Origin of the sequence: Pantoea piersonii (assembly GCF_003612015.1) — a bacterium.
Taxonomy (GTDB): domain Bacteria; phylum Pseudomonadota; class Gammaproteobacteria; order Enterobacterales; family Enterobacteriaceae; genus Pantoea; species Pantoea piersonii.
The window spans coordinates 1-57,671 of record NZ_RARB01000009.1 but is presented as its reverse complement, the minus strand read 5'-3'; the positions used below and the strand labels follow the sequence as shown (position 1 = coordinate 57,671).

49 protein-coding genes and 2 pseudogenes (1 of these 51 running past the window's edge) are annotated in these 57,671 nt (G+C 57.6%); 16 read left to right on the top strand and 35 right to left on the bottom strand.

The features are described from left to right. The 7 genes from D7S44_RS19610 to dnaA form a co-directional block, all read right to left on the bottom strand. Positions 1-1,024 carry the 5' portion of a YidR family protein gene (locus D7S44_RS19610; RefSeq protein WP_120457739.1) on the bottom strand. Its footprint begins 227 nt before the window's first position, so 1,024 of the gene's 1,251 nt are visible here — the first part of the coding sequence; the start codon lies at positions 1,022-1,024; its stop codon lies off the left edge, out of view. Between the two features lie 47 nt (positions 1,025-1,071). Then, complete coding sequence (locus D7S44_RS19605) at positions 1,072-2,394, bottom strand: MFS transporter (RefSeq protein WP_120457737.1); 1,323 nt, start codon at positions 2,392-2,394, stop codon at positions 1,072-1,074. Positions 2,395-2,693: 299 nt separating this feature from the next. Then, positions 2,694-3,503 carry a sugar-phosphatase gene (yidA, locus tag D7S44_RS19600; RefSeq protein ID WP_120457735.1) on the bottom strand — a complete coding sequence of 270 codons (810 nt, stop codon included), beginning with the start codon at positions 3,501-3,503 and terminating at the stop codon, positions 2,694-2,696. A 263-nt stretch (positions 3,504-3,766) separates the two neighbouring features. After that, positions 3,767-6,175: a DNA topoisomerase (ATP-hydrolyzing) subunit B gene (gene gyrB, locus D7S44_RS19595; RefSeq protein ID WP_120457733.1), complete on the bottom strand. Its 2,409-nt coding sequence runs from the start codon at positions 6,173-6,175 to the stop codon at positions 3,767-3,769. Positions 6,176-6,192: 17 nt separating this feature from the next. Beyond that, positions 6,193-7,281, bottom strand: a complete 1,089-nt coding sequence (gene recF, locus D7S44_RS19590) for a DNA replication/repair protein RecF (RefSeq protein ID WP_120457731.1) — start codon at positions 7,279-7,281, stop codon at positions 6,193-6,195. Between the two features lie 212 nt (positions 7,282-7,493). Then, on the bottom strand, positions 7,494-8,594 hold the full coding sequence (gene dnaN, locus D7S44_RS19585) for a DNA polymerase III subunit beta (protein ID WP_120457729.1): 1,101 nt from the start codon (positions 8,592-8,594) through the stop codon (positions 7,494-7,496). 4 nt (positions 8,595-8,598) lie between these two features. Next, positions 8,599-10,008 carry a chromosomal replication initiator protein DnaA gene (dnaA, locus tag D7S44_RS19580; protein WP_120457728.1) on the bottom strand — a complete coding sequence of 470 codons (1,410 nt, stop codon included), beginning with the start codon at positions 10,006-10,008 and terminating at the stop codon, positions 8,599-8,601. A gap of 598 nt (positions 10,009-10,606) precedes the next feature. Between dnaA and rpmH the strand changes: the two genes are divergently transcribed. The 7 genes and pseudogenes from rpmH to D7S44_RS19540 all read left to right on the top strand — a co-directional run bounded on the left by rpmH (position 10,607) and on the right by D7S44_RS19540 (position 16,263). Next, positions 10,607-10,747 carry a 50S ribosomal protein L34 gene (rpmH, locus tag D7S44_RS19570; RefSeq protein WP_003849659.1) on the top strand — a complete coding sequence of 47 codons (141 nt, stop codon included), beginning with the start codon at positions 10,607-10,609 and terminating at the stop codon, positions 10,745-10,747. A 15-nt stretch (positions 10,748-10,762) separates the two neighbouring features. Beyond that, positions 10,763-11,122, top strand: coding sequence for a ribonuclease P protein component (rnpA, locus tag D7S44_RS19565; RefSeq protein ID WP_081140549.1), 360 nt, complete (start codon positions 10,763-10,765; stop codon positions 11,120-11,122). Further along, positions 11,086-11,344: pseudogene (yidD, locus tag D7S44_RS19560) on the top strand (membrane protein insertion efficiency factor YidD). The gene rnpA and the pseudogene yidD overlap by 37 nt, the downstream one beginning before the upstream one ends. Positions 11,345-11,346: 2 nt before the next feature. After that, the gene (gene yidC / locus D7S44_RS19555) at positions 11,347-12,993 is read left to right on the top strand and encodes a membrane protein insertase YidC (RefSeq protein ID WP_120457724.1); all 1,647 of its coding nucleotides are present in this window, start codon (positions 11,347-11,349) and stop codon (positions 12,991-12,993) included. A gap of 81 nt (positions 12,994-13,074) precedes the next feature. Next, a complete protein-coding gene (gene mnmE / locus D7S44_RS19550; RefSeq protein WP_120457723.1) occupies positions 13,075-14,439 on the top strand; it encodes a tRNA uridine-5-carboxymethylaminomethyl(34) synthesis GTPase MnmE in 1,365 nt (454 codons plus the stop codon). A 317-nt stretch (positions 14,440-14,756) separates the two neighbouring features. Then, positions 14,757-15,347 carry a malonic semialdehyde reductase gene (locus tag D7S44_RS19545; protein WP_120457721.1) on the top strand — a complete coding sequence of 197 codons (591 nt, stop codon included), beginning with the start codon at positions 14,757-14,759 and terminating at the stop codon, positions 15,345-15,347. 166 nt (positions 15,348-15,513) lie between these two features. After that, entirely contained in the window at positions 15,514-16,263 is a 750-nt protein-coding gene (locus tag D7S44_RS19540; protein ID WP_120457719.1) for a 4'-phosphopantetheinyl transferase family protein, read from the top strand. A gap of 76 nt (positions 16,264-16,339) precedes the next feature. On the opposite strand, the gene D7S44_RS19535 is transcribed toward D7S44_RS19540, so the two are convergent. Then, on the bottom strand, positions 16,340-17,653 hold the full coding sequence (locus tag D7S44_RS19535) for an NCS2 family permease (RefSeq protein WP_120457717.1): 1,314 nt from the start codon (positions 17,651-17,653) through the stop codon (positions 16,340-16,342). 149 nt (positions 17,654-17,802) lie between these two features. On the opposite strand from D7S44_RS19535, the gene yieH reads away from it, so the two are divergent. Further along, entirely contained in the window at positions 17,803-18,465 is a 663-nt protein-coding gene (gene yieH, locus D7S44_RS19530; RefSeq protein WP_120457715.1) for a 6-phosphogluconate phosphatase, read from the top strand. 27 nt (positions 18,466-18,492) lie between these two features. Here the strand turns inward: yieH and D7S44_RS19525 are convergent, their stop codons facing one another. The 24 genes from D7S44_RS19525 to ravA form a co-directional block, all read right to left on the bottom strand. Next, positions 18,493-19,728: an MFS transporter gene (locus tag D7S44_RS19525; protein ID WP_120457713.1), complete on the bottom strand. Its 1,236-nt coding sequence runs from the start codon at positions 19,726-19,728 to the stop codon at positions 18,493-18,495. 108 nt (positions 19,729-19,836) lie between these two features. Continuing rightward, positions 19,837-20,571: a phosphate signaling complex protein PhoU gene (gene phoU, locus D7S44_RS19520; protein ID WP_033755423.1), complete on the bottom strand. Its 735-nt coding sequence runs from the start codon at positions 20,569-20,571 to the stop codon at positions 19,837-19,839. 16 nt (positions 20,572-20,587) lie between these two features. Continuing rightward, on the bottom strand, positions 20,588-21,361 hold the full coding sequence (pstB, locus tag D7S44_RS19515) for a phosphate ABC transporter ATP-binding protein PstB (RefSeq protein ID WP_120457711.1): 774 nt from the start codon (positions 21,359-21,361) through the stop codon (positions 20,588-20,590). A gap of 44 nt (positions 21,362-21,405) precedes the next feature. Continuing rightward, the gene (gene pstA / locus D7S44_RS19510; RefSeq protein WP_120457709.1) at positions 21,406-22,296 is read right to left on the bottom strand and encodes a phosphate ABC transporter permease PstA; all 891 of its coding nucleotides are present in this window, start codon (positions 22,294-22,296) and stop codon (positions 21,406-21,408) included. Then, entirely contained in the window at positions 22,293-23,255 is a 963-nt protein-coding gene (gene pstC / locus D7S44_RS19505) for a phosphate ABC transporter permease PstC (RefSeq protein WP_120457707.1), read from the bottom strand. Before pstC ends, pstA begins: the two co-directional genes overlap by 4 nt. Positions 23,256-23,341: 86 nt before the next feature. Continuing rightward, entirely contained in the window at positions 23,342-24,385 is a 1,044-nt protein-coding gene (gene pstS / locus D7S44_RS19500) for a phosphate ABC transporter substrate-binding protein PstS (RefSeq protein ID WP_120457705.1), read from the bottom strand. A 165-nt stretch (positions 24,386-24,550) separates the two neighbouring features. After that, positions 24,551-26,380, bottom strand: coding sequence for a glutamine--fructose-6-phosphate transaminase (isomerizing) (glmS, locus tag D7S44_RS19495; protein WP_120457703.1), 1,830 nt, complete (start codon positions 26,378-26,380; stop codon positions 24,551-24,553). A gap of 148 nt (positions 26,381-26,528) precedes the next feature. Next, complete coding sequence (gene glmU, locus D7S44_RS19490) at positions 26,529-27,899, bottom strand: bifunctional UDP-N-acetylglucosamine diphosphorylase/glucosamine-1-phosphate N-acetyltransferase GlmU (protein WP_120457701.1); 1,371 nt, start codon at positions 27,897-27,899, stop codon at positions 26,529-26,531. A gap of 161 nt (positions 27,900-28,060) precedes the next feature. Next, positions 28,061-28,480 (bottom strand): F0F1 ATP synthase subunit epsilon, encoded by a 420-nt coding sequence (locus D7S44_RS19485; protein WP_033755408.1) that lies wholly within the window; start codon positions 28,478-28,480, stop codon positions 28,061-28,063. A gap of 24 nt (positions 28,481-28,504) precedes the next feature. Then, positions 28,505-29,902, bottom strand: coding sequence for a F0F1 ATP synthase subunit beta (gene atpD, locus D7S44_RS19480; protein ID WP_120457699.1), 1,398 nt, complete (start codon positions 29,900-29,902; stop codon positions 28,505-28,507). 29 nt (positions 29,903-29,931) lie between these two features. Beyond that, positions 29,932-30,798 (bottom strand): F0F1 ATP synthase subunit gamma, encoded by an 867-nt coding sequence (atpG, locus tag D7S44_RS19475; protein WP_120457697.1) that lies wholly within the window; start codon positions 30,796-30,798, stop codon positions 29,932-29,934. A gap of 52 nt (positions 30,799-30,850) precedes the next feature. Continuing rightward, complete coding sequence (gene atpA / locus D7S44_RS19470) at positions 30,851-32,392, bottom strand: F0F1 ATP synthase subunit alpha (RefSeq protein WP_120457695.1); 1,542 nt, start codon at positions 32,390-32,392, stop codon at positions 30,851-30,853. Positions 32,393-32,406: 14 nt separating this feature from the next. Then, a complete protein-coding gene (atpH, locus tag D7S44_RS19465; RefSeq protein ID WP_120457693.1) occupies positions 32,407-32,940 on the bottom strand; it encodes a F0F1 ATP synthase subunit delta in 534 nt (177 codons plus the stop codon). Positions 32,941-32,954: 14 nt separating this feature from the next. Continuing rightward, positions 32,955-33,425: a F0F1 ATP synthase subunit B gene (atpF, locus tag D7S44_RS19460; protein WP_081140530.1), complete on the bottom strand. Its 471-nt coding sequence runs from the start codon at positions 33,423-33,425 to the stop codon at positions 32,955-32,957. A 113-nt stretch (positions 33,426-33,538) separates the two neighbouring features. Then, the gene (gene atpE / locus D7S44_RS19455) at positions 33,539-33,778 is read right to left on the bottom strand and encodes a F0F1 ATP synthase subunit C (protein ID WP_003849523.1); all 240 of its coding nucleotides are present in this window, start codon (positions 33,776-33,778) and stop codon (positions 33,539-33,541) included. Positions 33,779-33,826: 48 nt separating this feature from the next. Then, positions 33,827-34,645, bottom strand: a complete 819-nt coding sequence (atpB, locus tag D7S44_RS19450) for a F0F1 ATP synthase subunit A (RefSeq protein WP_120457691.1) — start codon at positions 34,643-34,645, stop codon at positions 33,827-33,829. A gap of 8 nt (positions 34,646-34,653) precedes the next feature. Continuing rightward, positions 34,654-35,034 carry a F0F1 ATP synthase subunit I gene (atpI, locus tag D7S44_RS19445; RefSeq protein WP_120457847.1) on the bottom strand — a complete coding sequence of 127 codons (381 nt, stop codon included), beginning with the start codon at positions 35,032-35,034 and terminating at the stop codon, positions 34,654-34,656. Between the two features lie 713 nt (positions 35,035-35,747). Next, positions 35,748-36,365 carry a 16S rRNA (guanine(527)-N(7))-methyltransferase RsmG gene (gene rsmG, locus D7S44_RS19440; protein ID WP_120457689.1) on the bottom strand — a complete coding sequence of 206 codons (618 nt, stop codon included), beginning with the start codon at positions 36,363-36,365 and terminating at the stop codon, positions 35,748-35,750. A 49-nt stretch (positions 36,366-36,414) separates the two neighbouring features. Further along, entirely contained in the window at positions 36,415-38,304 is a 1,890-nt protein-coding gene (gene mnmG / locus D7S44_RS19435; RefSeq protein WP_120457687.1) for a tRNA uridine-5-carboxymethylaminomethyl(34) synthesis enzyme MnmG, read from the bottom strand. A gap of 441 nt (positions 38,305-38,745) precedes the next feature. Next, the gene (gene mioC / locus D7S44_RS19430) at positions 38,746-39,186 is read right to left on the bottom strand and encodes an FMN-binding protein MioC (RefSeq protein ID WP_120457685.1); all 441 of its coding nucleotides are present in this window, start codon (positions 39,184-39,186) and stop codon (positions 38,746-38,748) included. Positions 39,187-39,338: 152 nt separating this feature from the next. Then, positions 39,339-39,800: a transcriptional regulator AsnC gene (gene asnC / locus D7S44_RS19425; protein ID WP_033755376.1), complete on the bottom strand. Its 462-nt coding sequence runs from the start codon at positions 39,798-39,800 to the stop codon at positions 39,339-39,341. 102 nt (positions 39,801-39,902) lie between these two features. After that, positions 39,903-42,041, bottom strand: coding sequence for a 5-histidylcysteine sulfoxide synthase (gene ovoA / locus D7S44_RS19420; protein ID WP_120457683.1), 2,139 nt, complete (start codon positions 42,039-42,041; stop codon positions 39,903-39,905). A 70-nt stretch (positions 42,042-42,111) separates the two neighbouring features. Continuing rightward, on the bottom strand, positions 42,112-43,572 hold the full coding sequence (gene viaA, locus D7S44_RS19415) for an ATPase RavA stimulator ViaA (RefSeq protein WP_120457681.1): 1,461 nt from the start codon (positions 43,570-43,572) through the stop codon (positions 42,112-42,114). Then, entirely contained in the window at positions 43,569-45,065 is a 1,497-nt protein-coding gene (gene ravA / locus D7S44_RS19410; protein WP_120457679.1) for an ATPase RavA, read from the bottom strand. Before ravA ends, viaA begins: the two co-directional genes overlap by 4 nt. 290 nt (positions 45,066-45,355) lie before the next feature. On the opposite strand from ravA, the gene kup reads away from it, so the two are divergent. Continuing rightward, positions 45,356-47,224, top strand: coding sequence for a low affinity potassium transporter Kup (gene kup, locus D7S44_RS19405; RefSeq protein WP_120457677.1), 1,869 nt, complete (start codon positions 45,356-45,358; stop codon positions 47,222-47,224). A 3-nt stretch (positions 47,225-47,227) separates the two neighbouring features. On the opposite strand, the pseudogene qseC reads toward kup, so the two are convergent. Together qseC and qseB are read right to left on the bottom strand one after the other, a co-directional pair. Then, a pseudogene (gene qseC / locus D7S44_RS19400) lies at positions 47,228-48,559 on the bottom strand (quorum sensing histidine kinase QseC). After that, complete coding sequence (gene qseB, locus D7S44_RS19395) at positions 48,556-49,218, bottom strand: quorum sensing response regulator transcription factor QseB (RefSeq protein WP_120457675.1); 663 nt, start codon at positions 49,216-49,218, stop codon at positions 48,556-48,558. The pseudogene qseC and the gene qseB overlap by 4 nt, the downstream one beginning before the upstream one ends. Positions 49,219-49,379: 161 nt before the next feature. Between qseB and D7S44_RS19390 the strand changes: the two genes are divergently transcribed. The 7 genes from D7S44_RS19390 to rbsR all read left to right on the top strand — a co-directional run bounded on the left by D7S44_RS19390 (position 49,380) and on the right by rbsR (position 55,740). Beyond that, a complete protein-coding gene (locus D7S44_RS19390; protein ID WP_120457673.1) occupies positions 49,380-49,775 on the top strand; it encodes a YgiW/YdeI family stress tolerance OB fold protein in 396 nt (131 codons plus the stop codon). Positions 49,776-49,945: 170 nt separating this feature from the next. Then, positions 49,946-50,365, top strand: a complete 420-nt coding sequence (gene rbsD / locus D7S44_RS19385; RefSeq protein WP_120457671.1) for a D-ribose pyranase — start codon at positions 49,946-49,948, stop codon at positions 50,363-50,365. A 7-nt stretch (positions 50,366-50,372) separates the two neighbouring features. Then, the gene (gene rbsA, locus D7S44_RS19380) at positions 50,373-51,878 is read left to right on the top strand and encodes a ribose ABC transporter ATP-binding protein RbsA (protein ID WP_120457669.1); all 1,506 of its coding nucleotides are present in this window, start codon (positions 50,373-50,375) and stop codon (positions 51,876-51,878) included. Continuing rightward, on the top strand, positions 51,875-52,846 hold the full coding sequence (gene rbsC, locus D7S44_RS19375) for a ribose ABC transporter permease (protein ID WP_033755349.1): 972 nt from the start codon (positions 51,875-51,877) through the stop codon (positions 52,844-52,846). Before rbsA ends, rbsC begins: the two co-directional genes overlap by 4 nt. Positions 52,847-52,872: 26 nt before the next feature. After that, entirely contained in the window at positions 52,873-53,748 is an 876-nt protein-coding gene (gene rbsB / locus D7S44_RS19370; protein ID WP_120457667.1) for a ribose ABC transporter substrate-binding protein RbsB, read from the top strand. A gap of 66 nt (positions 53,749-53,814) precedes the next feature. After that, a complete protein-coding gene (gene rbsK, locus D7S44_RS19365; protein ID WP_120457665.1) occupies positions 53,815-54,744 on the top strand; it encodes a ribokinase in 930 nt (309 codons plus the stop codon). 12 nt (positions 54,745-54,756) lie between these two features. After that, positions 54,757-55,740, top strand: a complete 984-nt coding sequence (gene rbsR / locus D7S44_RS19360) for a ribose operon transcriptional repressor RbsR (RefSeq protein ID WP_120457663.1) — start codon at positions 54,757-54,759, stop codon at positions 55,738-55,740. Here the strand turns inward: rbsR and mdtD are convergent. Then, the gene (gene mdtD / locus D7S44_RS19355) at positions 55,737-57,140 is read right to left on the bottom strand and encodes a multidrug transporter subunit MdtD (RefSeq protein ID WP_120457661.1); all 1,404 of its coding nucleotides are present in this window, start codon (positions 57,138-57,140) and stop codon (positions 55,737-55,739) included. The two genes, rbsR and mdtD, sit on opposite strands and share 4 nt — an antisense overlap. Positions 57,141-57,671: the final 531 nt, after the last annotated feature.

Genomic DNA, 57,671 nt, shown 5'->3' with positions numbered 1-57,671 from the left:
AATGCGTCAGCCGCGTCACCTGTCGCGGCGCGCCCCCATTGGGCGACACCGTCCAGAGCTGAACCACCTCTTGCTCATCCGCCATTAAAAAGGCGATGGCGCTGCCGTCAGGCGCGCTGCGTAGCCAGTGGCGCGGCTGCTGAGCCAGCCCGCGCGTAAAGGTCAGGCGACGCTGCCGCACGCCAGCGGGCGGTGCCGGCAGGCGGCTTTCCGTTCCCTCCAGCGGTTCGTCGCCCGGCATGGCGTAATCTTCCAGCGCCTCCGGCAGATCGACGACAAAGACCTCCGGCTGTTTTTCACCGGCGGCGGAGAGCGTGTCACCGATAAAGGCGATAGCCCATCGCTGCCAGCTGCCGTCCGGCTTCTGATAGCCGCGCGCGCCGATCCAGCCCTCTTCATATGCGCGATTAATCTCGTCGCTGCCCGGACGCGGCGTCGCGGTAGTGCGGCTGATCAACACGCTGAAGTGGCTGCCGCTATATTCGCGGGGATGCTGCCTGACCGGCGCGACCGCGCGCAGCGGCACCGCAACGCCGACGTTGCGCAGATCCTCTTTCAGGTCTTTTTCATGCATCACATGATCGTTGTAGGTAAAGCTGATGCGCGAGCCGTCAGGGCTGTAGAGATGCACATGCGAGCCGCCGCGCAGCGCGCCGGGCGTAAAGGGCGGCGTGATATCGCAGGCGTCGAGATTCTGCGCCTGGCCGTTTTGCACAATCACACCGCGCCGGTGATGAAAATCGTAATGCCACGTTTCGTCAGGATGTTCCGGTCCATGAATGCAGAGATAGCGCGGCGGCAGATCCGGGCTGACGGTCACGACGCCCACATGCGCGCCGTCGGTTGCCTGATAAAGCACCTCAACCGCGCCGGTCTCTACATTGACGCGTTCAATGGTCTCGCTGGTAAAGGAGGCGCCCGACGGTCGAACGTCGAAAGCCAGCCACAGGCTGTCGGCGGTCCAGACGTTGCTGTTGGTAAGCTGATGATGTCGCGGGCTGAAGGTGATCTGTTTTTCGCGCATAGGGCAACCTGACTAAAAATGTTGCCCCACACGCTACGCCAAAAGCGTTAAAGATGCAGCTTTGATTTTGTCTGCGGCAGCGACGCGGCGGTGCCCTCAATCGACCGTTTACGCCCGACGAACAGCCCCAGCACGCCGCCGAGGATAAGCGCGCCTGCCACAATCAGCAGACCGTCGTTATAGCTGCTGGTGGCGTCTTTAATACGTCCCATCACCGGCGGAAAACCCAGCCCGGCAATATTTGCCACCGCATTAATCAGCGCCACCGACGCCGCGCCCGCCACGCCGGATACCGTTTCGGTGGTGACCGCCCAGAAGACCGGGGTGATCGCCCAGTTCAGACCCACCATCAATACCAGCAACAGGTAGGCCATCCATTGTTGCGGTACCGCCAGCGCCGCCAGCAGCAGCATACCCGACGCCATCAGCGGCAGGCCGAGATGGCGTGCCCGTTCGCCGGTGCGATCGGAATGTCGTCCGTTAAGATACATAAAAATGCAGGCGAACAGGAAAGGCACCGCCGACAGCAGGCTAACGGTCAGGTTGCTGCGATCCGCCGCCACGGCTTTCACAATCAGCGGCAAAAACAGCGTAATGCCGATGGTGCCGAAAGCCTGCAGCAGCCACAGCAGGCTGAGCGTCCAGACGCGCCTGCTTTTCAACGCTACGCGCCAGTCGTGATCGTTGAGCGCCGAATGCTGCTCGTCGCGCGCCAGCGTCTGCTGCAGATAACTGCGCTGCTCTGCCGTCAGCCAGCGCGCCCTGGCTGGCGCATCGTCCAGATAAAACCAGGTGACAACCCCCAGCACAAACGCCGGGATGCCCTCCAGCAGAAAGAGCCAGCGCCAGCCTTCGACGCCCAGCATACCGTGCAGATTAAGCAGGCTGCCGGAGAGCGGCAGCCCGATGACCGACGCCAGCGCCGCGCCGATATAAAACAGCGACATCGCGCGGGCGCGGTCGCTGCGCGGGTACCAGCAGCTCAGGTAAAAAATGATGCCGGGCGTAAAGCCAGCCTCCGCCGCCCCAAGCAAAAAGCGCATCACGTAGAGCTGCGTTGGCGTCTGCACCAGGCTCATGCCGGCAGCGATAATGCCCCAGCTCACCATGATGCGCGCGATCCAGCGGCGTGCGCCGACGCGCGTCATCAGCACATTGCTCGGCACCTCAAAAATGATGTAAGTGACATAGAAAATACCGGCTGCGATGCCGTACATTTCGGCGGTCATCGCTAAATCGGCGTTCATTTGCAGCGCGGCGACCGAGATATTGGCGCGGTCGATATAGGCGATCAGATAAAGCACCATGATAAAAGGCATGATGCGCAGGTTCATTTTCTTAATAGTGCTGAGGTGAAGATGGTTGTTCATCGTGAGGTCCTCAGGTCGAGTAGGATAACAGCGGTAAGTAAGTTTTTGATTTATATGTTTTATATTTAATGCCGCGGCGTAGCGGCGTAGCGCATTTCGACCGCGTCAGCGCGTCGATGTGGTGCGACCAACCTTCAGTGACTGGCTCGTCTTAGCCAACAAGGAGTGAGGCTGATTGTAGTACTCAAAAACAAAGTTGTACTACAATGAAGATCACAAAACAGACAACCCAGACCCGCAGGCCTGAGCAGGAAGCGAAAAATGCGAGGTCGGACGGCGGATCGCCGTCCGTGAGGGGATTACAGCACTAGCTCTTCGATAGCGTGCGCGACGCCATCTTCCATATTGGTTTTGGTGACGAACTGCGCGATCTGCTTAACAGAGTCGATGGCATTGCCCATCGCGACGCCCATTCCGGCGTATTCGATCATCGCCAGGTCGTTCTCCTGGTCACCGATCGCCATAACTTCATCGCGCGCCAGACCGAGTTTTTCCGCCAGCATTTTAACGCCCTGGCCTTTATTGACCCGACGATCGAGGATTTCCAGATAGTAAGGCGCGCTCTTGAGGATGGTGTAAGTCTGCTGGGCTTTAGCTGGCAGGCGCTGGATAGCGGCATCCAGCAGATCGGGTTTATCGATCATCATCAGCTTGGGAAAACGCGTCGCGCGGTCCATCTCCTCAACCGAGCGATAGCGCACCGGGATACCGGTCAGGCTCGCTTCATGAATGGTGTATTCGCTGAGATCTTTGTTTGGCGTATAGAGGGACGATTTGTCGAACGCCTGGAAATGTACGCCCAGCTCGCGCGACAGCTGTTCGATGTAGAGGTAGTCGTCAAAACCCAGCGTAATTTCCGCTACGCATTCGCCATCTTTTGCCTGCTGCACCAGCGCGCCGTTGTAGCTGATGCAGTACTGCCCCTCGTCGACCAGACCGAGCTCCATCAGGTAGCGCTGTATCCCTACGTAGGGACGACCGGTCGCCAGCACCACGGCAACGCCTTTTTTATGCGCGCGATCGATAGCTGATTTTACGCCAGCGGTGATCTCGTGCTGCGGGTTAAGCAGCGTGCCGTCCATATCAATTGCAACCAGTTTAATCGCCATAGCTTCCTCGTTGATTCGGGGTTTGGCTTAAATGCTAGCGCGATTCAGCTCACAATGACCACTTTCGTGATGATTCAGGCATAAAAAAACCCTTCCGGTCAGGAAGGGTCTGAAGACAGGGTGCCTACGTGGGTGACGGAAACCGATCGCAAAGTCGCTCAAGGCATCCTTGCTCGCTCGGCCCGCGACATCCCTGTCGCGGGACGCTTTGCTCTTCGGTTCCCGTCACCCGCGCTTTGGCTTTATCCGCCGTCTGTCGATCGTTAGATATCGATATTTGCCGCTTTCAGCGCATTCTCTTCGATAAAGGCGCGGCGCGGCTCAACCGCATCGCCCATCAGCGTGGTGAAGAGCTGATCGGCGGCGATGGCGTCCTTGATGGTAACGCGCAGCATACGACGGCTGTCTGGATCCATCGTGGTTTCCCACAGCTGCTCGGCGTTCATCTCGCCAAGACCTTTATAACGCTGTACCGACAGACCGCGACGCGACTCTTTCACCAGCCATTCGATAGCTTGCTCAAAGCTGTCGACCGGCTGACGGCGTTCGCCGCGCTCGATGTAGGCGTCTTCTTCAATCAGGCCGCGCAGCTTCTCGCCCAGCGCGTTGATTTTGCGATATTCCGGCCCCTGAATAAACTCGGCGTCCAGCGTGTAGTCGGTATCGACGCCGTGCGTGCGCACGCGCAGTACCGGTTCGAAGATATTCTGCTCGCGGTTGGCGCGTACCTGGGCGACATAGCTGCTGCCATGGGTTTCACGCTCGCCCAGGAAGGCCACCAGCTCATCCAGCCAGGTCTGAACCTCCGCCTCATTGCTCAGGTCAGCCAGCGTCGGATGGTAAACCAGCGCGCGCAGCAGGGCGACCGGATAACGGCGCTCCATACGCTTGATCATCTTCTGCGTGCTGTTGAACTCCGCGACCAGGTTTTCCAGCGGCTCGCCGCCCAGCGCCGGTGCGCTGGCGTTGGTGTGCAGGGTGGCGCCGTCCAGCGCGATGGCGATCTGATACTGATCCATCGCCTCATCATCTTTGATGTACTGTTCCTGCTTGCCTTTCTTCACCTTGTAGAGCGGCGGCTGCGCGATATAAACGTGGCCGCGCTCGATGATTTCCGGCATCTGACGATAGAAGAAGGTCAACAGCAGCGTACGAATGTGCGAGCCGTCGACGTCCGCATCGGTCATGATGATGATGCTGTGGTAGCGCAGCTTGTCCGGGTTGTATTCGTCACGGCCGATGCCGCAGCCCAGCGCGGTAATCAGCGTCGCCACTTCCTGTGAAGAGAGCATCTTGTCGAAACGCGCTTTCTCTACGTTAAGGATTTTACCCTTCAGCGGCAGGATCGCCTGATTCTTACGGTTACGCCCCTGTTTCGCCGAGCCGCCTGCGGAGTCACCCTCCACCAGGTAAATTTCAGAAAGCGCCGGATCGCGCTCCTGGCAATCCGCCAGTTTGCCCGGCAGGCCTGCCAGATCGAGCGCGCCTTTACGACGTGTCATTTCGCGTGCGCGACGGGCCGCTTCACGGGCGCGCGCCGCATCGATGATCTTGCCGACCACGATTTTGGCGTCACTCGGGTTTTCCAGCAGGTATTCGCTCAGCAGCTCGTTCATCTGCTGTTCCACCGCCGATTTCACTTCGGACGAGACCAGCTTGTCTTTGGTCTGCGAGGAGAACTTCGGATCCGGCACTTTGACCGAAACGACCGCAACCAGGCCTTCGCGAGCGTCATCGCCGGTGGCGCTGACTTTCGCTTTCTTGCTGTAGCCCTCTTTATCCATATAGGCGTTCAGCGTACGCGTCATCGCCGCACGGAAACCAGCCAGGTGCGTACCGCCGTCGCGCTGCGGAATGTTGTTGGTGAAGCAGTAAATATTCTCCTGGAAGCCATCATTCCACTGCAGCGCCACTTCCACGCCAATGCCGTCTTTCTCGGTCGAGAAATAGAATACATTCGGGTGGATAGGGGTTTTGTTCTTATTCAGATACTCAACAAACGCCTTGATGCCGCCTTCGTAATGGAAGTGATCGGCTTTGCCGTCACGTTTGTCTTCCAGACGAATCGATACGCCAGAGTTGAGGAACGACAGTTCGCGCAGGCGCTTCGCTAGGATTTCGTACTCGAAATCGGTAACGTTGGTAAAGGTGTCATGGCTTGGCCAGAAACGCACGCGGGTGCCGGTCAGATCGGTTTCACCCGTAACATGCAGCGGTGCCTGCGGCACGCCGTGCACGTAGGTCTGCTGATGCACTTTGCCTTCGCGGCGAATGGTCAGCTCCAGTTTCTGCGACAGGGCATTAACTACCGAGACGCCCACGCCGTGCAGACCGCCCGACACTTTATAAGAGTTGTCGTCGAACTTGCCGCCTGCGTGCAGCACGGTCATGATCACTTCCGCAGCGGAAACGCCCTCTTCTTCGTGAATGCCGGTGGGGATACCACGGCCATCATCCTGAACGGAAACGGAATTATCGGCATGAATGGTCACGACGATATCACTACAGTGACCGGCGAGCGCTTCGTCGATTGCGTTATCCACGACCTCGAATACCATGTGGTGCAGACCGGTGCCGTCATCCGTATCGCCGATATACATACCCGGACGTTTGCGTACCGCATCCAGCCCTTTCAGAACTTTGATACTTGAGGAGTCATAAGAATTCGACATCAACGTTTCTCGCTCATTTAATCTTCAGGTTGAACCGCTATTTTACCCTGTTCCACGCGGAACATCTTGCCCTTTTCGTCACTCATATCGATGACATGATCGGTGGCGATAGCGCTGACAAACACCTGAGCCTGCGTGGCTTTCAGTCGTTGCGCCAGCAGGCGCCGACGGCTGTCGTCCAGCTCGGAAGCGAAGTCATCAATCAGGTAAAGACAGCGGCGTCCGCTCTGGCGCGTCAGGAACTCGCCCTGCGCCAGACGCAATGCACACATCAATAATTTTAACTGGCCGCGCGACAGCAGATCTTCGACCGGCGTGCCGTCGGCGCGAATGCGGAAATCCGCTTTATGCGGGCCGCTGGCGGTATAGGTCAGGGCGCGATCGCGCTCGAAATTGCGCTCCAGCAGCTCGCCGTAGGCGCTCTCTTTATCCCAGCCGCGCTGGAAAGAGAAATTCAGCGCAAACTCCGGCAAGAATTGCCCGCAGGTGGCGACAATCTCCGTTGAGATAGCCTCGCTGTATTCGGCGCGCCACTGGCTGATCTGTTCCGCTAACGGCACCAGCTCCTGGTCCCAGGCGCGGATCTGGCTATAGCGCGTGACCTGGCGCAGCGCGGCGTTGCGCTGCTTCAGCAGCCGCCGCAAATTGCTCCAGGCGTTAAAGAAACCGGGCGTGTTATGAAAACAGCCCCAGTCGACATAGGCTCTACGGTATTTGGGGCCGCCGTTGAGCAAAGTAAACCCCTCTGGCGTAATTAACTGCATCGGCAGCAGCTGCGCCAGCTCCGCGACTTTGTGTCCGTCGCTGCCGTCGATGCGCACCTTGCTGTCGCCGGCGCGGTTCTTCGTCAGACCCACCGAGATTTCACGCTCGCTGCTGCCTTCAATTCGGCCATGGAGCACAAAAGCGGCCTCATCGTGACGGATTACGCGGCCAGCCTGCAAGCTGCGAAACGCGCGGCCATGGCCCAGCGTATAGATCGCCTCCAGCACGCTGGTTTTGCCGCTGCCGTTCGCGCCGACCAGGAAATTGAATCCCGGCGCCAGCGCCAGATCGGCCTGTTCGATATTACGAAAGTCTTTGATAAGGAGGCGGGTTAAAGCCATGAATCAGTCCAGCGTGAAGGCAATTAAGAGGTGTCGCGTCTTCGCGATCCAGGGCGTCAACGGCGAAGCGAGTTAGCCCGATATCGACCTGACCAGGCCGTCGTCGCTACTTTGCGTCTCGCCAGCGCCCAGCCACCCGAGCGTACTGAAGTAGGTGAGGATGGCAAGCACTGCCGGGACGCAAAATAGTCAGTAAGCCAGAACGATATATTCTACAACCGCATAGGCATGACGACGTAGGCGGCAGCCGGGCTCGCCACATCTTCAATCTGCACGCTCGATACCGAATCCGTCAGCAGCAGACGCACATTTTCGCACTTCAGCGCGTTCAGCACGTCCAGCACATAGCTAACGTTAAAACCGATCTCCAGCTCGCTGCCGCCGTAGGTCACGTCGAGCATCTCTTCCGCCTCTTCCTGTTCAGGGTTATTGGCGGTGATCTTAAGCTGATTTTCGGTGATATAGAGGCGAACGCCGCGGAATTTCTCATTCGACAGAATGGCGGCGCGCGCAAAGGCCTGCTTAAGGATATCGCAGCCCGCTTCCAGCGACTTATCCGGGTTTTTCGGCAGAACGCGACGATAGTCCGGGAAACGGCCATCCACCAGCTTTGAAGTAAAGATAAAGTCGCCGACGTGCGCGCGAATATTGCTGCTGCCGATCTGGACCTGCAGCGGCGTTTCGCCGCCGTCCAGCAGGCGCACCAGCTCAATTACGCCTTTACGCGGCACGATCACCGAATGGTTCGGCAGCGCCTGGCCAATCGGCATTGAGCAGACCGCCAGACGGTGACCGTCGGTCGCTACGGTGCGCAGCTCCTCGCCTTCAGTCTCAAACAGCATGCCGTTGAGGTAATAGCGCACATCCTGATGCGCCATAGAGAACTGCGTCGCTTCGATCAGGCGCTTCAATGTCGCCTGCGGCAGGGTGAATTCCACCTCGCTCTGCCAGTCATCCAGATTGGGGAAGTCGCTGGCCGGCAGGGTCGAGAGCGAAAAACGGCTGCGGCCGGAGCGCACCAGCATGCGTTCGCCTTCCAGCGTAACGTTGATCTCCGCGCCTTCCGGCAGTCCGCGACAGATATCGAGGAATTTACGCGCCGGCACGGTGGTTGCGCCCGGCTCGTGCGGCTGGGCCAGCGCCACGCGCGCCACCATCTCCATTTCCAGATCGGTACCGGTCAGCAACAGCGTACCGTCGTTGACCTGCATCAGCAGATTTCCCAGGATCGGCAGCGTCGGACGACCGCCTAACGGGCCGCTGACTTGCTGCAGCGGCTTTAGCAACTGCTCACGTTCAACAATAAATTTCATAGCGTCAGGAGGATAATGTTCGGATGAGATTAGAGAAATCTTCTTTTATGTCGTGGCTCTCTTCGCGCAGCTGCTCGATTTTACGGCAGGCGTGAAGCACCGTGGTATGGTCGCGGCCGCCAAAGGCGTCGCCGATCTCCGGCAGACTGTGGTTCGTCAGCTCTTTCGCCATCGCCATCGCCATCTGGCGTGGGCGCGCGACCGAGCGCGAACGGCGCTTGGAAAGCAGATCCGCGACCTTAATTTTGTAATACTCGGCCACCGTCTTCTGGATATTATCGATGGTGACCAGCTTTTCCTGCAGCGCCAGCAGATCGCGCAGCGCTTCGCGCACAAAATCGATGGTGATGGCGCGACCGGTAAAGTTCGCATTGGCGATCACGCGGTTCAGCGCCCCTTCCAGCTCGCGCACGTTGGAGCGCAGCCGCTTGGCGATAAAAAAGGCGACTTCGCCCGGCAGACGAATATCGTTTTCATCCGCTTTTTTCATCAGGATCGCCACGCGCGTTTCCAGCTCCGGCGGCTCGATGGCGACCGTCAGTCCCCAGCCGAAGCGCGACTTAAGACGATCTTCCACGCCGTTAATCTCTTTAGGATAACGGTCTGACGTCAGAATGATTTGCTGATTGCCTTCCAGCAGCGCGTTGAAGGTGTGGAAAAACTCCTCCTGCGAGCGCTCTTTATTGGCAAAGAACTGAATGTCATCGATCAGCAGCGCATCAACGGAGCGGTAGTAGCGTTTAAATTCTTCAATCGCGTTGTTTTGTAACGCTTTCACCATGTCCTGCACAAAACGTTCGGAGTGCATATAGACCACTTTGGCATTCGGCTTGCGCGCGATAATACCGTTGCCGACCGCGTGCAGCAGGTGGGTTTTGCCCAGGCCTGTGCCGCCATAAAGGAAAAGCGGGTTGTAGGCGCCGCCAGGATTGTCCGCCACCTGTCGCGCCGCCGCGCGCGCCAGCTGGTTAGATTTACCCTCAACGAAGTTATCGAAGTTATGGCGGTTATTCACATTGGAGCGGTAAGTTACGTCGGCTGGTGCCGGAACGTTGTCCCAGCTTGGGCGCAGAAGCTGCGCTGGCGCCGGACGGCTCTCGACCGGCGCAGGCGCGCTGACGCTCGCCATCGCTGGCTGGCTCATGGCCGCTGGCTGCTGTTGCTGTGTAGCACGCGTTCCCACTTCAAAACGCAGCAAAGGTACGTCCACGCCGCAGAATTCATTCAGCAGCCCGTTGATATTATTAATGTATTTATCTCGTACCCAGTCGAGCACAAACCGATTTGGTGCATACAAGGCCAGCGTATTGTCGTTTAACTCCGCCTGCAGCGGTCGAATCCACATGCTGAATTCGGTGGCAGGAAGCTCATCCTGCAAACGGGCAAGACACTGTTGCCAGAGCGTAAGTGACACGGCGGACTCCACTTGTACAAAATCGATAAGAAATAGTAGGCGCTAATAAAGAAACGTTCATTTTTGACACAGACGGTAGAAAGCGCCTGCGACCGCTATCAGCGGTTTCCGTCCCTGGGATCGCGACCGGATCGTCAGCGGAAGGGCGGATCATAGCGCAAAGCGAGTCAGAGATCTTCACTTTCTACACAGTTTTGATCCTTTTTATCCACAGGCCGTGGACAGGTAAAACAGTTTACGCCTGCTGGCGAAAAAAGCTGCGGGGTTTGGCGGAAAAAGAGTGGTTTTTCAGGCAGCCTCTCGTTTTTGCAGTAACGACCCCCGACCCGATCGTAAGAAGATCCCGCTGGATCCTTGCGCTTTAAAGCGGAGGCCGTATAATTCTTCCCCCGGCGTTGTCGCGCTATGCCCAATGCCCGGACTCAGCGGGCTGTATCCGGGTTTCCAGGTACCGCGACCAGCGAAGTAAATTGACTCCGGACTGTACAATTATTACAATCCCGCCTCTTTATTAAAGACACATTGAGGCGTCGGTCGTTTTACTGGCCCACAAAACGCGTCACCCAGTGAAATTTTTCAAGTTTAGGTAGAAATCGCCATGAAACGCACTTTTCAACCGTCCGTACTGAAGCGCAACCGTTCTCACGGCTTCCGTGCTCGTATGGCAACCAAAAATGGTCGTCAGGTTCTGGCACGTCGTCGTGCTAAAGGCCGTTCTCGTCTGACCGTTTCTAAGTAATAAAAGCTAACCCTCGTGGTTAAGCTCGCATTTCCCAGGGAGTTACGTTTGTTAACTCCCACTCATTTCACTTTCGTCTTCCAGCAGCCACAACGGGCTGGCACGCCGCAAATTACCATACTCGGCCGCCTTAATTCGCTGGGGCATCCCCGCATCGGTCTTACCGTCGCTAAAAAGCACGTCAAGCGCGCGCACGAACGCAACCGGATCAAACGTCTGACCCGTGAAAGCTTTCGTCTGCGTCAGCATGAATTGCCAGCGATGGATTTCGTCGTCGTGGCGAAAAAGGGGATTGCCGATCTCGACAACCGTACGTTGGCGGAAGCGTTGGAGAAGTTATGGCGTCGTCACTGTCGCCTGGCGCGCGGCTCCTGATCGTCCTGATCCGCGTCTATCAGCGCGGCATCAGCCCCTTGCTGGGACCGCACTGCCGGTTTCAGCCAACCTGCTCTCATTATGGAATTGAGGCGTTACGCAGGTTTGGCCTGATAAAAGGCAGTTGGTTGACATTCAAACGCGTATTAAAATGCCACCCTTTGAACCCGGGTGGTGACGATCCTGTGCCGCCAAAAAACCTTTGATACCAGAGAACATTAACGATGGATTCGCAACGCAATCTTTTTCTCATCGCTTTTCTGTTCGTGTCTTTCATGATCTGGCAAGCCTGGCAGACGGACCACGCTCCGCAGCCGCAGCAGACCCAGACCACGCAGAACACCAACAGCGCAGCAGGTGATGCCGCCAGCCAGGGCGTACCGGCCAGCGGCCAGGGCAAAACGATCACCGTTAAGACTGATGTCCTGTCATTGAATATCAACACCCGCGGTGGCGATGTTGAGCAAGCTCAGCTGCTGACCTACCCAGCTAAACTGGGTTCCGATGAGCCGTTCCAGCTGCTGGAAACCACGCCGTCCTTCGTTTATCAGGCACAGAGCGGGCTGACTGGCCGCAACGGTCCGGATAACCCGAACAACGGCGCGCGTCCGCTGTTCACCGCCGCTCAGGATCACTTTGAAATGGCCGATGGCCAGACCGAGCTGCGCGTGCCAATGACCTACACCGCCGAAAACGGCGTGGTCTACACGAAAACCTTCGTCTTCAAGCGCGGCGAGTTTGCGGTGGACGTGGATTATCACGTTAACAACACCACTCAGCAGCCGCTGGAAGTGTCACTGTTCGGCCAGCTGAAGCAGACCATCGATCTGCCTAAGCATCGCGATACCGGCAGCAACAACTTTGCGTTGCATACCTTCCGCGGCACGGCGTACTCCACCAGCGAAGAGAAGTACGAAAAATATAAGTTCGATAAGATTGCGGATAACGAAAACCTGAACGCGACCACCAGCAACGGCTGGGTGGCGATGCTGCAGCAATATTTTGCTACCGCATGGGTACCGCGTACCGCAGGCAACAATGCGCTCTATACCAGCAACCTGGGCAACGGCATTGCGGCGATCGGCTATAAATCCGCACCTGTTACTGTCGCTGCGGGTCAGCAGCAGGATCTGGGCGCAACCCTGTGGGTCGGTCCGGAAATTCAGGACAAGATGGCTGCCGTCGCGCCGCATCTCGACCTGACTGTCGATTACGGCTGGCTGTGGTTTATCTCTCAGCCGCTGTTTAAGCTGCTGAAGTTCCTGCACAGCTTTATCGGCAACTGGGGCTTCTCCATTATCGTCATTACCTTTATCGTGCGCGGCATCATGTACCCGCTGACCAAAGCGCAGTACACCTCGATGGCGAAAATGCGCATGCTGCAGCCGAAGATTCAGGCGATGCGCGAGCGCCTGGGCGACGACAAGCAGAAGCAGAGCCAGGAGATGATGGCGCTGTATAAAGCGGAAAAAGTTAATCCGCTTGGCGGCTGTCTGCCGCTGGTTATCCAGATGCCGATCTTCCTTGCGCTCTATTACATGCTCTCTGGTTCGGTAGAACTGCGCCATGCGCCGTTTGTCCTCTGGATCCATGACCTGTCGGCGCAGGACCCCTACTACATCCTGCCGATTCTGATGGGCATCACCATGTTCTTCATTCAGAAGATGTCACCGACCACCGTGACCGATCCGATGCAGCAGAAGATCATGACCTATATGCCGGTTATCTTTACCGTGTTCTTCCTGTGGTTCCCGTCAGGTCTGGTGCTGTACTACATCGTCAGCAACCTGGTAACCATTCTCCAGCAGCAGCTGATTTATCGCGGGCTGGAAAAACGCGGCCTGCATAGCCGCGACAAGAAGAAGGCGTAACGCGCTTACGCCCGTCTGACAATCTGGTTTACCCTGAGGCGGTCATTACGACCGCCTTATTTTTTAGCGAGAGAAAATCCCATGAGCCACAGCGATACTATCGTCGCCCAGGCGACGCCTCCCGGACGCGGCGGCGTCGGTATTTTGCGTATCTCCGGCGCGCGCGCTGCTGAGGTGGCGCAGCAGGTGCTCGGCAAACTGCCGAAGGCGCGCTACGCCGACTATCTGCCGTTCAAAGACGCCGACGGCAGCGTACTGGATCAGGGCATCGCGCTGTGGTTCCCTGGCCCAAACTCCTTTACCGGCGAAGATGTACTGGAGCTGCAGGGACACGGTGGCCCGGTGATCCTCGACCTGCTGCTGAAACGCATCGTGGCGCTGCCCGGCGTGCGCATCGCCCAGCCGGGTGAGTTCTCTGAGCGCGCCTTTCTTAATGACAAGCTCGATCTGGCGCAGGCCGAGGCTATCGCCGATCTGATTGACGCCAGCTCTGAGCAGGCGGCGCGTTCAGCGGTCAACTCGCTGCAGGGCGCTTTCTCGACCCGCATCAACCTGCTGGTCGAGGCGCTGACTCATCTGCGCATCTATGTCGAAGCAGCTATCGACTTCCCTGATGAAGAGATCGATTTTCTTTCCGACGGCAAGATTGAAGCGCAGCTTGATGAGGTGATGGCCGATCTTGATGGCGTGCGCGCCGAAGCGCGGCAGGGAAGCTTGCTGCGTGAAGGCATGAAGGTAGTGATCGCTGGTCGTCCGAACGCCGGCAAGTCGAGCCTGCTCAATGCGCTGGCCGGACGCGAAGCGGCGATCGTCACCGATATCGCCGGCACCACGCGCGACGTGCTGCGCGAGCATATTCATATCGACGGCATGCCGCTGCATATCATCGATACCGCCGGGCTGCGTGAAGCCAGCGATGAGGTCGAGCGTATCGGCATCGAGCGCGCCTGGCAGGAGATTGAGCAGGCGGATCGCGTGCTGTTTATGGTCGACGGCACCACGACCGACGCCACGGAAGCGGCGCAGATCTGGCCCGACTTCGTTTCGCGCCTGCCTGCGGCGTTGCCGATTACCGTTGTACGCAACAAAGCGGACGTTACCGGCGAAACGCTGGGCCTGACGGAAGTAAATCATCACTCACTTATCCGCCTCTCGGCGCGCACCGGCGCGGGCGTGGACGTACTGCGCGACCACCTGAAGCAGTCGATGGGCTTTTCCGGCAATATGGAAGGCGGCTTCCTGGCGCGCCGACGCCATCTCCAGGCGCTGGAGTTAGCAGCTACTCACTTACAGCAGGGCAAGGCGCAGCTGCTGGGCGCATGGGCGGGCGAGCTGCTGGCGGAAGAGCTGCGGCTGGCGCAGCAGGCCCTGAGCGAAATCACCGGCGAGTTTACCTCCGACGATTTGCTGGGCAGGATATTCTCCAGCTTCTGTATCGGTAAGTAAGCGCTTAAACGCGCCTTCCCTCCACAATCAGCCGCCGGACATGGGCCGTTTCCTGAGCCAATGTCCGGCGCTGCGCATTCTCCCTACTGTCTGTTCAGTCGAAACCTGTTACCTGGCGGAACAGGTAAATCAGCGTCATGTACGCAGCATCCGGCACAAAACCGTATCGATTTACGTCCCGCTTATTTGCGCCGTTCTCATTTGGCGGCGAACCGCTGTTGGAGTATAAACGGTAAGAAACCCCATCGGTTTTCCCGGATACGCCTTCAATATGGCAAGCCTCAGGCGGCCGTTTCCGCCCGACAAAGGAGAGTAAAATGCATACACCGCTCGATAATTCCGCACTGGACCAGCTGTTTAACGAGGCCCGTACCCACAGCTACTGGCAGGACAAAGCCATTGAGGCTGGCGTGCTGGAGCAGCTCTACGCGCTGACCGCTCTTGGCCCAACCTCGGCCAACTGCTCGCCTGGCCGCTTTGTCTTTGTCACCTCGCAGGAGGGCAAAGAGAAGCTGAAACCGGCGCTCTCATCCGGCAACCTGGAAAAGACCATGACCGCGCCGGTTACGGTGATCGTCGCCCATGACCTGACGTTTTATGAGCAGCTGCCGCAGCTGTTCCCGCACGCCGATGCGCGCAGCTGGTTTACCGGCAACACAGAGCTGGTGAAAGAGACCGCCTTTCGCAACAGCAGCCTGCAGGCGGGTTATCTGATACTGGCCGCGCGTTCGCTCGGACTGGACGCCGGTCCGATGTCTGGTTTCAATCCGTCGAAAATCAACGAGGCGTTTTTTACAGGCAGCAGCTGGCAGGTAAATATGTTGATTAACCTCGGTTACGGCAACCATGAAAAGCTGCATCCACGCCTGCCGCGCCTGCGTTTTGAACAGGCATGCAAATTTGCCTGACGGCAACGAGCCGCTGCGCCCTTGCGTAGCGGCTTCCTTCTTCCCGCCGCCTTTTATCAGTCAATTCCGAATATGATGCCATTGTGTTCCATGCCAGATGCAATGTGCTCAGAAAATTCTTACAATGCGCCCTGATGATTAAGTGACCATTTTCACGGAGCGACAGATGGCGGGTCATTTTGTACGTTGGATGGGCGATCGCGGCATTGTGGCCGACGCTATGCGCATGCCGCAGGATGTGATTGATCAGGCGCGACAGCTTCCTGACAAACACCGCGGTCGCTTTCTTATTGCCCGTCTGATGCTGGCGCAGCTAATGATGCGCGTTTACGGCATAACTACCCTTCCAGCCCTCGTTACCCAGCCCAACGGCCGCCCGGCCTTTGCCGATCGTGATTTGCCTGATTTTAGCATCGCCTATGCCGGAAACATGGTCGGCGTGCTGCTGGCTGAAGAAGGCGGACGCGCCGGACTGGATATGGAGATCGTTCGCGCCCACAGCCGACAGACGCAGGAGCAGCTGATGCAGTCGCTTACGTCAGGCGAGCGCACCTGGATTAATGCGCAACAGGATTTTATGGAAGCGGTGACGCAAATCTGGACGCTGCGCCAGAGCATTCTCAAGCTGACCGGCGAAGGCAGCGACAATATGGCTTCGCTGCGGTTGCAGCCTGCGGCCGGCCGCCTCCGCTCGACGATTTACCCCGATATTCAGGCGGTGTGCGATGCGGAGCCGACGCTGGTATGGTCATGCGCCCTGTCGCCCGCGACCCAGCGTCTGCATTTATGGGAAATCGATGCCTCGCAACAGTGGCATGCGTTGCGCGACGTAGAGATGAGTAAACCCAATATCGGACCGCGCACGCTGCGTCTGACCAGCTCGCCGCTGGAACGCAGCGCCCATCCTGAAATGTAAAAAAGGCCGCGTAAGCGGCCTTTAATTTTTCTGGCGGAGGGTGCCAGCGCGGGCGAGATATCGCCCGAGCAGTGTGTTAATGCCCGTCGATAAAGGCGATTTTCAACACAAACAGCAGCGCCACAACCACCACGCAGGGGCTGATCTCGCGCCAGCGGCCAGTGCCCAGCTTCATCACGCAGTAGGCGATAAAGCCCAGCGCAATACCTTCGGTAATCGAGAAGCTGAACGGCATCATCGCCGCAGTAACAAAAGCCGGTACCGCTTCAGTCAAATCGTCCCAGCGCACGCGCGACAGGCTGGCGGTCATCAGTACGCCAACATAAATCAGCGCGCCTGCGGCCGCATAGCCTGGCACCATCGCCGCCAGCGGCGAGAGAAACATCACCAGCAGGAAAAGCACGCCGGTCACCACCGCCATCAGGCCGGTGCGGCCGCCAGTCGCCACGCCGGACGAACTTTCGATGTAAGCGGTCACTGACGAGGTACCCGCCAGCGCACCGGTTACTGAGCTGAAGCTGTCAACGAACAGCGCCTGCTTCATGCGCGGGAACGTGCCTTTCTCATCGGTGAGGCCCGCTTTATCGGTTACGCCAATCAGGGTGCCGGAGGAGTCAAACAGGTTGACCAGCATAAAGGAGAAAATCACGCCCGCCATGCCGATATTGAACGCGCCTTTAATGTCCGCCTGCCCTAATACGCTGCTGACTGCAGGCGGCGCAGAGAAGAGGCCGACATATTTCACATCGCCCAGCGCCCAGCCGATTGCTGTGGTAATGATCATCGAGATCAGCACCGCCGCATGGATATTGCGCGACGCCAGAATCGCGATAATAAAGAAGCCGAGCGCGCCGAGCAGGACGCTGTGCGAGGTCAGATTACCCACGGCGGCGATAGTATCGGGATTCGCCACGATAATACCGGCGTTTTTCAGCCCCATCATGGCGATGAAAAGGCCGATGCCAGCGGTAATGCCGACGCGCAGGCCCAGCGGAATATTGGCGATCATCCAGTAGCGCACGCGCAGCAGCGTCAGGATCAACAGGCCCAGCGCACCCCAGAAAATCGCGCCCATACCGACCTGCCACGAGTAGCCCATCGCGCCAACCACCACAAAGGCGAAAAAGGCGTTCAAGCCCATCGCCGGTGCCAGCGCCACCGGCAGGTTGGCGACCAGCCCCATCAGAATACTGCCGAAGGCGGCGATCAGACAGGTAGTGACGAATACCGCCTGGGTATTCATGCCCGCCACGCCAAGAATCTGTGGATTTACAAAGACGATGTAGACCATCGTCAGGAATGTGGTGACACCGGCGATAATCTCGGTGCGCACCGTAGTGCCATGTTCCTGCAGCTTGAAAACGCGCTGCAAAAGGCCTTGTTTACTCATGCCAGCGATCCTGATGAAAAGAACTCGGCGCGTATCCTGACCGCTTTGCCGCGGCAATACAATGATTTTTCGCAACCGTTTCCGGGATCGCAATCTGCGGCGATTAGGTTAAAGTGTGTGCTCTCCCGAAATCAGAAGGATAGCGACAGATGTCAGTAGAGTGTGTGTTTTTTGACTGCGACGGCACCCTGGTGGACAGCGAATTGCTCTGTACCCAGGCTTACGTCAACACCTTCGCCCGCTACGGAATAAGCTGCTCACTGCAGGAGATGTTCGAAAAATATAAAGGCGTCCAGCTCTACGACATTATCCGCGACGTGGCTGAAACACATCACGCCTCGCTGCCGCAGGCAGCGTTTGAAACCGATTACCGCGCCGAGGTGGCGCGCCTGTTCGACGCGTCCCTGACGCCGATCCCCGGCGCAAAAGCGCTGGTGGAGAAAATTACCGTACCGATGTGTGTCGTCTCTAACGGCACGGTAAAGAAGATGCAACACTCGCTGGGACTGACCGGTATGCTGCCCTGGTTTAACCAGCGCCTCTTCAGCGGCTACGATATCTCGCGCTGGAAGCCCGATCCCGGACTGATGTATTACGCCGCCGAACAGATGCAGGTGCCTGTCGAGCGCTGCATTCTGGTCGATGATTCAGAAGCGGGCGCCCGCGCTGGCATTGCGGCAGGCATCCCGGTGTTTTACTACTGCGCAGACGCACATAATCCTGACATCGATCACCCGCTGGTGACGCGCTTTACCGATATGGCGGAACTGCCCGCGCTGTGGCAGGCGCGCGGCTGGCAGTTAACGGACTGACGGCGGATGCGCGACTGGCTTTCTTAATCAACCAATGGCGCCCAGCGAATCATCGTTACCCTGCTTTTTCGGTAGCAAAAAGAGCGTGGCGAAGATATCCAGCAGGTAAATTAGCGCCAGCAGCGTAATCGCCGCGACAAAGGAGATCTTCGCCGCCAGCAGCCCGATCACCAGCGGGCCGAAACCGCCGACGCCGCGTCCGAGGTTGAATAAGACATTCTGCGCCGTGGCGCGCGCCTGCGGCGGGAAGGTGTCGGAGATCAGCGCGCCGTAGCCGCCAATCATGCCGTTGACGAACATGCCCATTAGCGCGCCGGTGAACAACATCACGGTGGGATCGCGCAGCTGCGCGTAGATCACCACCATCGCCACCGCGCCGAACTGATAGAGCAGGAAAATTTTCCAGCGCGCGAAGCGGTCCGCCAGCACGCCAAACAGCCAGATGCCGAAGGTCATGCCGACCACGGTGACCGCCGTCCATAAACCCGACTTCGTCAGGCTGAAGCCGAAGTTAGCGGAAAGATAGCTCGGCATCCAGATCATCAATCCGTAATAGCCGAAGTTCTGCACCGAGGTCAGGATAAAGATGCCGAGGCTCGCTTTCGCCGTGGCGCGATCCTGCACCAGCATTTTCAGACGCGCGACGAAAGAGAGCGAAGGCGTCTGCTCTACCTGACGGGTGAAGGCTTCCGGTTCGCCCATGCTGCGCCGCAGCACAAATGAGAACAGCGCAGGCAGCAGGCCGACCAGAAACATGCCGCGCCAGCCGATCACGCCAAGCAGCGGCGGGGTGATAAAGGCCGCCAGCAGCACGCCAAGCTGCCAGCCGATGCCGACCCATGCCGAGGCGCGGTTGCGCTTTTCCGCAGGCCAGGCTTCCGCAATCAGCGCCATTCCGATGCCAAACTCACCGCCCAGCCCCATGCCCGCCAACGTACGGTACGCCAGCAGATCCCAGTAGCCCTGCGCCACCGCGCACAGACCAGTAAAGAGAGAGAACATCAGGATAGTGACGGTGAGAATGCGGATACGGCCAAAACGATCGCTGAGCTGGCCGAACAGAATGCCGCCCACTACCGCACCGATCAGCGTCCAGGTGACCAGCGAGCCCGCCTGTGACGGATCCAGCGCCAGCGACAGGCTAATTGCCGGCAGCATAAATCCCAGAATCAGTAGATCGAAGCCATCCATAGCGTAACCGCTGACGGCGGCCAGCATCGCTTTCGCAGGCGTCACGCTCTGCTTATTGCGAGAAAGAGACATGAGTCAGCACCTTAATGAAGAAAAAGTGCGCCAAGTATATAGAGGAAACGGTTGCGTGTGACAGAAAAGCGGCAGGCCGTGCGCCAGACGGCGCACGGCAGAGAGCAATCAGGAAGGTTTGTTGGAGCCGTCGTCGCCGGAGAGCAGCTCGTCCAGCTTATCGCCGCCAACGTGGCGGAAATCCTGTCCCTTAACGAAATAGAAGATAATTTCGCAGATGTTCTGACAGCGGTCGCCGATGCGCTCGATGGCGCGGGCGCAGAACAGCGCGGTCAATACGCTCGGAATGGTGCGCGGATCTTCCATCATGTAGGTCATCAGCTGACGCACAATGCCTTCGTACTCTTTATCTACCTTTTTGTCTTCACGGTAGATCTGAATCGCTTCGGTAAGATCCATGCGCGCAAAGGCGTCCAGCACGTCGTGCAGCATCTCGACGGTATGACGGCCCAGCGACTCCAGGCTGACCAGCAGCGGCATATGCTGCTGGCCGAATTTTTCCAGCGCGGTGCGGCTGATTTTTTCCGCCACGTCGCCGATGCGCTCCAGCTCTGAGATGGTTTTGATGATCGCCATGACCAGACGCAAATCGCTGGCGGTGGGCTGGCGCTTGGCGATGATGCGCACGCAGGCTTCATCAATCTCCACTTCCATCATATTGACCTTCTGGTCGCCGTCGATTACGCGCTGCGCCAGTTCGCCGTCAAGATTGTGCATCGCGGTGATGGCGTCGGTAAGCTGCTGCTCCACCATGCCGCCCATGATCATCACCTGGGTGCGAATATGTTCCAGCTCCGCATTGAACTGACCGGAGATATGCTTGTTCAGATTAAGGTTATCCATGATTATCTCCTGAAAATCAGCCGTAGCGGCCGGTAATATAATCTTCGGTCTGTTTCTGCGCCGGTTTGGTGAACAGCCTGTCCGTATCGCTGAACTCAATTAACTCGCCCAGATACATAAAGGCAGTGTGGTCGGAACAGCGCGCCGCCTGCTGCATATTATGCGTCACGATGACCACAGTGTAGTCCTGCTTCAGCTCGGTGATCAGCTCTTCAATACGGCCGGTAGAGATCGGGTCAAGCGCCGAGCAGGGCTCATCCAGCAGCAGCACTTCCGGGCGAATCGCAATGCCGCGCGCGATGCACAGGCGCTGCTGCTGACCGCCAGAGAGACTGTAACCACTCTGATGCAGCTTGTCTTTGGTTTCATTCCAGAGCGCGGCTTTGCTCAGCGCCCACTGAACACGCTCGTCCATATCGGCGCGTGACAGCTTTTCAAACAGGCGTACGCCAAAGGCGATATTGTCATAAATCGACATCGGGAAAGGCGTCGGTTTCTGGAACACCATGCCGACGCGCGCGCGCAGCAGGGCGATATCCTGGCTGGAGGCCAGAATATTGTCGCCATCCAGCAGAATGTCGCCTTCGGCGCGCTGCTCGGGGTAGAGCGAGTACATTTTGTTAAAGGTACGCAGCAGAGTCGATTTGCCGCAGCCAGACGGACCGATAAACGCGGTAACCTGGTTCTTGGCGATGTCCAGGTTGATGTTCTTCAGCGCGTGAAATTTGCCGTAATAGAAGTTCAGGTTACGCACCTGAATTTTACCGCTGTTGGAAGTCGCGATACTCATTGCTCGTCTCTCTTAAACGGCGCCGCGCCAGGCAGCGCCGAAGGTTATCCGTGTTTGCTCTTGGTGAAGACCACGCGCGCCAGAATGTTCAGCAGCAGCACGCAGAGCGTGATAATCAGCACGCCCGCCCAGGCCAGGCTCTGCCACTCGGCAAAGGGGCTCATCGCGAACTTAAAGATGGTGACCGGCAGGTTCGCCAGCGGCTGCATCATGTCGGTGGACCAGAACTGGTTCGACAACGCGGTAAACAGCAGCGGCGCGGTTTCGCCCGCGATACGGGCAATTGCCAGCAGCACGCCGGTCAGAATGCCCGATACCGATGCCTTCAGCGTAATCGCGGAGATCATCTTCCATTTCGGCGTGCCCAGCGCGTAAGCCGCTTCACGCATGCTGTCCGGCACCAGCCGCAGCATGTTTTCGGTGGTGCGGATAACAATGGGGATCTGCAGCAGCGCCAGCGCGATAACGCCCGCCCAGCCGGAGAAGTGGTGCATCTGCGCCACCACGATGGTGTAAACGAACAGGCCGACTACGATCGACGGCGCCGAGAGCAGGATGTCGTTAATAAAGCGGATCACTTCCGCCAGCGCCGACTTGCGGCCATATTCCGCCAGGTAGACGCCTGCCAGAATGCCCAGCGGCGTACCGATCACCGTCGACCAGATAATCAGCAGGCCGCTGCCTGCCAGGGCGTTGGCCAGACCGCCGCCGGCAGTATTGGGCGGCGGCGTCGATTCGGTGAACAGCGACCAGCTCAGCCCGTCAACGCCGCGCGTCACGGTGGTGAACAGGATCCACACCAGCCAGAACAGACCAAAGGCCATGGTCAGCAGCGACATCGCCAGCGCAATCTTATTCTTGGTGCTGCGCCAGGCCTGCATCTTACGGCGCGAGGCGTCCAGTTCGGCGCGTGCCTGAAGTTCAATCGTCGTCATGAGCGCGCTCCTTCACTTTTCGCGAGGCGCAGGATCATCAATTTGGAAATCGCCAGCACGATAAAGGTGATAACAAACAGGATCAGTCCCAGCTCCATCAGCGCGGCGACATGCACGCCCGACTCCGCTTCGGCGAATTCGTTCGCCAACGCGGAGGTGATGCTGTTGCCCGGCATAAACAGCGAGGCGCTGTCGAGCTGGTAGGTGTTGCCGATAATAAAGGTGACCGCCATGGTTTCGCCCAGGGCGCGTCCCAGTCCCAGCATCACGCCGCCGATCACACCGTTTTTAGTGAACGGCAGCACGATGCGCCAGATCACTTCCCAGGTGGTACAGCCGATGCCGTAGGCGGACTCTTTCATCATCACCGGCGTCTGCTCGAACACGTCGCGCATCACCGAGGCGATGTAAGGAATAATCATGATCGCCAGAATCACGCCCGCCGCCAGGATACCGATGCCGAAGGCCGGGCCGGAAAAAAGCGCGCCGACGAACGGAATATTCGACATCACCTCGCCGACCGGCGTCTGAAAATATTCGGCGAACAGCGGCGCGAAGATAAACAGGCCCCACATGCCGTAAACGATGCTGGGGATTGCCGCCAGCAGCTCAATAGCGGTGCCGAGCGGACGCCGCAGCCAGCCAGGCGACAGTTCCGTAAGAAACAGCGCGATGCCGAAGCTCACCGGCACAGCAATAATCAACGCAATCAGCGAGGTCACGAGGGTGCCGTAAATCGGCACCAGCGCGCCAAATTCTTCATTCGGCGCATCCCAGGTTTTGTTCCACAGAAAGGAGAAACCAAATTTCTGGATGCTTGGCCATGAGGAGAAAATCAGGGAGACGATAATGCCGCCCAACAGCAACAGGACAATCAACGCCGCCAGCTTAACCAGCGCGCCGAAAATCATGTCACCTTGCTTACCGGGGGCTTTGAATGCCGGCTTCGTTGCAGCCATAGAAGTCTCATTCTTCAGAGGTTGTCAGGGCGGCACAAGGCCGCCCTTAGATCTGGCCGGACGCATGTCCGGCCGGGGTTGTTCGCTTACTGGTACAGCGCTTTGCCAGAACTGTCTTTGATGTTGGCTTTCCATGCCGCGCGGATCTGCTGGGTTACGCTGTCCGGCAGGGTAGCGTAGTCCAGGCTGTTCGCAGTTTTGCTGCCGTTTTTGTAAGCCCAGTCGAAGAACTTCAGCACTTCGCTGCCTTTCTCGGCATTCGCCTGATCTTTATAAACCAGGATGAAGGTGGTGGAAGTGATCGGCCACGCATCGTTGCCTTTCTGGAAGGTCAGATCCTGAGCAAAAGATTTGCTCCAGTCTGCGCCTTTCGCTGCGTTGGAGAAGCTGGTTTCGCTTGGCGCGACCGGCTTGCCGTCGGCATCAACCAGTTTGGTGTAGGTCAGGTTGTTCTGCTTGGCATAGGCGTATTCCACATAGCCGATAGAGCCCGGCAGACGCTGAACGAACGCGGCGACGCCGTCGTTGCCTTTGCCGCCCAGACCAGCCGGCCAGTTAACGGTGTTGCCTTTGCCGATTTTGCTGTTCCATTCTTCGTTCACTTTCGCCAGGTAGCTGGTGAAGACGAAAGAGGTGCCGGAACCATCCGCGCGGCGAACCACGTTGATGTTGGTATCTGGCAGTTTCACGCCCGGGTTCAGCTTAGTGATTGCCGAATCGTTCCACTTTTTGATTTTACCCAGGTAGATGTCGCCGACGGTTTTACCGTCGAGAGTCAGTTCGCCTGACTTCACACCCGGAATGTTAACAGCCAGCACAACGCCGCCAATAACGGTCGGGAACTGAAACAGGCCGTTTTTCTGCAGGTCTTCATCTTTCATCGGCGCATCTGACGCGCCAAAATCCACGGTTTTAGCGATGATCTGCTTGACGCCGCCGGATGAACCAATGCCCTGGTAGTTGATTTTGCTACCGGTGGCTTGCTGATATTCTGCTGCCCACTTGGCATAAACCGGCGCCGGGAAAGTACCGCCCGCGCCCGTCAGATCGGTGGCTGCAAAGGCAGAAACCGTGCTTACGGCGAGAGTGGCGGTAAGGATTCGGGCTACGGTGCTACGCATCAGTGTCATGTTCCCTCCAGGGGAGTTAATCTCAGGCTCAGAGCCGTTGTAGTTGGAGTCAGTGATTGCTGCAGGAGGGAAAATAGGACAGTTTGATGACAGTGAAATGTAGGAAATATGACAGTTATATGACAGGGCGCAAAAAGCAAAGGGGCCCGTTTCCGGGCCCGCTTTTTACTCGACGGTAACTGACTTCGCCAGGTTTCGCGGCTGATCCACGTCGGTGCCTTTAATCAGCGCGACGTGATAAGAGAGCAGCTGCAGCGGAACAGTGTAGAAGATTGGCGCAATCACCTCTTCCACATGCGGCAGAGAGATAATCTTCATGCCGTCGCTGTCGCTGAAGCCAGCGTCCTGATCGGCGAACACGTACAGCAGACCGCCGCGCGCGCGCACCTCTTCAATATTGGACTTCAGTTTTTCCAGCAGCTCGTTGTTCGGCGCCACGACGATAACCGGCATATCGGCATCAATCAGCGCCAGCGGACCATGCTTCAGCTCACCAGCGGCGTAGGCTTCCGCATGAATATAGGAGATCTCTTTCAGCTTGAGCGCACCTTCCATAGCGATCGGATATTGATCGCCGCGTCCCAGAAACAGCGCGTGATGCTTGTCGGAGAAATCTTCCGCCAGCAGTTCAATACGCTTGTCCTGCGCCAGCATCTGTTCGATACGGCTCGGCAGCGCCTGCAGGCCGTGCACGATATCATGCTCGACCTCAGCCGACATGCCGCGCAGTCGTCCCAGCTTCGCCACCAGCATCAGCAATACGGTGAGCTGCGTGGTAAAGGCTTTGGTCGAGGCGACGCCGATTTCAGTGCCCGCTTTGGTCATCAGCGCCAGGTCCGACTCGCGCACCAGCGAAGAGCCCGCGACGTTGCAGATAGCCAGCGAACCCAGGTAGCCCAGCTCTTTGCTAAGGCGCAGCGCCGCCAGCGTATCGGCGGTTTCGCCGGACTGCGACAGGGTAATCAGCAGGCTGTTTTTCCGCACCGCGGATTTGCGGTAGCGGAATTCAGAGGCGATCTCGACGTCGCAGGGAATGTTCGCCAGCGACTCGAACCAGTAGCGCGCCACCATACCGGAATTGTAGGAGGTGCCGCAGGCGATGATCTGAATATGCTCTACCTGGCTCAGCAGGGTTTCGGCATGCGGCCCAAGCTCGCTGAGATCGACTTCGCCATGGCTGAAACGACCGGTTAAGGTGTTTTTAATCGCCATCGGCTGCTCGTAAATCTCTTTCTGCATATAGTGGCGATACACGCCTTTATCGCCCGCGTCGTACTGCACACTGGATTCGATCTCGTCGCGGTTCACCGGATTGCCAGCGCTATCGACGATGGTCACGTCGCGGCGGCTCACTTCGGCGATATCACCCTCTTCCAGATAGATAAAGCGACGCGTCACCGGCAGCAGCGCCAGCTGATCGGAGGCGATAAAGTTTTCGCCAACGCCGCGGCCAATCACCAGCGGACTGCCCGAACGCGCGGCCACCAGCAGCGACGGATCGCGGCTGTCCATGATCACCATGCCATAGGCGCCACGCAGCTGCGGGATAACGCGCAGCACCACTTCGCGCAGCGTTCCGCCCTGTTTCTGCTCCCAGTGCACCAGATGCGCCACCACTTCCGTGTCGGTCTCGGACGTGAAGCGATAACCGCGCGCGATAAGCGCTTCACGCAGCGGCTCATAGTTTTCGATAATGCCGTTGTGCACCACGATGATCTGCTCAGAGACATGCGGATGCGCGTTGGCTTCCGACGGTTCTCCATGCGTTGCCCAGCGCGTATGCGCGATACCGGTGCCGCCAATCAGCGGCTGCTGCTCTGCGGCCTCCGCCAGCACTTGCACTTTGCCGACGCGACGCAGGCGCGTTACGTGGCCCTGACGATCAACGACGGCCAGACCGGCCGAATCATACCCGCGATACTCCAGGCGACGCAGACCTTCCAGCAGGATCTCTGCGATATCGCGCTGCGCTACTGCACCTACAATTCCACACATAAATGTTATTCCTGACCTGATGGTTTTTAACCATCTTTCGTTGTCATACGACCTGATAACCGGCTGTGCCGGGCTCCCCGAGCCTTGTAGAGAGTGGGGATTATTATTGTGTTACTGCTGCGGCCAGCATGTGGCTGGCCGCTAAAAATCACGTCTTCTTCACCGGACGCTGCCAGTGCGCTTTGCTGTTCTGCTCTTTACGGTTGTAGACCAGCGATGCCTCGGTGACATCTTTCATAATGGTGGTGCCCGCCGCGATAGTCGCGCCTGCCGCCACGCTGACCGGTGCCACCAGCTGCGTATCGGAACCGACAAAGACATTGTCGCCGATAATGGTTTTTGATTTGTTGGCACCGTCGTAGTTGCAGGTAATAGTGCCCGCGCCGATATTGACGTTCGCGCCGATCTCCGCGTCGCCGAGGTAGCTCAGATGGCCAGCCTTGGAGCCTTTGCCCAGCGTCGCCTTTTTCATTTCAACGAAATTGCCGACGTGCGCGGCCTGCGCCAGCTCGCTGCCGGGACGCAGACGCGCGAAAGGTCCAACGGTGCAGTCGGCGGCGAGGTTCGCATCCTCGATCACCGTATAGGGGCTGATTTCGCAGTCGTCGCCAATCACGCTGTTTTTAATGATGCAGCCTGCGCCGATTTTTACGCGGTCGCCCAGCGTGACTTCGCCTTCGATGACGACATTAATATCGATCTCGACGTCGCGGCCGTGGTTCAGCACGCCGCGCAGGTCGAAGCGCGCCGGATCGCGCAGCATAACGCCCGCCAGCAGCAGCTTCTCCGCCTGTTCGCTCTGATAAACCCGCTCCAGCGTCGCCAGCTGCAAACGGTTGTTCACGCCATCAGTTTCGCTGGCGCGCGCCGGATGCACCGCATTAATCTGGCGACCTTCCTGGTGCGCCAGCGCGATGATATCGGTGATGTAATATTCGCCCTGCGCGTTGTTATTGGTGAGCTGCGCCAGCCAGCGTTTCAGATCGCCGCCGTTGGCGACCAGAATGCCGGTATTGATTTCCGTGATCTTCAACTGCTCCGGGCTGGCGTCTTTCTGTTCAATAATGCCGACGATAGCGCCATTTTCACGCACGATACGCCCGTAACCGCTGGGGTTATCCAGCACCACCGTCAGCAGGCCGATACCGCCCTGGGGTTTGGCGTCGCGCAGACGCTGCAGCGTCTCCTGAGAGATAAGCGGCACGTCGCCGTAGAGCATCAGGATATCTTCGTCGTCAGCAAATGCGGGGGCAGCCTGCTGCATCGCGTGTCCCGTGCCCAGCTGTTCCGCCTGCAAAACCCAGTTGAGCGACGGCTCCGTCAGCGTGGCCTTCAGCCGGTCGCCGCCGTGGCCGTAAACCAGATGAATATGCTGCGCGCCGAGGCCGGTGGCGGCGTCGATCACGTGCTGAACCATGGGCTTTCCTGCAAGCCTATGCAGAACTTTGGGCAGATCGGAATACATACGGGTTCCCTTGCCGGCAGCAAGGATCACCACGCTCATTGCGCTGTTAGACATAACCATCCTGACAGAATTTTTGACATGCGAAAGTTAAACGGTTTACCCCTGAGATTACTACATTTTTCTCAGGTCGAAATTAGGCGCGCTCTGCTATCGGCGCGTGGGCAAAAAAAAATGCCAGCCCGAAGGGCTGGCATTTCATGACGCATAAAGCCTGATTACATCGCTTTTTTGGTCAGCTCGATCACGCGCAGTTTAGCAATGGCTTTCGCCAGCTCCGCAGAGGCCTGAGCGTAGTCCACGTCGCCGTGGCTGCTGTTCATATGCTCTTCTGCTTTGCGTTTCGCTTCCAGCGCACGCGCTTCGTCCAGGTCGGTACCGCGGATAGCGGTATCGGCCAGAACGGTGGTGCTGCCCGGCTGCACTTCCAGCACGCCGCCAGAGAGGTAAATAAACTCCTCTTCGCCGTGCTGCTTCACGATACGGATCATTCCAGGCTTGATGGCAGTCAGCAGCGGCGCGTGGCCGGGGAAAATACCCAGCTCACCTTCGCTGCCTGACACCTGAATTTTCTGCACCAGGCCAGAGAACAGCTGTTTCTCTGCGCTGACGACGTCCAGGTGATAAGTCATAGCCATTTCTGTCCTCCCGGGAAACCGTTATTACAGTTTCTTCGCTTTTTCCACGGCTTCTTCGATAGCGCCGACCATGTAGAAAGCCTGCTCTGGCAGATGGTCGAACTCGCCGTCCATAATGCCTTTAAAGCCACGGATAGTTTCTTTCAGCGTAACGTATTTACCTGGCGAACCGGTGAAGACTTCCGCTACGAAGAACGGCTGAGACAGGAAGCGCTGAATCTTACGCGCGCGAGCCACCAGCAGTTTGTCGTCTTCAGACAGCTCGTCCATACCGAGGATGGCGATGATGTCTTTCAGTTCCTGGTAACGCTGCAGCAGAGACTGCACGCCGCGCGCAACGTCGTAATGCTCCTGGCCAACAACCAGCGGATCCAGCTGACGGCTGGTAGAGTCCAGCGGGTCAACGGCCGGGTAGATACCCAGAGACGCGATCTGACGGCTCAGAGTAACGGTTGAGTCCAGGTGGGCGAAGGTGGTCGCCGGAGACGGGTCAGTCAAGTCATCCGCAGGAACGTAAACGGCCTGTACGGAGGTGATTGAACCGGTCTTGGTGGAGGTAATACGCTCCTGCAGCACACCCATCTCTTCAGCCAGGGTCGGCTGATAGCCTACCGCTGAAGGCATACGGCCCAGCAGTGCGGAAACTTCCGTACCGGCCAGGGTATAACGATAGATGTTGTCGATGAACAGCAGAACGTCGCGGCCTTCGTCACGGAATTTTTCCGCCATGGTCAGACCGGTCAGTGCAACGCGCAGACGGTTGCCCGGCGGCTCGTTCATCTGGCCATACACCAGCGCAACTTTGTCGATTACGTTGGAGTCGGTCATTTCATGATAGAAGTCGTTACCCTCACGAGTACGCTCGCCCACGCCGGCAAATACTGAATAACCTGAGTGCTCAGCCGCGATGTTACGGATCAGCTCCATCATGTTAACGGTCTTACCTACGCCCGCGCCGCCGAACAGGCCGACTTTACCGCCCTTGGCAAACGGACACATCAGGTCGATAACCTTGATGCCGGTTTCCAGCAGTTCCTGCGAGTTAGACTGATCTTCATAAGAAGGCGCCGCGCGGTGAATAGAGGAGATCTCTACAGCACTGCCGTCTTCTTCTTTGATGTCGCCTTTCATGTCGATCGGCTCGCCCAGCACGTTCATGATACGGCCGAGGGTGGCTTTACCCACCGGAACCTGGATCGGTTTTTTCAGGTCAGCAACTTCCAGACCGCGCTTCAGGCCGTCAGAAGAGCCCATGGCGATGGTACGCACCACGCCGCCGCCCAGCTGCTGCTGAACTTCCAGCACCAGACGAGCATCACCATTCTTAACCTCAAGGGCGTTGTACACTTGCGGTACCGCGTCCTGAGGGAATTCGACGTCAACTACGGCGCCGATAATCTGGACAATCTTTCCAGCTGCCATCTTGAATCCTCTACCTAATTCTTACCTGGTTAAACCGCGGAGGCTCCCGAGACGATCTCGGTGAGTTCCTGGGTGATGCTGGCCTGACGAGCTTTGTTGTATACCAACTGCAGCTCTTTGATCAGATTTCCGCCGTTATCGGTTGCGGCTTTCATCGCCACCATACGTGCGGCCTGCTCACTGGCCAGGTTTTCCACCACACCCTGATAAACCTGCGATTCGACATAACGACGCAGCAGGGTGTCCAGCAGCGCTTTCGGATCGGGCTCGTACAGGTAATCCCAGGTCTTCGCCTTCATCTCTTCTTCACCTTCCGCTGGCGGTAACGGCAGCAGTTGGGTAATGGTCGGAGTCTGAGACATGGTGTTATTGAATTTGTTGCTGACGACATAGAGCTTGTCGATACGCCCTTCGTCGTAAGCCTGCAACATCACTTTTACCGGGCCGATCAGTTCGGACAGGGCAGGTTTATCGCCCATGCCGGTGACCTGAGCCACGACGTTGCCGCCTACGGAACCGAAGAACGCCACACCTTTGGAACCGATGATCGCCAGATCGCTCTGCGCGCCTTTATCGGACCAGGCCTTCATATCTGCCAGCAATTTTTTGAACAGGTTAATGTTCAAACCACCACAAAGCCCGCGGTCAGTCGAAACGACCAGGTAGCCGACGCGCTTAACGTCGCGCTCTTCCAGGTAAGGGTGCTTGTATTCCAGATTCCCTAACGCAAGGTGACCGATCACTTTGCGCATAGTCTCTGCATACGGACGGCTGGCCGCCATGCGTTCCTGCGTTTTACGCATTTTGGAGGCGGCGACCATTTCCATCGCTTTGGTGATCTTCTGCGTGTTTTTCACGCTTCCAATCTTGTTACGTATCTCTTTTGCGCCGGCCATTAGCTTCTCCTCAAAGCCTTGCGGCCTGTCTTTTCAGACAAGCCGCCAGACATTACCAGGACTGGGTTGCTTTAAACGTATCGAGCAGGCCTTTCAGCTTCGCTTCGATGTCGTTGTTGTAGTTACCAGTTTGGTTGATTTCCTGCATCAGCTCGGCGTGGTCGCGATCCGCGAACGCCAGCAGCGCAGCTTCGAAGCTCAGGATCTTCGCCAGTTCAACGTCGTTCAGGTAGCCGCGCTCAGCAGCAAACAGCACCAGACCCTGTTGCGCGACAGACATCGGCGCATACTGTTTCTGTTTCAGCAGCTCGGTCACTTTCTGACCGTGGCTCAGCTGTTTGCGGGTTGCGTCGTCCAGATCGGAAGCGAACTGCGAGAACGCCGCCAGTTCACGATACTGCGCCAGCGCGGTACGGATGCCGCCGGACAGTTTCTTGATGATCTTGGTCTGAGCAGCACCACCTACGCGCGATACAGAGATACCCGGGTTAACCGCCGGACGAATACCGGAGTTAAACAGGTTCGATTCCAGGAAGATCTGACCATCGGTAATCGAGATTACGTTGGTCGGAACGAACGCGGAGACGTCGCCCGCCTGGGTTTCGATAATCGGCAGCGCGGTCAGTGAACCGGTTTTACCTTTAACTTCGCCGTTGGTGAAACGCTCAACGTAGTCAGCGCTTACGCGTGACGCACGCTCCAGCAGACGGGAGTGGAGATAGAACACGTCGCCCGGGAATGCTTCACGGCCCGGTGGACGGCGCAGCAGCAGAGAGATCTGACGGTAAGCGACAGCCTGTTTAGACAGGTCATCGTATACGATCAGCGCATCTTCGCCGCGGTCGCGGAAGTATTCGCCCATGGCGCAGCCGGAGTAGGGCGCCAGGTACTGCAGTGCAGCAGATTCAGACGCAGAAGCCACGACCACGATGGTGTTAGACAGCGCACCGTGCTCTTCCAGCTTACGCACCACGTTAGCGATAGTAGAAGCTTTCTGACCAATTGCGACGTAGACGCATTTGATGCCGGAATCGCGCTGGTTGATGATAGCGTCGATCGCCAGCGCGGTTTTACCGGTCTGACGGTCGCCGATGATCAGCTCACGCTGGCCACGACCGATTGGAATCATCGCATCGACAGATTTGTAACCGGTCTGAACCGGCTCGTCGACTGACTGACGGTCGATAACGCCCGGTGCGATCACTTCAACCGGCGAGAAGCCGTCGTTGTCGATCGCGCCTTTGCCGTCGATTGGCGCACCCAGGGTGTTCACCACGCGGCCCAGCAGGCCACGACCGACCGGCACTTCCAGAATACGGCCAGTACACTTAACCTTCATGCCTTCGGCGAGGTCAGCATACGGACCCATTACCACGGCGCCGACAGAGTCGCGCTCGAGGTTCAGGGCGATAGCGTAACGGTTGCCCGGCAGGGCGATCATCTCACCCTGCATTACATCGGCCAGGCCGTGTACGCGGATGATACCGTCGCTAACAGAGACGATAGTACCTTCGTTGTGAGCTTCGCTCACGACATTGAACTGAGCAATGCGCTGCTTGATCAGTTCGCTGATTTCGGTGGAATTCAGTTGCATATGCTCCAGTCCCCTTAAGACTGCAAGGCGTCTGCCAGACGCTCAAGACGGCCGCGCACGCTGCCATCAATCACCAGATCACCCGCACGGATGATCACGCCTGCCATGACAGACTTATCAATTTTGCAATTCAGCTTAACTTTGCGTGACAGACGTTTTTCCATCGCGGCGCTGATTTTGGTCAGCTGGCTGTCACTCAGCGTACTGGCGGAAATCACATCAACTTCCGCCGTCGCCTCATAGGCGTCGCGCAGTTGAATGAACTGCTCCAGTACAGCCGGAAGCGCGGTCAAACGTCCGTTCTCAGCCATTACCTTAATCAGGTTCTGACCGTGTTCATCTAATTGATCGCCGCAGACGGCAATGAAAGAAGCCGATAACGCTTCCGGCGCCAGCGCGCCGGAGAGAAGATCGGCCATTTGCTCATTGCGTGCTACGGTCGCGGCAAACGCCAGCATATCTTGCCAGCGTTCAATACTTTGATGCTCAACAGCAAAGTCAAAAGCTGCTTTGGCGTAGGGGCGAGCTACAGTAATCAGTTCAGACATCAGCCCCTCCCTCCTTACAGTTCAGCGACCAGTTTATCAACGATGTCGCTGTTAGCAGCTTCATCCACGGAACGTTCGATGATCTTCTCGGCGCCAGCCATTGCCAGCAACGCGACTTGCTTACGCAGCTCTTCGCGGGCACGTTTACGCTCGGCGTCGATCTCTGCCTGCGCTTGCGCCACGATGCGGTTACGTTCGTTCTCAGCTTCAGTTTTCGCTTCGTCCAGAATCTGAGTACGGCGTTTGTTCGCCTGCTCGATAATGACCTGAGCTTCTTCCTTCGCTTTCTTCAGCTGGTCGGTCGCATTAGCCTGCGCGAGATCCAAATCTTTCTTCGCGCGTTCAGCAGAAGCAAGGCCTTCAGCAATTTCTTTCTGGCGCTTTTCGATGGCAGCCATAATCGGCGGCCATACGTACTTCATGCAGAACGCGACAAACAGGATGAACGCGATGGCCTGGCCGAGGATTGTTGCGTTAATGTTCACAGCACAATGCCTCTAAGTAAGTGAGTAACTTATCTGCCGTTATCTCAACGATAAGCGGCAGAACCGTTCATTCATGGCGCTCAAGGCCCTGAATGAACAAACAGCGACAGGCTTTAGGCGACAGCAAACATCACATAGAGACCCAGACCAACAGCGATCATCGGGATTGCATCCACCAGACCCATTACAACAAAGAACTGCGTACGCAGCAGAGGGATCAGATCCGGCTGGCGCGCGGCGCCTTCCAGGAATTTACCTCCGAGGATGCCGATACCGATCGCAGCACCGATTGCCGCCAGGCCCATCATCACAGCGGCAGCCATGTACAGCAGATCCATATTCAGGTTTTCCATGACAGTCTCCAGTTTGTTTCAGTTAAACGCTTAGTGTTGAGAAAAAAATCAATGTTCTTCAGATGCCATCGACAGATAGACAATCGTGAGGACCATGAAAATGAAAGCCTGCAACGAGATGATCAGGATGTGGAAAATGGCCCATGGCACATTCAGCACCCACTGCGACCACCACGGCAACAGACCGGCAATAAGGATAAAGATCAGCTCACCCGCATACATGTTGCCGAACAGTCGCAGACCGAGTGAAACCGGTTTAGACAGCAGGCTAACACCTTCAAGGATCAGGTTGATGGGGATGAAGATCGGGTGATTAAAAGGCTGCAGCGTCAGCTCTTTCGCGAAGCCGCCTACACCTTTCATTTTGATGCTGTAGAACAGAATCAAAATAAAGACGCCCAACGCCATAGACAGCGTGATGTTCACGTCTGCGGACGGCACGACGCGCAGCGCCGGCAGGCCCAGCCAGTGCTCGCCGATATACGGCAGCAGGTCGATAGGCAGCAGATCCATGAAGTTCATCAGAAAGACCCAGACGAAAATCGTCAGAGCCAGCGGGGCGATAAGTTTGCTTTTACCGTGGTACATGTCGCGCACGTTGCCATCAACGAAGCCGATTACCAGTTCGATAGCAGCCTGCATCTTCCCTGGCACGCCGCTGGTGACGCTTTTCGCCACTTTGCGGAACAACACCAGGAAGATGAATCCCAGCACCAGAGAGAAAAACATAGAATCGATATTTAATACCCAGAACGTCGCGGGAGCGTCGTGAGCATTCACTAACTCGAAGGTACGCAGGTCCAACTGAAGGTGCGTCAGATGGTGACCGATGTACTCTTGCGGAGTTTGAGTTTCTCCTGCAGCCATGATGCCTTTTACCCTTTGTTGTTAATTACCGCCGGTGCCAACATCTGAACCACCAGCACCGATAACCAGGTTATCCCAAGCGGCCAGAAAACCGCCCTGAAAACACCCAACGCCACAATGAGCAACACGATGGTTGCGATGACTTTGCCGATTTCGCCGAGGGCGAAACTCCACGCAACCCGTCCGGAAGCCGGGGATTGCCCTTGCAGGCGCCAGGCTAAAAACATGAACAACACGTTTGGCAGCCAGGCTGCCGCTCCGCCAGCAAGCGCAGAGACGCCCCAGGTGACATCTTTCAGGGCAAAGAGAGCGCCGATGATGACAACAGTCACCAGCTGGATTGCCAGCACGGTTCGGGCGAATTTTACACTGTAAAGAGACACTGACATGGCGCGGTTACTCTCCTGCCCCATAAGGGGTATGTCGCGTGTCGTATAAGACTGCCTTTACTCACTCGAGTCAAGCAGCAAAAGCCGTGCAAATTATACGGGCCGCACTTGCGATTTCAATCCGTAAGTAGCCAAAAGGTGAACAATTATTTAAATTTCTTTCCGAATGGCTATTTTTCCAAAGATTGGCAGGCGAAATTATGGTCCCGCGCAGCGCTAATTCGCCTTGAGCCTTGCTTTTAAAGCGTGCTTTAGATCACATTCCAAACACTGTTCCGCTATTCAAATTTGCCAACAAACAGTAACGACGCCTATTAATTCGCACATAATCTTTTGTAAATCAGAAGCCTACTATTTTTACCGTGTCGAGCCAGCGCTATTTTCGATAAAAACAGCGCATTGACAACCCAGAGTGAGGTAAAAACGTTAAATTGATATTACGTACGCGGAGTTATTACCCTGATATATTTTCCCACGTGATTATCTGCGCACGCTGCAGAACGGCATGACGTGATCTTCGTGATAAATAAATGTGAATTAATCGTTAAATGTAACAGGGATTTTCGGATAATTTCCGGCAGAGCTGTTAACGTTATTTCGCTGCCGTCACGATTAAAATTAAACGGCGTCGCGGAATCAACTGCTTCTTTTTTGAACGGCAAAATCGTTAAGGCAAACGCGTGCGAATGCCTTAATCCCTCCGCCTTTTAGGGCTATTCGCGTGCGATAACCACCAGGTGGCGTTCGCCGTCCAGCTCAGGCACCTTAAGCGCTTCAACAGAGACGAGACGGAAACCGGCTGGCAGGCTGGCGATCTCCTCGTCGGGACGTACGCCTTTCAGTGCATAAAAGTGTCCCTGTGCGGAAGGCAGATGATGGCACCAGTTCACCATATCCTGCAGCGAGGCGAATGCGCGGCTGATAACGCCGTCAAACGGCGGCTCGGACGGAAACTCCTCTACCCTGCTCTGCACCGGCGTGATGTTAGTTAACCCCAGTTCGTGCTGCACCTGGCGCAGAAAGCGCACGCGCTTGCCCAGGCTGTCGAGCAGCGTAAAGTGCGCCTGCGGCAGCACAATCGCAAGCGGGATGCCTGGCAGACCCGGTCCGGTGCCGACATCAATAAAGCGTTCGCCCTGCAGATGAGGGGCCACCACGATACTGTCGAGAATATGGCGCACCAGCATCTGCTGCGGGTCGCGCACCGACGTCAGGTTGTAGGCTTTGTTCCACTTGTCCAGCAGGCCGACATAGGCGACCAGCTGCTCTTTTTGTTGATCGGAGAGAGAAATACCGGCTGCCTTAAGCAGCGAAGTGAGTTTTGTAATCACAGCATAAGTCCAGTCTGCGGGGGCGAGTGGCCTCGCCCCGTTTTTCAGGTCAGGCGCTTTTGCGCAGCAGCCCTTGTTTTTTCAGGTAAATCAACAAAATCGAAATTGCCGCCGGCGTAATGCCGGAGATGCGCGACGCCTGACCGATCGAAGAAGGTTTATGATCGTTGAGCTTGGCGATCACTTCATTTGACAGGCCGCTGACCTGGCGATAATCCAGCTCGGCTGGCAACAGTGTATTTTCATTACGCTGCTGACGATCGATCTCTTCCTGCTGGCGCGCAATATAGCCTTCATACTTCACCTGGATCTCAACCTGCTCAGCCGCCTGCGCGTCAGGCAGCGTCGGGCCGAAGCTCGGCAGGGCGGTCAGTTGCGCGTAAGTGATTTCCGGGCGGCGTAACAGGTCTTCCCCGCTCGCCTCTTTGGTCAGCGCGGTACTGAGCAACGTATTCACTTCTTCAACGTTCTCTGACTTCGGATGGATCCAGAGATCGCGCAGACGCTGACGCTCCTGCTCAATAGCTTCCAGCTTCTGGTTGTAGCGCGCCCAGCGGGCATCGTCTACCAGACCCAGTTCGCGGCCGGTTTCGGTCAGACGGAGATCGGCGTTGTCTTCGCGCAGCATCAGACGATACTCGGCGCGTGAGGTGAACATGCGATAGGGCTCTTTAGTGCCGAGCGTGCAGAGGTCATCCACCAGCACGCCGAGATAGGCCTGATCGCGACGCGGCGCCCAGCCCTCTTTATCGGCGGAGTGACGTCCGGCGTTAAGACCGGCCAGCAGACCCTGCGCGGCAGCTTCTTCGTAACCGGTGGTGCCGTTGATCTGACCGGCGAAGAACAGCCCGTGAATATATTTGCTTTCCAGCGTCGGTTTCAGATCGCGCGGATCGAAGAAGTCATATTCGATCGCATAGCCTGGACGGACAATTTTCGCGTTTTCCAGACCCTTCATTGAGCGAACAATCTGCATCTGCACGTCGAACGGCAGGCTGGTAGAGATGCCGTTCGGGTAAATTTCATTACTGGTCAGCCCTTCAGGCTCCAGGAAGATCTGGTGTGCATTACGATCGGCGAAGCGCATAACCTTGTCTTCGATCGACGGACAGTAACGCGGGCCGATCCCTTCGATGATCCCGGCGTACATCGGGCTGCGATCGAGGTTATTGCGGATCACCTCATGGGTTTGTTCATTGGTATGGGTAATCCAGCAGGGGACCTGCTGCGGATGCTGCGACGCATTGCCCATGAACGAGAAGACCGGCATCGGGTTATCGCCATGCTGCGGGCTGAGCACCGAAAAATCGATGGTTCGCGCGTCAATGCGCGGCGGCGTGCCGGTTTTCAGACGGCTGACGCGCAAAGGCAAGGCGCGAAGACGCTTCGCCAGCGGAACGGAAGGCGGATCGCCAGCACGACCGCCGCTGTAGTTATCCAGCCCGATATGAATTTTGCCGTCAAGGAAGGTACCGACAGTGAGCACGACGGCTTTCGCACGGAATCTAAGGCCCATCTGGGTGACAGCCCCCACCACGCGATCGTTTTCGACGATAAGATCGTCGACCGCCTGCTGGAAGATCATCAGGTTGGGCTGGTTCTCCAGCGCGGTGCGTACCGCCTTGCGATACAGCACGCGATCCGCCTGCGCACGGGTAGCACGCACGGCCGGGCCTTTGCTGCTGTTTAGTATCCTAAACTGAATGCCCGCTTTATCGATAGCCGTGGCCATCAGGCCGCCTAAGGCATCCACTTCCTTAACCAGATGTCCTTTTCCAATGCCACCGATCGCCGGGTTGCAGGACATTTGTCCAAGCGTATCAATGTTATGGGTGAGTAACAGAGTTTGCTGACCCATTCGGGCAGCGGCCATTGCGGCTTCTGTGCCCGCATGACCACCACCGATTACGATGACGTCAAAAGGATCTGGATAAAACATGAAGTGGTACCTCGTTGATGAACTGGCAGGGATCGTTGCCCTGGGCGGTGGATTCTACTGAAATTCCGCCGAGGGTGAAAGCGGCGGGATCTGCGGGTTTAAAAGAAAGGATCTTTATTCTGTATATGATCTTTCTGTTAGATCTCTTTATTAGGATCGCGCCTTTCTGTGGATAACCCAAAAAAGCTAACCGTTATCAACTGGATAGAAAGGATCCTTTGCTGTGAATGATCGGTGATCCTGATCCGTATAAGCTGAGATCAAAATGCGGACTTATGCACAGCTCAGAAAAGCATCAGCAGTTGTTCTTTGGATAACTACCGGTTTTACGCAGCAATCAAGCCTAGTTATCCACAAATAAAGCGTTTGCGATCGTAAAAAAACAGGCGTTTTAACTGGGGATCCGGCGAAATACCCGATCCCCTGCGGCAAAAGATCCGCTCAGAGATGGGCGGTCCAGCCGCTTAACCAGGCTTCTGCCGGATCTTCGGGGATCTCATGCTCCAGCACGTCAATTTCCAGTCGATCGCCGATGCGTTGTGCACCGCGGGCGATCAAAAGCGCGTCCAGCGAGCGAATGGCGCCGCAGAACAGATCATATTCATGGTTGCCGAGGCCGATCGCGCCGAAGCGCAACGCCGACAAATCGGGCTGGGTTTCCGCAATAGCCTCATATAAAGGTTGCAGGTTGTCAGGCAGTTCGCCTGCGCCGTGGGTAGAACTCACCACCAGCCAGATCCCCTGCTGCGGCAACTCGTCCAGCGCCGGGCCGTGCAGCAGCTGGGTGGAAAAACCCGCTTCCTGCAGCTTCTCTTCCAGATGTTCGGCCACATATTCGGCGCTGCCCAGCGTGCTGCCACTGATTAAAGTAATGTCGGCCATGATGCTCTCCCCGGAATAAAGGCGAGCATTGTACGCTGTGATCAAGTCGTGATCCACCTGTGGAAAACAGGGTTATCAGAAATGAAGATGCGAACGCAGCCGCTGGCGCAGGCGGCGTTCGTACGGGATAAGGTTATGCACAGGAAAAAGGATCAGGGCTTGATGGTGCGCATGATCGGGTTTTGTAGCGAGATCAGCGTTTCGGTGGACTGGATTTCGTCGATGGTCTGGATCTTGTTGATCAGAACCTGCTGCAGCGCGTCGATAGATCGACACATGACCTTAATAAAAATGCTGTAGTGGCCGGTGGTGTACCAGGCCTCGACCACTTCATCAAGCGCCTCCAGCTTGCTCAGCGCGGCTGGGTAGTCGCGTGCGCTTTTCAGGATGATGCCGATAAAACAGCAGACATCAAACCCCAGCTGGCGCGGATCGATCTCCACGCGAGTGCCGAGAATAATGCCGGCCTGCTTCATCTTCTCCACGCGAACATGGATCGTGCCCGGACTGACGTTGAACTGTTTCGCCAGTTCGGCGTAAGCGGTGCGGGCATTGTCCAGCAGCGCATTCAGGATCCCGCGATCCAGGTTGTCCAGTTGCAGTGATTCGGCCATATCATCCTCATGTCAGCTCTTCTTCTTTGAACAGAGGAGAATGTGCAGCAAAAAGCGGCGTCAGGCAATCTCCGGCAGCGGCGTTTGCCGCTGCCGTTGGGTTTACCGCTTACGCCACAGCGTGACCTGAGCCAGCGAATGCTGATATTTGCGCGCGGTCTCGCGGATGACGAAAGGAATATCCTGCGGGGCGTCGATCGGCTCGAACTCCGCCGCCAGCAGCCGCTGCAGCGCCTGTAACGTCGTGAGCGCTTCGCCGTTTTCGCGGATGCCGCCCAGCCAGTTTTCTTTCGGCGTAAAGACTTCCAGCCAGGTATAGGGAGAGGAGAGCAGCAGCAGACCGCCGGAACGTATCATCGGCGCGATATCCTGCAAAAAGCGCTGTGGCTGACGCAGACGATCGATAAGGTTGGCGGCCAGCACCAGATCGTACTGTGCAGGTTGCGGTTTCAGATTGCAGGCGTCGCCCTGAACAAACTGAATACGCTGCGCCTGGCCAGCGTCGAGACCCAGCTCTTTCAGACGTACCTGACGATATTCCACCAGTTCGCCCTCTTCCGGCACCACGTAACGGAAATCTTCGCCAGTGGCGAGCTGCAACGCCACATCAATAAAGCGCGCCGAATAATCCATCCCGATCACCTGTTCGAAATGGCGCGCCAGCTCGAAACTGGCGCGGCCGGTCGCGCAGCCGATATCGAGCGCGCTGCCGCGCGCCTGACAATGGGGTAGCGCCAGCGCCACCAGCGATTCGGCATAGTTGTCGACGCCGAAATAGCGCGGACCGTACTGGAAGTCGAGATACTGCGACACCATGTCGTCGGTTTCGTAGGGATTAAGCGACATCGATTCCTGATGCGAGGAGACGACGTAGCGGAAGCCCGCATGCTGGAAAAAGTGGCGACGAAACGCATAGCGCGACGATTTCAGCGCTTCATTGCCGGTAGAGATCCAGCTGCCGCCTTTGATCAGCGAATGTTTCCCGTCGAACGTCGGCGTGGAAAAGTCATCATAGAGCGGATGAACGCGGAACCCTTCAAAGCCGTTAATCGGCGTGGTGGTCCACTGCCAGACATTGCCCACGATGTCAAAAAAGTCGCCCTGGGCGAAGCGGTCCACCGCGCAGGAGGAGGCCCAGTACGCCAGGTTAAGGTTGCCCGGCACCAGCTGCCACTCCGGCTGATCGCCTTCAACCTGTTCGCGCAGCTGCATCCACTCGGCCTCGCACGGCAGCTGGACAGGCGCGCCGGTCTGCTGCGCTTTCCAGCGGCAAAACGCGGCGGCCTCCAGCTGGTTTACTTCTGCCGGCCAGTCCCAGGGCATCGCCACTTCTTCGGTCATCAGGCGCAGCTTCAGCGCGTCGGGGTGCTTCACCTCGCCGAGCCAAAAGGTCGGCATCTGCGCATCGGTAAAGCTGCGCCAGCCCCAGCCTTCGTCGTCCCAGTACTGACGCTGCTGATAACCGCCCGCCGCGACAAACTCAAAGAATTCAGCATTGCTGACCAGCATTTTGCTCGCTTTAAAGGGCTGGAGTTCGATCGACTGACGGCCATATTCATTGTCCCAGCCGTAGGTATCGTCGCTTTTCCCCAGCGTGACGACGCCGCCAGGCATCGCGATCAGGCTATTGGCGGGCACTTTGTCGCGCGTATGGCGCGCCTCCTGACATACCGGCCACTGTGGCTGCGCTTGCACCCACTGGATGGGCAGCTGACGTATCAACACGCTGGAGGTTTCAAGATGGATGCGCTCATGTTCGATGCCCATCAGGATTACCCATGCCGGGCTTTCCCAGTCGATGGGCAGCTCCAGCGGCATGGTCTGGATAAAGCGCGTTACCAGACTTTTCACCTTGTGGCGGTAGTCCCGCACCTCTTGCACGGTCGGCCAGGCGTAGTGGCTGTCGTCAAGATCGTCCCAGCTCATCTCATCCACGCCAATCGCCATCATCGCCTCAATGCGATCGTCGATGCGCGCATCGATGTAGCGGCCCGCCATCAGCTTATTGATATAGAAAGAGGCGGTGTGACCGAAATAGAAGATTAAAGGGTGGCGCAGCGTAATGGCTTTCGTGAACCAGGCGCGATCGTCGGCGAGGCAATCGAACAGGCTTTCATACAGTTCCCAGGTTTGCGTGTAGTAAGCCAGCAATTCAGCGCGTTTCTCTGCGACGCTGCTGCCGGAAAGGCGGACCGTACGGGTTGGCGCCGGTAGTAGTTGTTGTTGCTGGAAGAGGGTCACAGTGAACTCCGTTAGCTGAATAAACACAGCGGGTAGCTCACTATAGCAAATAAGGATTTCTGCTCCGTGACTAACGGCGCCAGCGGCGCAGCAGGCGGCTTTTCATGCCGGTGTCGAAACGCCAGATATGATCGAAAATACGCAGGATGCCGGGTTTGCCGTGCGCCGACATCGCCACGGCGTGAAAGCGCTGCTGCTGTTGCTGCTGGCGCAGCTTAACAACATTAACGATTTCGTCCGGCAGGCGCTGAGCGATAAAATCGGAGACCACAACGGCGTCAGCATCCTGCCACAGCGAGCCCTCCATGCGCTTGACCACGGCCGCCAGGCAGGCGGCGAGATCGGTGCCGCCGCGAAAACGCTGGCTGAGAAAGCGGATCGCCTGTTCCAGCCCGTCGTCGCCGGTGAGTTCGTAACCGATGACGTCGTGGGCGAACAGCATAATATAGCAGCGGCGACGGTCGGCCAGCGCCACCTTGAGTAACGCAAGGCAGAATGCCTTAGCGCAGCGCTCATTGAAGCCGCCCATCGAACCTGAAGTATCAACGCAGACGATAAAAGGGCCGCGCGGCTGTTCTTCGTGCTGCTGGTGGCTGACCGGGTGCAGCGTGACTTTTTCATGCCAGGCGTCCCCCTGTAGTTTGTAAGTCAGCAGGCGCTTTTCCACCAGGCGGCGATAAAACTCCAGCTCCAGCTCGCTGATGCTGATGGTCGCCAGCTCCGGCGGCAGCAGGCGCAGCACGTCGTCGCTCTGGTGAATGCCGCTTACCTCTTCTGGCACCGCGTCCGGTTCCCGTACCAGCTGGTGAAACGCTTCCAGCGGCGCATCCTGCGAAGGCACCGATTTCGCCTCGCGGCTGCGGCCCAGCTGTTGCGCCAGCGCCAGCAGCTCCGGCTGCTGCGCCAGAAAGTCGCCATACTCCAGCATCAGCTGATAATCGCCATGCTGCAGCGAGGCTTTGCTCATATCCCATAAGCGACCGGCTGCGGCCTCGTCGTTGTCGCTCAGCAAAGGCGCCAGCTGGCCGCTCAGCGCCATACGCTGCTGCAGCTCGGCCATTAACCGCTCGCGCTGCTGCTCCAGCAGCTGTTCGTTAAGCGTCAGGGTTTGCAGCGTCAGGCTAAGACGCCAGCGCTGGAGAAACAGCGTATGCTGTGCGCCGCTCAGTTGATGCGCATCGGTATGCAGCAGCAGCCGGTGCGCCTCTTCAAGAAAGGGAGAGGGTAGCTGCGCCAGCTTGTCGAGTAACCCCGGCAGCTGCTGGCTGAAGTCGTGATGGCTGAGCAGCTGGGCGCGCTGAAACAGCTGAAACTCGGCAGCCAGCGTTTCCGGCACCGGCGTCGCTTTCAGCTCGGCGGTGATCTCCGCTTTCCAGCGCGGCACGTCGCGCATCATCGCCTGCTTCAGGCCGGGAAACTTTTCAAAAAAGATCGCCAGCTGCGGGGTGGCGAGCAGCGCGAGGATCAGATCCTCTATCAGTTCCGCTTCGCCAATGGAGAGCAGTTCGCTGAGCGTCTCCAGTGAGATCATTTACGCGCCTGTTTCAGCTGATCGGCGACATCCTGCAGGCTGGTTTCGATACGTGCCAGCCAGTCGTCGCTGATAAACAGGCAGCGCTGATGCTGGCTGAACTGGTGACGCTGCGCGCGCAGCTGGGCATCCAGCTCGTCCAGCGCCTCGCTGATCTCTGCAGGCAGTTCGCTGTGCGACACGGCACCAGGCAGCGTCAGGCGCGCCGTTTGCAGGCTGACGTCGCGCAGCGCCAGACAATGCTGCGCATCCACCAGCAGATCGAGCGTCTGGGCGAAACCAATGCCGTTCAGCTTGCCGCGAATGTCGCCGCCTTTCAGCAACCACTGCTCCAGCGCGTCGCGGGCGATCACCACATGGGTTACCTGCATATCGTGCAGCGTCAGCGGCTGTTGCAGCATCAGGGTCAGCTGCGCGTCGGCCAGGCTGGCGGGAAGCTCATAGTGCGGCTTGCGGCTGAACATGCCGCTGTGTTTTTCCAGCGTGATCGCCTGCGCCACGCTCTGCTGCTGTTGCAGCACCAGACGCCGCGCTTTGAGCTGCTGCAGCTTAAGCAGCAGCGTCTGCTGTTGCCATGCCTGCTGGGTCATTAGCTGGTCAATGGCGCGTTCCAGCACCTGCATCGAGGTTACGTCATGCCACAGACAATCCTTTAACAGAACAAGGTCGACTGGCGCGATAGCGTTGCGGCCGCTGTAGAAAGCGCTCGCCTGCAGCAGATGAATCGCTTTTTTCCAGCGGCGATCGGAGATATAGGGCGCGTCGGGTAGCTTTTCCAGCTGCTGGCGCAGCTGATAGATCAGTTCAAAAACATTATCCGGCAGGTTGACCTGGCTGATGCCCTGCTGCCACTGATAATACTCTTCGTCGCTGATGCGCAGCGATTCCGCGACAGGATTGGCGTTCTCATCCTGCTGGTGGGTCAGCATGCTGCGAAAGTTTTGCTTTTCATGCACGTTGTCGAGCCAGAGACGGATCAGCATACGGTCATATAGCGCTTCCAGTCCGCTGTCCGCTTCCGGCAGTTCGTTTGAGGCGGTGACCAGCAGGCGCATCGGAATTTTTTCCTCGCTGTCGCCATTACGAAAGCGTCGCTCGTTAATCGCGGTCAGCAGGGTATTGAGAATAGCGGGGCCCGCTTTCCAGATCTCATCCAGAAACACAATTTCCGCGTCAGGCAGATAGCCTTTCGTCAGTCGCTGATAGCGGCCTTCATCTTTTAACGCCTGAATCGACAGCGGGCCGAACACCTCTTCCGGCGTTGAGAAGCGCGTCATCAGATATTCAAATGCGCGGGCGTGTTGAAAAGCGTACTTTAAGCGGCGGGCGATCAGGCTCTTGGCGATGCCCGGCGGGCCAAGCAGAAAGACGCTTTCGCCGCTCAGCGCCGCCAGCAGGCAGAGGCGAATAGCGTCGTGTCGTTCGTACAGGCCCTTCTCCAGGGCATTGCTGAGACGAGAAATTCTTTCTGCCAAAAGATGGGGTTGAGCCATAATCACTTCATTGTCCTTCTGTTACTGCTGCCGTCGTATTATGGCAGGCGCGCTACTCTACCGATTATGATGCGTGAAAGCGTTGATTGCCGTCCGCTTTTTTGTGTCACAAAATTCAATCATCGCATAATGCCGCTGCGGCTTGTAATGTCGCGAGAAAAATCGCCAGCGTCGGCTGCAGTGATGAAGGAGCGAGATGGGTTTTTTGGGAAATACGTGCATACTGTGCGCTTTTTGACAGCAAGAGCGATGGGGTTTTGCGCCTCTCTGCTCCAACAAAAGATAACTCTATGAGCTCGGATAACAAGCAATCACTTAGTGCGTTAACGCTGGCCGCAATTGGCGTAGTGTATGGCGATATCGGCACCAGCCCGCTCTATACCCTGCGTGAATGCCTCTCCGGTCAGTTCGGTTTCGGCGTTGAGCGCGAAGCGGTTTTCGGCTTTCTGTCGCTGATTTTCTGGCTGCTGCTGCTGGTGGTGTCGCTGAAATATATCAGCTACGTCATGCGCGCGGATAACGCCGGCGAGGGCGGGATTTTAACCCTGATGTCGCTGGCGGGGCGCAATACCGGCGCGCGCGCGACGGCGGTATTGGTCATTATGGGCCTGATCGGCGGCAGCTTCTTTTATGGCGAAGTGGTGATTACACCCGCCATCTCTGTAATGTCGGCGATAGAAGGGCTGGAGATCGCCGCGCCGTCGCTCGATCCTTTTATCGTTCCGCTCTCAATCGCGGTGCTGACGCTGTTGTTTCTGATCCAGAAGCACGGCACCGGCATTGTCGGCAAACTCTTCGCGCCGGTGATGCTGGTCTGGTTCCTGACGCTGGCGGTGCTGGGCGTGACCGGCATTATGAAGAACCCGGACGTGCTGCAGGCGCTTAACCCCCTCTACGCGGTAAACTTTTTCGTACACTACAAAACCATCTCCTTCTTTGCGCTGGGCGCGGTGGTGCTGGCGATTACCGGCGTGGAAGCCCTCTATGCGGATATGGGGCACTTCGGCAAGCTGCCGATTCGCATCGCCTGGTTTATTGTGGTGCTGCCGTCGCTGGTGCTGAACTATTTTGGCCAGGGCGCGCTGCTGCTCAGCGATCCGAAAGCGATTAAAAACCCCTTCTTCCTGCTGGCGCCTGACTGGGCACTGATTCCGCTGCTGGTTCTGGCGACGCTGGCGACGGTCATCGCTTCGCAGGCCGTGATTTCCGGCGTCTTCTCGCTGACGCGTCAGGCGGTTCGCCTGGGCTATCTGCCGGGGATGCGCATTATTCATACCTCGGAGATGGAGTCGGGTCAGATTTATGTGCCGATGATTAACTGGGTACTCTATTTTGCCGTGCTGATTGTGATTATCAGCTTTGAACACTCCAGCAACCTGGCGGCGGCTTACGGCATTGCTGTGACCGGCACCATGGTGCTGACGTCGATTCTTTCCTGCACCGTCGCCGTGAAAAACTGGCACTGGAACAAGCTGGCGGTCGGCCTGATCCTGACGCTGTTTCTCTGCATCGACGTGCCGCTCTTCTCCGCTAACCTGATTAAGCTCTTCTCCGGCGGCTGGCTGCCAATCTGCCTGGGTCTGGTTATGTTCCTGATTATGACCACCTGGAAGAGCGAGCGTTTCCGCCTGCTGCGCCGGATGCATGAACACGGCAATTCGCTGGAGGCGATGATCGCCTCGCTGGAGAAGTCGCCGCCGGTACGCGTGCCGGGCACCGCCGTCTATATGTCGCGCGCGCTGAACGTGATCCCTTTTGCGCTGCTGCATAACCTCAAGCACAACAAGGTGCTGCATGAGCGCGTGGTCTTTCTGACGCTGCGCACCGAGGACGCCCCTTACGTGCACAACGTGCGCCGCGTCGCCATAGAGCAGCTGTCGCCGACCTTCTGGCGCGTCGTGGCAAGCTATGGCTGGCGCGAAACGCCGAACGTGGAGGAAATTTTCCACCGCTGCGGTCTGGAAGGGCTTAACTGCCGGATGATGGAGACCTCGTTCTTTATGTCGCACGAGTCGCTGATTATGGGCAAACGTCCCTGGTATCTGCGCCTGCGCGGCAAACTCTTCCTGGCGCTGCAGCGCAATGCCCTGCGCGCGCCTGATCAGTTTGAGATCCCGCCGAACCGGGTTATTGAACTGGGCACCCAGGTGGAAATCTGATTTCTACCAGCGCAGGGCGACGCAGAGTCCGCCGCCCTGGCGCTGGCTGAAGCTGAGCTGCATAGCGTGCAGCTGCGCAACATTGCGCACAATCGACAATCCCAGCCCGCTGCCGCTTTTTTCCTGTCCCGGCGGCCGCCAGAAGCGTTCGCCCAGGCGCTGCATTTCCGCCTCGCTCAATCCCTTGCCGTTATCCTCAACGCGCTAGCTGCGGCTTTCCAGTATTACTCTGACCTCGCTGCCTTCAGGCGTATAGCGAATGGCGTTGTCCAGCAGGTTGCGTGCCAGCAGTGACAGCAGCAGCGGATGGCCCTGAATCACGGGTTCGGCGCTGCTTTCCAGACGCAGCGCGACGCCGACGCGGTCAGCTTGCGGCAGCTGCTCGGCCAGCGCCTCCTGCAACAGACGCTGTAGATCGACAGGCTGGAACGCGTCGCGCGCGTCCTCTGCCTCGGCGCGCGACAGCGTCAGTAGCTGATCTACCAGCCGCGTGGCGCGCTGAATGCCGCTATCCAGCTGGCGTAAAGCGTGCAGACGCATTGCCTCGTCGTCAGCGGCAAGTTGCACCACTTCGCTCTGTACGCGCAGCGCCGCCAGCGGGCTGCGTAACTCATGGGCGGCGTCGGAGGTAAACCGGCGCTCGCGCTGAACCATTGCGCTGATGCGGCTGAACAGTCCATTCAGCGCTTCTGTCAGCGGTTTGACCTCCAGCGGCACCCGGCCAGCATCCAGCGGCCTGTCGTCGTCCGGCGCGCGCTGCGCCAGTAGGTTTGTGATGCGCTTGAGCGGACGTAGCTCGCGCCATACCAGCACGAGCAGCAATAACAGCATCAGCGGCAGCGCGATTAGCCAGGGCAGAATGCTGCTTTTCACCAGCGTTTCCGCCATGTCGTCACGGTACTCCCACTCCTGGCCTACCACGATTCGGTGTTGTCCATCCGGCGTCGTCAGCCAGACAAAACGCCAGGCATCGTCGTCATCGGTGAGTTGTCCGTCGTGGAATCCCTGCGCGTCAGCGTCGAACGGCAGCATTCTGCCGTTTTCGCCGTCGTTCAGTACCGGTTTGCCGTCGCGGGTAAAAATCGCGAAGGCGAGGGCGTCGTCATCCTGATTGCCGCGATGCTGGCGCAGCAGCACCTTATTCTTCGGCAACGCGGCGCTGTCGGGCGCGGCAAGGTCAAGCGCCATCAGCCGCTTAGCGAACAGCAGCTGTTGCGTATCGAACAGCTCGTTGATGGTGGCGCGCGTCTGTAGCCAGACGCTCAGGCTGGCGCTGCCCCAGCAGAGGCCGAGCAGCAAGACAAAGCCGATGCCGAGCCGGAGAAACAGGCTCATTCCGCTTCTCCCAGAATATAACCAACGCCGTGTACGGTGCGGATAAAGGCGGTGCCGAGCTTTTTACGCAGGTGGTGAATATGCACTTCAACCGCGTTGCTGGAGACGTCGGCGTCCCAGCTGTAGAGCTTCTCCTCAAGCTGGCTGCGCGTCAGCACGCGGCCAGGATTGCGCAGGAAGAGTTCCAGCAGCGCCAGCTCGCGGCTCGTTAAGGTCAGAGGTTCGCCATCCAGCGTAACGCTGTGGCTTGCGGGCTGCATAACCAGCGTGCCGTGGCGCAGTTCTGGCTGTAGCTGGCCGTGACGGCGACGGATTAATGCCTGCAGCCGCGCCGCCACTTCGGTCAGCGCGAAGGGTTTACAAAGGTAATCGTCAGCGCCGAGCTGCAGACCTTCGACACGCTGATCGAGGGCGTCGCGTGCGGTCAGGATCAGCACCGGCACCTCCGCGCCCTGCTGTCGCCAGGCGCGCAGGATATCCAGTCCATCGCGCTGCGGCAGCGATAAGTCGAGGATCACCGCGTCCCAGGGCGCGGCATGCAGCGCGGCGAACCCCTCGTCGCCGGAGACAAACCAGTCAACGCTGAAGCCCAGCTTGCCCAGTCCGGCCTTGATGCCATCACCAATCAGCCGATCATCCTCAATCAGTAAAATGCGCATAATCTCTCCTTAATCCGCAAAGGCTTTATACGAAGCAGAACACCGCTTGTACAGGCGATATCGCGGCTTTTCGCCTTTTTTTACCCCTTAAGATCCTGTTAAGAACTGGCTGTTTTAATAAGGGCGTACACAAGAGACATTCATGGAAAAGAGGTGAAAAGATGAAAAAGCATGCCGCACTTTTAGCTATCCTGGCGCTGGCTACCGCGCCGGTTTTTGCCGCCGCGCAGGGCGGATTCGTCGATGCGAATGCGCCTGCAGTCCAGGCGAAACAGGGCGGTTTTCAAAACGATCAGGGCAGCGTGGTGACCGTTAAGCAGGCGGAAGAGATGAAAGATGACAGCTGGATCACCGTACGCGGCCAGCTGGAGAAGCAGATCGGCGATGAAGATTATCTGTTCCGCGACGCTACCGGCACCATGAAAGTAGAGATCGACCACAAGCGCTGGGATGGTCTGACTGTTACGCCGAAAGACCGCGTTGAGCTGACGGGCGAGCTGGACAAAGATTTCAACAGCATTGAACTTGACGTCAAACGGGTACGCAAAGCGCCCTGATACTTTCCACATCGGGCCGTTTCAGCGGCCCTTTTTTCCGCCTAAGCCAAATTCTCGTCAGCGCGCGCGAAACGTTTCGATGACGATCACACTTCTCGATCTCCCTCGTTGAGTTACTGCCGCCATTTCATACACTGCCGCTAGCGAAACGTTTCGCTCTGGAGCAAAAAATGAAAAAAGGTCGCCTGTTAAACGCTGAACTCTCTTACGTGATTGCCCGCCTGGGCCATACGGATACGCTGACTATCGCCGATGCCGGTTTACCGATCCCGGCGGGACCGCAGCGTATTGATCTGGCGCTTACGCCGGGTACGCCCGATTTTATGCAGGTGGTGGAAGCCGTCACGCTGGAGATGCAGGTGGAAAGCGCCCTGATGGCGGAAGAGATCAAGCAGCACAATCCGCAGCTCCATAGCGAGCTTCTCGCCGTGCTCGAAGCCTTGCAACAGCACCAGGGAAACAGCATTGCAGTGCATTACATCAGTCACGAACAGTTCAAACAACAGACTCAACGCAGTCAGGCGGTCATTCGCAGCGGAGAGTGCTCTCCGTTTGCGAATGTCATCCTGAGCGCTGGCGTCACCTTCTGAGGCCGTTATGCAACCCTTATTACAGCTCCAGGGGATTGAGAAGTCCTTTCCCGGCGTAAAGGCGCTAAAGAGCGCGTCGCTGGCGGTCTATCCAGGACGCGTAATGGCGCTGGTAGGCGAGAACGGCGCCGGTAAGTCCACCATGATGAAGGTGCTGACCGGCATCTATAGCCGCGATGCAGGTTCGCTGCGCTGGCTCGGCGAGGAGACTACCTTCAGCGGCCCCAAAGCGTCGCAGGAAGCGGGCATCGGCATTATTCACCAGGAGCTGAACCTGATCCCGCAGCTGAGCGTGGCGGAAAACATCTTCCTGGGTCGCGAGTTCGTTAACCGTTTTGGCCGGATCAACTGGAAGCAGATGTATGCCGAGGCGGATGCGTTATTGAAGCGCCTCAATCTGCGCTTTAACAGCCACAAGCTGGTGGGCGATCTGTCGATCGGCGACCAGCAGATGGTGGAGATCGCTAAAGTACTGAGCTTTAAGTCGCAGGTGATCATCATGGATGAGCCGACCGACGCGCTTACCGATACCGAAACGCTGTCGCTGTTTCGCGTTATCAACGAGCTGAAGGCGCAGGGCTGCGGCATTGTTTATATCTCTCACCGCATGAAAGAGATCTTTGAGATTTGCGATGACGTCACGGTCTTCCGCGACGGCCAGTTTATTGCCGAGCGTCCCGTAAACACGCTCAGCGAAGAGGGCCTGATCGAGATGATGGTGGGGCGCAAGCTGGAAGATCAGTATCCGCGCCTCGACCAGGCGCCGGGCGAAATCCGTCTCAAGGTTGAAAACCTCAGCGGGCCGGGCGTGCACGATGTCAGCTTCACGCTGCGCAAAGGCGAAATTCTTGGCGTGTCCGGGTTAATGGGCGCCGGACGCACCGAACTGATGAAGTTGCTCTATGGCGCATTGCCGCGCAGCAAAGGCCGTGTCTGGCTCGACGGGAAAGAGATCGCGACGCGCGCGCCGCAGGACGGGCTGGCCAGCGGCATCGTCTATATCTCTGAAGACCGCAAACGCGACGGACTGGTGCTGGGCATGTCGGTGAAAGAGAACATGTCGCTGACGGCGCTGCGCTATTTCAGCCGCGGCGGCAGTCTGAAGCATGCCGCAGAGCAGCTGGCGGTAGGCGATTTTATTCGCCTCTTCAATATCAAGACGCCCTCGATGGATCAGGCTATCGGTCTGCTCTCTGGCGGCAATCAGCAAAAAGTGGCCATCGCGCGCGGGCTGATGACGCGTCCCAACGTGCTGATTCTGGATGAACCGACGCGCGGTGTTGACGTCGGCGCGAAAAAAGAAATTTACCAGCTTATCAATCAGTTCAAGGCCGAAGGGCTAAGCATCATCCTGGTTTCATCTGAGATGCCGGAAGTGCTCGGCATGAGCGACCGCATCCTGGTGATGCATGAAGGCCGTTCAGGCGGCGAATTTACCCGTGAGCAGGCGACGCAGGAATCTTTAATGGCGGCAGCCGTAGGCAAGCAACACAGCGAGGATTTAGTTGTATGAGTACTCAAACCTTACCGTCCAGCCGTCGCTGGTTCAGCAAAGCCTGGCTGATGGAGCAAAAATCGCTGATTGCGCTCATTGTGTTGATCGCGGTGGTAGCGAGCCAGAGCCCCAACTTTTTCACCGTAGCGAACCTGTTCAATATCCTGCAGCAGACCTCGGTCAACGCCATTATGGCTGTTGGTATGACGCTGGTGATCCTGACTTCCGGCATTGATCTCTCGGTGGGATCGCTGCTGGCGCTAACGGGCGCGGTAGCCGCTTCGCTGGTGGGTATGGAAGTGAACGCGCTGGTGGCAGTGGCGGGCGCGCTGGCGCTGGGCGCGGCGATTGGCGCCGTTACCGGCACTATTGTGGCGCGCGGCAAGGTGCAGGCCTTTATCGCCACCCTGGTGATGATGCTGCTGCTGCGTGGCGTCACGATGGTCTACACCGACGGCAGCCCGATTAATACCGGCTTTAACGACAATGCCGATCTCTTCGGCTGGTTCGGTATCGGCCGCCCGCTGGGCATTCCGACGCCGGTGTGGCTGATGGCCGTTGTCTTCCTGCTCGCCTGGTACATGCTGCACCACACGCGTCTCGGCCGCTATATCTACGCGCTGGGCGGCAATGAAGCGGCGACGCGCCTCTCCGGCATTAACGTAAACCGCGTAAAAGTGATCGTCTATGCCCTGAGCGGCATGCTGGCGGCGCTGGCGGGCACCATTGAAGTCGCGCGCCTCTCTTCCGCGCAGCCGACGGCGGGGACCGGCTACGAGCTGGACGCTATCGCGGCGGTTGTGCTGGGCGGCACCAGCCTGGCAGGGGGCAAAGGGCGCATTATGGGCACCCTGATCGGCGCGCTGATCCTGGGCTTCCTTAATAACGGCCTGAACCTGATGGGCGTCTCTTCCTACTACCAGATGATCGTAAAAGCGGTGGTAATCCTGCTGGCGGTACTGGTGGATAACAAAAGCAGTAAATAACTCTGACCTTTACACAGGATGAAATGATGAAAAAGTTGACCGCACTGGCAGTGATCCTTGGCGCGACCTTAAGCGCCAGCGCAATGGCGAAGGATACCATCGCGCTGGTGGTCTCTACGCTGAATAACCCCTTCTTCGTCTCGCTGAAAGAGGGCGCGCAGAAAGAGGCTGACAAACTGGGCTATAACCTGGTGGTGCTGGATTCGCAGAACAACCCGGCAAAAGAGCTGGCTAACGTGCAGGATCTCACCGTGCGCGGCGCCAGACTGCTGCTGATCAACCCAACCGATTCCGATGCGGTCGGCAACGCGGTGAAAATGGCGAACCAGGCGAATATTCCGGTGATCACGCTGGACCGCGTGGCGGCGCAGGGCAAGGTGGTAAGCCATGTCGCCTCCGACAACCGTTTCGGCGGTAAAATGGCGGGCGACTACATTGCTAAACGCCTGGGCGACAGCGCGAAAATTATTGAACTGCAGGGCATTGCAGGAACCTCTGCGGCGCGCGAGCGCGGCGAAGGCTTTAAGCAGGCCGCCGATGCGCATAAATTCCAGGTGCTGGCGAGCCAGCCGGCGGACTTCGATCGCACTAAAGGCCTGAACGTGATGCAGAACCTGCTGCAGGCGCATCCGGACGTGCAGGCGGTATTTGCGCAAAATGATGAAATGGCGCTTGGCGCGTTACGCGCATTGCAAACCGCCGGGAAATCTGATGTCGTGGTAGTCGGCTTTGACGGCACCGCCGACGGCGTGAAAGCGGTCGAAGGCGGCAAGCTGGCGGCGACAGTCGCTCAGATGCCGGATAAGATCGGCATGATTGGCGTTGATACCGCTGATAAAGTGCTGAAAGGTGAAAAAGTGCAGGCCATCAATCCCGTTGACCTGAAACTGGTCACCAAATAACTCAAAGAAAAGCAGGGCAATGCGCCACCCTTAAACCGGTGGCGCACTCTTTCTGGATCACACCCTATGAGCAAAAGCGCAAAACTGGCCGTTCTCGGCAGCATTAATGCTGACCACATTCTTAACCTCGCGCACTTTCCCCGTCCCGGCGAAACGGTGATCGGGGAGCAGTACACCGTTGCGTTTGGCGGCAAAGGGGCGAACCAGGCGGTTGCCGCCGGACGGGCTGGCGCAGATATCGCCTTTATCGCCTGTCTTGGCGATGACGCCATCGGTGAACGTATCCGCGCACAGCTGACGCAGGACGGCATCGATGCCGCCTCGGTTGAGACCATCAGCGGCGAACCGACTGGCGTGGCGATGATTTTCGTCAATGGCGAAGGCGAAAACAGTATCGGCATCTGCGCTGGTGCCAATGCGGCGCTGACGCCCGCCTGCGTGACGCGTCATCAGCAGGTTATCGTTAACGCCTCGGCGCTGCTTATGCAGCTGGAGTCGCCGCTGGAAAGCGTATTAGCCGCGGCGAAGATTGCTCGCGCCCATCAGACTCAGGTCATCCTCAACCCTGCCCCGGCGACGCCGCTCGATGATGAGCTGCTGGCGCTGGTGGATATCATTACGCCTAATGAAACCGAAGCGGAAAGCCTGACCGGCATTGCCGTTACCAGTGATGAAGAGGCCGCTCGCGCCGCTGAGGCGCTGCACGCTAAAGGCATTGGTACGGTACTGATTACGCTGGGGCGCCGCGGCGTCTGGCTGAGCGAGCAGGGCAAAGGCGAACGCATTGCCGGTTTCACGGTGAAAGCGGTAGATACCATTGCCGCAGGCGATACCTTTAACGGCGCGTTTATTACGGCGCGGCTGGAGGGCAAAAGCCTGCATGAGGCGGTGCGCTTCGCCCATGCAGCGGCGGCTATCGCTGTCACGCGTCCGGGTGCGCAGCCCTCTGTGCCGTGGCGCGCGGAAATCGACGATTTTTTACTTCAGCAGAGTTAAGCCTTGGCTACCATGAAAGATGTCGCCCGCCTGGCGGGCGTCTCCACCTCTACCGTCTCGCACGTTATCAACAATAACCGTTTTGTCAGTGAGGCGGTGCGCGAGAAGGTCGATCAGGCAATCAGCACGCTGAACTATGCGCCCTCGGCGCTGGCGCGCAGCCTCAAGCTTAACCAGACGCATACGATCGGCATGTTGCTGACGACCAGCAGCAACCCTTTTTACGCCGAAGTAGTGCGCGGCGTCGAAAACAGCTGCTATGAGCGCGGCTACAGCCTCATTCTTTGTAATACGGCTGGCGACGAAGATCGCATGAATCGCAGTCTGGAAACGCTGCTGCAAAAGCGCGTCGATGGGCTGCTCATCATGTGTACCGAAAGCCACCTGCCGTCGGCAGCTATTCTTAACCGCTATCCTTCTATTCCGACCGTCATGATGGACTGGGCACCGTTTGAGGGGCGCGGGGATATTATTCAGGACAATGCGCTGCTGGGTGGCGAAATGGCGACGCAGCATCTGATTGATACCGGTTATACGCGCATCGCCTGCATCTCCGGTCCGCTGGATAAAACCCCGGGGCGCATGCGTCTGCAGGGCTATTACCATGCAATGGAGAAGAATGGTCTGGCTATCCCGCCTGGCTATGTGGTTAACAGCGACTTTGAGTTTCAGGGCGGCTATAGCGCCATGAAGCAACTGCTGGCGCTGGCATTACCGCCGCAGGCGGTTTTTACCAGTAACGATGCGATGGCGGTCGGCGTTTATCACGCGCTGTTTGAAGCGGGGTTGCGCATTCCGCAGGATATCGCGGTGATGGGATATGACGATATTGAGCTGGCGCGCTATCTGACACCGCCGTTGTCTACCATCCATCAGCCGAAAGATGAGCTGGGCCAGCTGGCAATAGATACGTTAATCCATCGTCTGAGCGATCCCGACGCCAGCCAGCAAACCCTGGTGCTGACGCCGGAACTGGTAGTGCGCGCTTCGACCTAAGCGGTTTTTTTCTTTTTATCGCGGTTGGTGATGAGATGACGGCCATCGCCGGACCGCAGCAGCGCGAAGGTAAAGGCCGAGATCACCGTTACGATGCCCATCGTCAGAAAGGTTGCATGGAACTGCGTAACGGTGTCGGTTTCGAATTCCTGATAAAAGCGCAGCACCGCCGCACTCACCGCGACGCCAAAGCTAATCGACAGCTGCTGCGTTACCGCCAGCACGCTGTTGCCGCCGCTGGCGTTCTCATCATTCAGATCGGCCAGCGTGATGGTATTCATCGCGGTGAACTGCGTTGACATCGACATACCAAGAATAAACAACGGCAGCAGCAGAAAAACGATGCTCTCAGCGGGTGACTGCAGCGCGAAGCTGGCGATTAAGACGCCGATGATGACGGTTATGCCGACCAGCGTACGGCGATAGCCGAACAGGCGCAGCACCTGAGTCACCGTCGATTTCGCCAGAATCGAGCCTATGGCCGTAGGCGCCATCATGCAACCCGCCACCACCGCTGAAAAACCAAAGCCGACCTGCAGCATTAACGGCATCAGGAAGGGTACGCAGCCGGTACCGAGGCGCGAAGCGATATTGCCGATAATACCGACCGAAAAGGTACGGGTCTTAAACATCGGCAGGCTGATCAGGGGGGAGGCATGGCGACGCGCATGAACAATATAAAGAAGCAGCAGTATCACGCCTAAAGCCAGCACGCCTGACGCCAGCCAGGCGGAGACGATGCGCTCGCCGAACAGCTCGATGCCGATAGAGAGCAAAACCAGCCCAGCGCCGAACAGTAAAAAGCCGAGAAAATCGAAGCGACGCTTAGGAAGCGTGAAGTCCGGCATATATTTACGCGCATAGAAAATGCCAAGGATGCCGACGGGAATGTTGATTAAGAATATCCAGTGCCAGGTCGCGTAAGTGACCAGCAGTCCGCCGAGTAGCGGGCCCAGTATCGGGCCGACCAGACCAGGCATAGTCACGAAGTTCAGTACCGGCAGAAGTTCGCTGCGCGGGTAGGCGCGCAGCAACGCCAGACGCGCCACGGGCATCATCATCGCGCCGCCAACGCCCTGAATGATGCGTGAGATAACCAGCACCGTCAGCGATTGCGAAAAGGCGCAGGCCAGCGAGCCAAGGGTAAAGAGCGAGACGGCGATGATAAACACCTTGCGTGTGCCGAAGCGGTCAGCGAGCCAGCCGCTGACGGGAATTAACATCGCGACGGTAAGCGTGTAGCTGATAACGGCGGACTGCATGGCCAGAGGAGAGCGGCCGAGACTGTGAGCGATTGCGGGTAACGCGGTGTTGAGAATGGTGGCATCCAGTGCCTGCATAAAAAACGCCATGGCGGCTATCCATGGCAGACCGGCCATACTGCGCGCGGATCGTATCATCGAAAATCCTTCTATATATATGTGTCAGTAACTGGCGGGGAACCGAAGTGACAGCATAGCATCGGCATAAAGGGGCAGGGGGGCAATTTCCATCGCGCATGTCCGTTTCTGTGCAGTTTTTCACCCGGAAAAGCGTGCTTTTAAACCGTTCGGTTAAAAAAAAGGCATCCGGAAATTAATTTCAAAGAAATGCTTGTCAGCCGGAAAGAACTCCCTATAATGCGCCTCCACTGACACGGCACAACGGCTTACGAAGCGCGGTGTTCAGGAGGTTCAGGCAGCTGAGCCGCCGGAGAAAATCGCTGAAAAAAGTGGTTGACTCTGAGGGAGGAAAGCGTAATATACGCCACCTCGCAGCAGCAGGCTCAGCCGCTGACTGCATCGCTCTTTAACAATTTATCAGACAATCTGTGTGGGCACTCGCAGGACAGATATCAAAAAGTCTGCGGACTTTAAAAATATCAAGTCTCAAGAGTGAACACGTAATTCATTACGAAGTTTAATTCTTTGAGCATCAAACTTAAATTGAAG

Bases quoted from the DNA above. Each gene is read 5' to 3' on its own strand.
- D7S44_RS19605 (WP_120457737.1), bottom strand. From the start codon at position 2,394: ATGAACAACCATCTTCACCTCAGCACTATTAAGAAAATGAACCTGCGC.
- yidA (WP_120457735.1), bottom strand. From the start codon at position 3,503: ATGGCGATTAAACTGGTTGCAATTGATATGGACGGCACGCTGCTTAAC.
- gyrB (WP_120457733.1), bottom strand. From the start codon at position 6,175: ATGTCGAATTCTTATGACTCCTCAAGTATCAAAGTTCTGAAAGGGCTG.
- recF (WP_120457731.1), bottom strand. From the start codon at position 7,281: ATGGCTTTAACCCGCCTCCTTATCAAAGACTTTCGTAATATCGAACAG.
- dnaN (WP_120457729.1), bottom strand. From the start codon at position 8,594: ATGAAATTTATTGTTGAACGTGAGCAGTTGCTAAAGCCGCTGCAGCAA.
- rpmH (WP_003849659.1), top strand. From the start codon at position 10,607: ATGAAACGCACTTTTCAACCGTCCGTACTGAAGCGCAACCGTTCTCAC.
- yidC (WP_120457724.1), top strand. From the start codon at position 11,347: ATGGATTCGCAACGCAATCTTTTTCTCATCGCTTTTCTGTTCGTGTCT.
- mnmE (WP_120457723.1), top strand. From the start codon at position 13,075: ATGAGCCACAGCGATACTATCGTCGCCCAGGCGACGCCTCCCGGACGC.
- D7S44_RS19545 (WP_120457721.1), top strand. From the start codon at position 14,757: ATGCATACACCGCTCGATAATTCCGCACTGGACCAGCTGTTTAACGAG.
- D7S44_RS19540 (WP_120457719.1), top strand. From the start codon at position 15,514: ATGGCGGGTCATTTTGTACGTTGGATGGGCGATCGCGGCATTGTGGCC.
- D7S44_RS19535 (WP_120457717.1), bottom strand. From the start codon at position 17,653: ATGAGTAAACAAGGCCTTTTGCAGCGCGTTTTCAAGCTGCAGGAACAT.
- yieH (WP_120457715.1), top strand. From the start codon at position 17,803: ATGTCAGTAGAGTGTGTGTTTTTTGACTGCGACGGCACCCTGGTGGAC.
- D7S44_RS19525 (WP_120457713.1), bottom strand. From the start codon at position 19,728: ATGTCTCTTTCTCGCAATAAGCAGAGCGTGACGCCTGCGAAAGCGATG.
- phoU (WP_033755423.1), bottom strand. From the start codon at position 20,571: ATGGATAACCTTAATCTGAACAAGCATATCTCCGGTCAGTTCAATGCG.
- pstB (WP_120457711.1), bottom strand. From the start codon at position 21,361: ATGAGTATCGCGACTTCCAACAGCGGTAAAATTCAGGTGCGTAACCTG.
- pstA (WP_120457709.1), bottom strand. From the start codon at position 22,296: ATGACGACGATTGAACTTCAGGCACGCGCCGAACTGGACGCCTCGCGC.
- pstC (WP_120457707.1), bottom strand. From the start codon at position 23,255: ATGGCTGCAACGAAGCCGGCATTCAAAGCCCCCGGTAAGCAAGGTGAC.
- pstS (WP_120457705.1), bottom strand. From the start codon at position 24,385: ATGACACTGATGCGTAGCACCGTAGCCCGAATCCTTACCGCCACTCTC.
- glmS (WP_120457703.1), bottom strand. From the start codon at position 26,380: ATGTGTGGAATTGTAGGTGCAGTAGCGCAGCGCGATATCGCAGAGATC.
- glmU (WP_120457701.1), bottom strand. From the start codon at position 27,899: ATGTCTAACAGCGCAATGAGCGTGGTGATCCTTGCTGCCGGCAAGGGA.
- D7S44_RS19485 (WP_033755408.1), bottom strand. From the start codon at position 28,480: ATGGCTATGACTTATCACCTGGACGTCGTCAGCGCAGAGAAACAGCTG.
- atpD (WP_120457699.1), bottom strand. From the start codon at position 29,902: ATGGCAGCTGGAAAGATTGTCCAGATTATCGGCGCCGTAGTTGACGTC.
- atpG (WP_120457697.1), bottom strand. From the start codon at position 30,798: ATGGCCGGCGCAAAAGAGATACGTAACAAGATTGGAAGCGTGAAAAAC.
- atpA (WP_120457695.1), bottom strand. From the start codon at position 32,392: ATGCAACTGAATTCCACCGAAATCAGCGAACTGATCAAGCAGCGCATT.
- atpH (WP_120457693.1), bottom strand. From the start codon at position 32,940: ATGTCTGAACTGATTACTGTAGCTCGCCCCTACGCCAAAGCAGCTTTT.
- atpE (WP_003849523.1), bottom strand. From the start codon at position 33,778: ATGGAAAACCTGAATATGGATCTGCTGTACATGGCTGCCGCTGTGATG.
- atpB (WP_120457691.1), bottom strand. From the start codon at position 34,645: ATGGCTGCAGGAGAAACTCAAACTCCGCAAGAGTACATCGGTCACCAT.
- atpI (WP_120457847.1), bottom strand. From the start codon at position 35,034: ATGTCAGTGTCTCTTTACAGTGTAAAATTCGCCCGAACCGTGCTGGCA.
- mnmG (WP_120457687.1), bottom strand. From the start codon at position 38,304: ATGTTTTATCCAGATCCTTTTGACGTCATCGTAATCGGTGGTGGTCAT.
- mioC (WP_120457685.1), bottom strand. From the start codon at position 39,186: ATGGCCGACATTACTTTAATCAGTGGCAGCACGCTGGGCAGCGCCGAA.
- asnC (WP_033755376.1), bottom strand. From the start codon at position 39,800: ATGGCCGAATCACTGCAACTGGACAACCTGGATCGCGGGATCCTGAAT.
- viaA (WP_120457681.1), bottom strand. From the start codon at position 43,572: ATGATCTCACTGGAGACGCTCAGCGAACTGCTCTCCATTGGCGAAGCG.
- ravA (WP_120457679.1), bottom strand. From the start codon at position 45,065: ATGGCTCAACCCCATCTTTTGGCAGAAAGAATTTCTCGTCTCAGCAAT.
- kup (WP_120457677.1), top strand. From the start codon at position 45,356: ATGAGCTCGGATAACAAGCAATCACTTAGTGCGTTAACGCTGGCCGCA.
- qseB (WP_120457675.1), bottom strand. From the start codon at position 49,218: ATGCGCATTTTACTGATTGAGGATGATCGGCTGATTGGTGATGGCATC.
- D7S44_RS19390 (WP_120457673.1), top strand. From the start codon at position 49,380: ATGAAAAAGCATGCCGCACTTTTAGCTATCCTGGCGCTGGCTACCGCG.
- rbsD (WP_120457671.1), top strand. From the start codon at position 49,946: ATGAAAAAAGGTCGCCTGTTAAACGCTGAACTCTCTTACGTGATTGCC.
- rbsA (WP_120457669.1), top strand. From the start codon at position 50,373: ATGCAACCCTTATTACAGCTCCAGGGGATTGAGAAGTCCTTTCCCGGC.
- rbsC (WP_033755349.1), top strand. From the start codon at position 51,875: ATGAGTACTCAAACCTTACCGTCCAGCCGTCGCTGGTTCAGCAAAGCC.
- rbsB (WP_120457667.1), top strand. From the start codon at position 52,873: ATGAAAAAGTTGACCGCACTGGCAGTGATCCTTGGCGCGACCTTAAGC.
- rbsK (WP_120457665.1), top strand. From the start codon at position 53,815: ATGAGCAAAAGCGCAAAACTGGCCGTTCTCGGCAGCATTAATGCTGAC.
- rbsR (WP_120457663.1), top strand. From the start codon at position 54,757: ATGAAAGATGTCGCCCGCCTGGCGGGCGTCTCCACCTCTACCGTCTCG.
- mdtD (WP_120457661.1), bottom strand. From the start codon at position 57,140: ATGATACGATCCGCGCGCAGTATGGCCGGTCTGCCATGGATAGCCGCC.